Source organism: Streptomyces sp. NPDC046122 (assembly GCF_056429965.1).
Window position 1 is genome coordinate 225,530 of record NZ_JBWKLQ010000006.1, and the last position, 54,949, is coordinate 280,478.

Annotated in this window: 53 protein-coding genes and 4 pseudogenes (2 of these 57 cut by a window edge); 24 read left to right on the forward strand and 33 right to left on the reverse strand. The window is 72.1% G+C overall.

The window, feature by feature from the left end; translation table 11 throughout:
- Window positions 1-70, forward strand: the 3' end of a protein-coding gene (locus AC07FK_RS19070; protein WP_479106063.1) for a CBS domain-containing protein. 368 nt of this gene lie to the left of the window's left edge; only the last 70 of its 438 coding nucleotides appear in the window; the start codon falls outside the window, past its left edge; the stop codon is at window positions 68-70.
- Window positions 71-143: 73 nt separating this feature from the next.
- Entirely contained in the window at window positions 144-689 is a 546-nt protein-coding gene (locus AC07FK_RS19075) for a type 1 glutamine amidotransferase domain-containing protein (RefSeq protein WP_479106195.1), read from the forward strand.
- Window positions 690-764: 75 nt separating this feature from the next.
- Here AC07FK_RS19075 and AC07FK_RS19080 read toward each other — a convergent pair whose 3' ends face one another.
- On the reverse strand, window positions 765-1,370 hold the full coding sequence (locus AC07FK_RS19080; RefSeq protein ID WP_479106064.1) for a TIGR03086 family metal-binding protein: 606 nt from the start codon (window positions 1,368-1,370) through the stop codon (window positions 765-767).
- 177 nt (window positions 1,371-1,547) lie between these two features.
- Here AC07FK_RS19080 and AC07FK_RS19085 point away from each other — a divergent pair, with 177 nt between their 5' ends.
- Window positions 1,548-3,068, forward strand: coding sequence for a phosphatase PAP2 family protein (locus AC07FK_RS19085; protein ID WP_479106065.1), 1,521 nt, complete (start codon window positions 1,548-1,550; stop codon window positions 3,066-3,068).
- Here the strand turns inward: AC07FK_RS19085 and AC07FK_RS19090 are convergent.
- Window positions 3,040-4,041: a cation diffusion facilitator family transporter gene (locus AC07FK_RS19090; RefSeq protein ID WP_479106066.1), complete on the reverse strand. Its 1,002-nt coding sequence runs from the start codon at window positions 4,039-4,041 to the stop codon at window positions 3,040-3,042. The two genes, AC07FK_RS19085 and AC07FK_RS19090, sit on opposite strands and share 29 nt — an antisense overlap.
- A 68-nt stretch (window positions 4,042-4,109) precedes the next feature.
- On the opposite strand from AC07FK_RS19090, the gene AC07FK_RS19095 reads away from it, so the two are divergent.
- Window positions 4,110-4,280: a hydrophobic protein gene (locus AC07FK_RS19095; protein ID WP_453407041.1), complete on the forward strand. Its 171-nt coding sequence runs from the start codon at window positions 4,110-4,112 to the stop codon at window positions 4,278-4,280.
- Between the two features lie 61 nt (window positions 4,281-4,341).
- On the opposite strand, the gene AC07FK_RS19100 is transcribed toward AC07FK_RS19095, so the two are convergent.
- The 8 genes from AC07FK_RS19100 to AC07FK_RS19135 are packed head-to-tail and all read right to left on the reverse strand — an operon-like array spanning window position 4,342 to window position 7,864.
- Window positions 4,342-4,644, reverse strand: a complete 303-nt coding sequence (locus tag AC07FK_RS19100) for a gas vesicle protein K (protein WP_479106067.1) — start codon at window positions 4,642-4,644, stop codon at window positions 4,342-4,344.
- On the reverse strand, window positions 4,641-4,856 hold the full coding sequence (locus AC07FK_RS19105) for a gas vesicle protein (protein ID WP_479106068.1): 216 nt from the start codon (window positions 4,854-4,856) through the stop codon (window positions 4,641-4,643). The genes AC07FK_RS19100 and AC07FK_RS19105 overlap by 4 nt, the downstream gene beginning before the upstream one ends.
- On the reverse strand, window positions 4,853-5,668 hold the full coding sequence (locus tag AC07FK_RS19110) for a GvpL/GvpF family gas vesicle protein (protein WP_479106069.1): 816 nt from the start codon (window positions 5,666-5,668) through the stop codon (window positions 4,853-4,855). Before AC07FK_RS19110 ends, AC07FK_RS19105 begins: the two co-directional genes overlap by 4 nt.
- Window positions 5,665-6,036 carry a gas vesicle protein gene (locus tag AC07FK_RS19115; RefSeq protein ID WP_479106070.1) on the reverse strand — a complete coding sequence of 124 codons (372 nt, stop codon included), beginning with the start codon at window positions 6,034-6,036 and terminating at the stop codon, window positions 5,665-5,667. Before AC07FK_RS19115 ends, AC07FK_RS19110 begins: the two co-directional genes overlap by 4 nt.
- A gap of 40 nt (window positions 6,037-6,076) precedes the next feature.
- Window positions 6,077-6,313, reverse strand: a complete 237-nt coding sequence (locus AC07FK_RS19120; RefSeq protein ID WP_479106071.1) for a gas vesicle protein GvpG — start codon at window positions 6,311-6,313, stop codon at window positions 6,077-6,079.
- 6 nt (window positions 6,314-6,319) lie between these two features.
- Window positions 6,320-7,036 (reverse strand): GvpL/GvpF family gas vesicle protein, encoded by a 717-nt coding sequence (locus tag AC07FK_RS19125; protein WP_479106072.1) that lies wholly within the window; start codon window positions 7,034-7,036, stop codon window positions 6,320-6,322.
- Complete coding sequence (locus AC07FK_RS19130) at window positions 7,033-7,464, reverse strand: gas vesicle structural protein GvpA (RefSeq protein ID WP_479106073.1); 432 nt, start codon at window positions 7,462-7,464, stop codon at window positions 7,033-7,035. Before AC07FK_RS19130 ends, AC07FK_RS19125 begins: the two co-directional genes overlap by 4 nt.
- Before the next feature lie 28 nt (window positions 7,465-7,492).
- Entirely contained in the window at window positions 7,493-7,864 is a 372-nt protein-coding gene (locus AC07FK_RS19135) for a gas vesicle protein GvpO (protein WP_479106074.1), read from the reverse strand.
- Window positions 7,865-7,952: 88 nt separating this feature from the next.
- On the opposite strand from AC07FK_RS19135, the pseudogene AC07FK_RS19140 reads away from it, so the two are divergent.
- Window positions 7,953-9,428: pseudogene (locus AC07FK_RS19140) on the forward strand (MFS transporter).
- A gap of 13 nt (window positions 9,429-9,441) precedes the next feature.
- On the opposite strand, the gene ligD reads toward AC07FK_RS19140, so the two are convergent.
- From ligD to AC07FK_RS19155, 3 genes are all read right to left on the reverse strand, one after another.
- Window positions 9,442-10,356 carry a non-homologous end-joining DNA ligase gene (gene ligD, locus AC07FK_RS19145; RefSeq protein ID WP_479106075.1) on the reverse strand — a complete coding sequence of 305 codons (915 nt, stop codon included), beginning with the start codon at window positions 10,354-10,356 and terminating at the stop codon, window positions 9,442-9,444.
- A 129-nt stretch (window positions 10,357-10,485) separates the two neighbouring features.
- Window positions 10,486-12,348, reverse strand: a complete 1,863-nt coding sequence (locus AC07FK_RS19150; protein ID WP_479106076.1) for a transketolase — start codon at window positions 12,346-12,348, stop codon at window positions 10,486-10,488.
- 26 nt (window positions 12,349-12,374) lie between these two features.
- Window positions 12,375-13,727: an NAD(P)/FAD-dependent oxidoreductase gene (locus tag AC07FK_RS19155; RefSeq protein ID WP_479106077.1), complete on the reverse strand. Its 1,353-nt coding sequence runs from the start codon at window positions 13,725-13,727 to the stop codon at window positions 12,375-12,377.
- A gap of 145 nt (window positions 13,728-13,872) precedes the next feature.
- Here AC07FK_RS19155 and AC07FK_RS19160 point away from each other — a divergent pair, with 145 nt between their 5' ends.
- The 3 genes from AC07FK_RS19160 (at window position 13,873) to AC07FK_RS19170 (ending at window position 16,372) form a co-directional block, all read left to right on the forward strand.
- Window positions 13,873-14,835, forward strand: coding sequence for a TIGR03557 family F420-dependent LLM class oxidoreductase (locus tag AC07FK_RS19160; protein ID WP_479106078.1), 963 nt, complete (start codon window positions 13,873-13,875; stop codon window positions 14,833-14,835).
- A 203-nt stretch (window positions 14,836-15,038) separates the two neighbouring features.
- The gene (locus AC07FK_RS19165; RefSeq protein ID WP_479106079.1) at window positions 15,039-15,920 is read left to right on the forward strand and encodes a class I SAM-dependent methyltransferase; all 882 of its coding nucleotides are present in this window, start codon (window positions 15,039-15,041) and stop codon (window positions 15,918-15,920) included.
- Between the two features lie 98 nt (window positions 15,921-16,018).
- Entirely contained in the window at window positions 16,019-16,372 is a 354-nt protein-coding gene (locus tag AC07FK_RS19170; RefSeq protein WP_479106080.1) for a VOC family protein, read from the forward strand.
- Between the two features lie 6 nt (window positions 16,373-16,378).
- Here AC07FK_RS19170 and AC07FK_RS19175 read toward each other — a convergent pair whose 3' ends face one another.
- From AC07FK_RS19175 to AC07FK_RS19190, 4 genes and pseudogenes are all read right to left on the reverse strand, one after another.
- Window positions 16,379-18,352 carry a DUF5107 domain-containing protein gene (locus AC07FK_RS19175; RefSeq protein ID WP_479106081.1) on the reverse strand — a complete coding sequence of 658 codons (1,974 nt, stop codon included), beginning with the start codon at window positions 18,350-18,352 and terminating at the stop codon, window positions 16,379-16,381.
- Window positions 18,353-18,474: 122 nt separating this feature from the next.
- Window positions 18,475-19,017, reverse strand: a complete 543-nt coding sequence (locus AC07FK_RS19180; RefSeq protein WP_479106082.1) for a GNAT family N-acetyltransferase — start codon at window positions 19,015-19,017, stop codon at window positions 18,475-18,477.
- Between the two features lie 73 nt (window positions 19,018-19,090).
- Window positions 19,091-19,465: pseudogene (locus AC07FK_RS19185) on the reverse strand (CocE/NonD family hydrolase C-terminal non-catalytic domain-containing protein); the annotation flags it as partial.
- A gap of 3 nt (window positions 19,466-19,468) precedes the next feature.
- Window positions 19,469-19,885, reverse strand: a pseudogene (locus AC07FK_RS19190) (CocE/NonD family hydrolase); the annotation flags it as partial.
- A gap of 164 nt (window positions 19,886-20,049) precedes the next feature.
- On the opposite strand from AC07FK_RS19190, the gene AC07FK_RS19195 reads away from it, so the two are divergent.
- Window positions 20,050-20,550 carry a DinB family protein gene (locus AC07FK_RS19195; RefSeq protein ID WP_479106083.1) on the forward strand — a complete coding sequence of 167 codons (501 nt, stop codon included), beginning with the start codon at window positions 20,050-20,052 and terminating at the stop codon, window positions 20,548-20,550.
- Window positions 20,551-20,561: 11 nt separating this feature from the next.
- Here AC07FK_RS19195 and AC07FK_RS19200 read toward each other — a convergent pair whose 3' ends face one another.
- From AC07FK_RS19200 to AC07FK_RS19225, 6 genes are all read right to left on the reverse strand, one after another.
- The gene (locus AC07FK_RS19200) at window positions 20,562-21,497 is read right to left on the reverse strand and encodes a S66 peptidase family protein (RefSeq protein ID WP_479106084.1); all 936 of its coding nucleotides are present in this window, start codon (window positions 21,495-21,497) and stop codon (window positions 20,562-20,564) included.
- The gene (locus tag AC07FK_RS19205; RefSeq protein ID WP_479106085.1) at window positions 21,494-23,485 is read right to left on the reverse strand and encodes a S9 family peptidase; all 1,992 of its coding nucleotides are present in this window, start codon (window positions 23,483-23,485) and stop codon (window positions 21,494-21,496) included. The genes AC07FK_RS19200 and AC07FK_RS19205 overlap by 4 nt, the downstream gene beginning before the upstream one ends.
- Window positions 23,486-23,513: 28 nt before the next feature.
- On the reverse strand, window positions 23,514-24,878 hold the full coding sequence (locus AC07FK_RS19210; RefSeq protein WP_479106086.1) for a M20/M25/M40 family metallo-hydrolase: 1,365 nt from the start codon (window positions 24,876-24,878) through the stop codon (window positions 23,514-23,516).
- Window positions 24,871-25,704, reverse strand: a complete 834-nt coding sequence (locus AC07FK_RS19215; protein WP_479106087.1) for a M55 family metallopeptidase — start codon at window positions 25,702-25,704, stop codon at window positions 24,871-24,873. The genes AC07FK_RS19210 and AC07FK_RS19215 overlap by 8 nt, the downstream gene beginning before the upstream one ends.
- Before the next feature lie 6 nt (window positions 25,705-25,710).
- A complete protein-coding gene (locus AC07FK_RS19220; protein ID WP_479106088.1) occupies window positions 25,711-26,406 on the reverse strand; it encodes a class I SAM-dependent methyltransferase in 696 nt (231 codons plus the stop codon).
- Window positions 26,407-26,632: 226 nt separating this feature from the next.
- Window positions 26,633-27,076, reverse strand: coding sequence for an SRPBCC family protein (locus AC07FK_RS19225; protein WP_479106089.1), 444 nt, complete (start codon window positions 27,074-27,076; stop codon window positions 26,633-26,635).
- A gap of 137 nt (window positions 27,077-27,213) precedes the next feature.
- Here AC07FK_RS19225 and AC07FK_RS19230 point away from each other — a divergent pair, with 137 nt between their 5' ends.
- The 3 genes from AC07FK_RS19230 (at window position 27,214) to AC07FK_RS19240 (ending at window position 30,628) form a co-directional block, all read left to right on the forward strand.
- Window positions 27,214-28,242 carry an Rv2578c family radical SAM protein gene (locus AC07FK_RS19230; protein WP_479106090.1) on the forward strand — a complete coding sequence of 343 codons (1,029 nt, stop codon included), beginning with the start codon at window positions 27,214-27,216 and terminating at the stop codon, window positions 28,240-28,242.
- Window positions 28,243-28,406: 164 nt separating this feature from the next.
- Entirely contained in the window at window positions 28,407-29,999 is a 1,593-nt protein-coding gene (locus AC07FK_RS19235) for an alpha/beta hydrolase (RefSeq protein WP_479106091.1), read from the forward strand.
- A gap of 71 nt (window positions 30,000-30,070) precedes the next feature.
- Window positions 30,071-30,628 (forward strand): N-acetyltransferase family protein, encoded by a 558-nt coding sequence (locus tag AC07FK_RS19240; protein WP_479106092.1) that lies wholly within the window; start codon window positions 30,071-30,073, stop codon window positions 30,626-30,628.
- Here the strand turns inward: AC07FK_RS19240 and AC07FK_RS19245 are convergent.
- Window positions 30,577-31,155, reverse strand: a complete 579-nt coding sequence (locus tag AC07FK_RS19245; RefSeq protein ID WP_479106093.1) for an adenylosuccinate lyase — start codon at window positions 31,153-31,155, stop codon at window positions 30,577-30,579. The genes AC07FK_RS19240 and AC07FK_RS19245 overlap by 52 nt on opposite strands.
- A 350-nt stretch (window positions 31,156-31,505) precedes the next feature.
- Here AC07FK_RS19245 and AC07FK_RS19250 point away from each other — a divergent pair, with 350 nt between their 5' ends.
- The 9 genes from AC07FK_RS19250 (at window position 31,506) to pssA (ending at window position 42,333) form a co-directional block, all read left to right on the forward strand.
- Complete coding sequence (locus tag AC07FK_RS19250) at window positions 31,506-33,287, forward strand: 3-hydroxyacyl-CoA dehydrogenase family protein (protein ID WP_479106094.1); 1,782 nt, start codon at window positions 31,506-31,508, stop codon at window positions 33,285-33,287.
- A gap of 97 nt (window positions 33,288-33,384) precedes the next feature.
- Entirely contained in the window at window positions 33,385-34,221 is an 837-nt protein-coding gene (locus AC07FK_RS19255) for a TetR family transcriptional regulator (protein ID WP_479106095.1), read from the forward strand.
- A gap of 412 nt (window positions 34,222-34,633) precedes the next feature.
- Window positions 34,634-35,971: a crotonyl-CoA carboxylase/reductase gene (gene ccrA, locus AC07FK_RS19260; RefSeq protein WP_479106096.1), complete on the forward strand. Its 1,338-nt coding sequence runs from the start codon at window positions 34,634-34,636 to the stop codon at window positions 35,969-35,971.
- Window positions 35,971-37,983, forward strand: a complete 2,013-nt coding sequence (locus tag AC07FK_RS19265; protein WP_479106097.1) for a protein meaA — start codon at window positions 35,971-35,973, stop codon at window positions 37,981-37,983. Before ccrA ends, AC07FK_RS19265 begins: the two co-directional genes overlap by 1 nt.
- Window positions 37,980-38,939 carry an HpcH/HpaI aldolase/citrate lyase family protein gene (locus tag AC07FK_RS19270; protein ID WP_479106098.1) on the forward strand — a complete coding sequence of 320 codons (960 nt, stop codon included), beginning with the start codon at window positions 37,980-37,982 and terminating at the stop codon, window positions 38,937-38,939. Before AC07FK_RS19265 ends, AC07FK_RS19270 begins: the two co-directional genes overlap by 4 nt.
- A gap of 2 nt (window positions 38,940-38,941) precedes the next feature.
- Complete coding sequence (locus tag AC07FK_RS19275; protein ID WP_454373625.1) at window positions 38,942-39,454, forward strand: MaoC family dehydratase; 513 nt, start codon at window positions 38,942-38,944, stop codon at window positions 39,452-39,454.
- Between the two features lie 2 nt (window positions 39,455-39,456).
- Window positions 39,457-40,662, forward strand: a complete 1,206-nt coding sequence (locus AC07FK_RS19280) for an acyl-CoA dehydrogenase family protein (RefSeq protein WP_138895599.1) — start codon at window positions 39,457-39,459, stop codon at window positions 40,660-40,662.
- 170 nt (window positions 40,663-40,832) lie between these two features.
- Window positions 40,833-41,489: a phosphatidylserine decarboxylase gene (locus tag AC07FK_RS19285; RefSeq protein WP_138895600.1), complete on the forward strand. Its 657-nt coding sequence runs from the start codon at window positions 40,833-40,835 to the stop codon at window positions 41,487-41,489.
- Complete coding sequence (gene pssA / locus AC07FK_RS19290; protein WP_479106099.1) at window positions 41,476-42,333, forward strand: CDP-diacylglycerol--serine O-phosphatidyltransferase; 858 nt, start codon at window positions 41,476-41,478, stop codon at window positions 42,331-42,333. The genes AC07FK_RS19285 and pssA overlap by 14 nt, the downstream gene beginning before the upstream one ends.
- Window positions 42,334-42,410: 77 nt before the next feature.
- On the opposite strand, the gene AC07FK_RS19295 is transcribed toward pssA, so the two are convergent.
- The 5 genes from AC07FK_RS19295 to AC07FK_RS19315 are packed head-to-tail and all read right to left on the reverse strand — an operon-like array spanning window position 42,411 to window position 47,223.
- Window positions 42,411-43,688 carry an ABC transporter substrate-binding protein gene (locus AC07FK_RS19295; protein ID WP_479106100.1) on the reverse strand — a complete coding sequence of 426 codons (1,278 nt, stop codon included), beginning with the start codon at window positions 43,686-43,688 and terminating at the stop codon, window positions 42,411-42,413.
- A gap of 2 nt (window positions 43,689-43,690) precedes the next feature.
- Window positions 43,691-44,755 carry a branched-chain amino acid ABC transporter permease gene (locus tag AC07FK_RS19300; RefSeq protein WP_479106101.1) on the reverse strand — a complete coding sequence of 355 codons (1,065 nt, stop codon included), beginning with the start codon at window positions 44,753-44,755 and terminating at the stop codon, window positions 43,691-43,693.
- Window positions 44,748-45,638, reverse strand: coding sequence for a branched-chain amino acid ABC transporter permease (locus tag AC07FK_RS19305; protein WP_479106102.1), 891 nt, complete (start codon window positions 45,636-45,638; stop codon window positions 44,748-44,750). Before AC07FK_RS19305 ends, AC07FK_RS19300 begins: the two co-directional genes overlap by 8 nt.
- Complete coding sequence (locus AC07FK_RS19310; protein WP_479106103.1) at window positions 45,635-46,417, reverse strand: ABC transporter ATP-binding protein; 783 nt, start codon at window positions 46,415-46,417, stop codon at window positions 45,635-45,637. The genes AC07FK_RS19305 and AC07FK_RS19310 overlap by 4 nt, the downstream gene beginning before the upstream one ends.
- Complete coding sequence (locus AC07FK_RS19315; protein ID WP_479106104.1) at window positions 46,414-47,223, reverse strand: ABC transporter ATP-binding protein; 810 nt, start codon at window positions 47,221-47,223, stop codon at window positions 46,414-46,416. The genes AC07FK_RS19310 and AC07FK_RS19315 overlap by 4 nt, the downstream gene beginning before the upstream one ends.
- Window positions 47,224-47,405: 182 nt before the next feature.
- Here AC07FK_RS19315 and AC07FK_RS19320 point away from each other — a divergent pair, with 182 nt between their 5' ends.
- On the forward strand, window positions 47,406-48,686 hold the full coding sequence (locus tag AC07FK_RS19320; protein ID WP_479106105.1) for a PucR family transcriptional regulator: 1,281 nt from the start codon (window positions 47,406-47,408) through the stop codon (window positions 48,684-48,686).
- A gap of 166 nt (window positions 48,687-48,852) precedes the next feature.
- On the opposite strand, the gene AC07FK_RS19325 is transcribed toward AC07FK_RS19320, so the two are convergent.
- Entirely contained in the window at window positions 48,853-49,986 is a 1,134-nt protein-coding gene (locus AC07FK_RS19325; protein WP_479106106.1) for a glycerate kinase, read from the reverse strand.
- A 258-nt stretch (window positions 49,987-50,244) separates the two neighbouring features.
- Here AC07FK_RS19325 and AC07FK_RS19330 point away from each other — a divergent pair, with 258 nt between their 5' ends.
- Together AC07FK_RS19330 and AC07FK_RS19335 are read left to right on the forward strand one after the other, a co-directional pair.
- Complete coding sequence (locus AC07FK_RS19330; protein ID WP_479106107.1) at window positions 50,245-51,306, forward strand: ADP-ribosylglycohydrolase family protein; 1,062 nt, start codon at window positions 50,245-50,247, stop codon at window positions 51,304-51,306.
- Between the two features lie 231 nt (window positions 51,307-51,537).
- Window positions 51,538-52,698, forward strand: coding sequence for a hypothetical protein (locus tag AC07FK_RS19335; RefSeq protein ID WP_479106108.1), 1,161 nt, complete (start codon window positions 51,538-51,540; stop codon window positions 52,696-52,698).
- Window positions 52,699-52,749: 51 nt separating this feature from the next.
- Here the strand turns inward: AC07FK_RS19335 and AC07FK_RS19340 are convergent.
- From AC07FK_RS19340 to AC07FK_RS19350, 3 genes and pseudogenes are all read right to left on the reverse strand, one after another.
- Window positions 52,750-53,226: pseudogene (locus AC07FK_RS19340) on the reverse strand (serine hydrolase); the annotation flags it as partial.
- Between the two features lie 52 nt (window positions 53,227-53,278).
- Window positions 53,279-53,800, reverse strand: coding sequence for a methylated-DNA--[protein]-cysteine S-methyltransferase (locus AC07FK_RS19345; protein ID WP_479106109.1), 522 nt, complete (start codon window positions 53,798-53,800; stop codon window positions 53,279-53,281).
- A gap of 11 nt (window positions 53,801-53,811) precedes the next feature.
- Window positions 53,812-54,949, reverse strand: partial view of an AlkA N-terminal domain-containing protein gene (locus AC07FK_RS19350; RefSeq protein WP_479106110.1) — the 3' portion only. 326 nt of this gene lie beyond the right edge of the window; the window shows 1,138 of its 1,464 coding nt (coding positions 327-1,464); its start codon lies beyond the right edge, outside the window — the gene reads right to left on this strand; the stop codon is at window positions 53,812-53,814.

Here is a 54,949-nt window from a genome sequence, read left to right on the forward strand (position 1 = left end):
GGACCCCCGGTCGACGCTCGCGGACATCAGCAGGTCGGCGCCCAGCCCGGGCCCCGGGACCGGCTTCTGAGGCAGGGCGGACCGCGGGCGGCGGACGCAGCACCAGGACAGGACAGGACACGCAGTACCAGGAAAGGAGCATGATGCGGATCGCGTTTCTCGTGGCGCCGGAGGGCGTCGAACAGGTCGAACTCACCGAGCCCTGGCAGGCGGTGACCGACACGGGTGACACGCCCCGGCTGGTCTCCACGAAGCCCGGCAGCATCCAGGCCCTCAACCACCTCGACAGGGCGGACACCTTCCCCGTCGACCAGGTGGTCGGCGACGCGTCGGTGGAGGAGTACGGCGGCCTGGTGCTCCCGGGCGGCGTCGCGAACCCGGACTTCCTGCGCATGGACGGGAAGGCGGTGGAGTTCGTTCGCGCCTTCTTCGACGCGGGCAAGCCGGTCGCGTCCATCTGCCACGGGCCCTGGACGCTCGTCGAGGCGGACGTGGTGCGCGGCAGGACGCTGACCTCGTGGCCGAGTCTGCGTACGGACATCCGCAACGCGGGCGGCACCTGGGTCGACGAGCAGGTCAAGGTCTGCGAAGCGACGCCCGCCACGCTGATCACCAGCCGCAAGCCGGACGACCTGAAGGCGTTCTGCACCGCCTTCACCGAGGAGTTCGCCCGGGCCGCCAAGTCCTAGCCGCACCGTGTACGGCTCCCGGCCCGGCCCGTGGGGGGCCGGGCCGGCTCCGTCGCGTACCGGTCGTGGGGCGGGTCAGACGCGGCGGCCCAGCAGGGACAGCAGCTTGGTCTGCGCGTCGGCTCCGGGAGGCGGCTCCACCGGAGCGGCGAACAGGCCGCTCTTCTCCAGTTCGGCGGAGTACGGCCCCACTTCGCGCACCGCGAAGTCCACCAGCTCGTCGGGCAGCCGGTCGTCGGCGCCGATGCCCCGCGCCAGGTCCCACGCGTGCACCACCAGGTCGGCCACCATCTGCGAGCAGTACGCCGCGCACGGAGTCGGCCCGTACGACAGTTCCACGGTCCGCTCCAGCGCTCCCGGCGCCGCGAACGCCTCGCGCGCGGCGGCCGCCGCGCGGTCCCAGGCGGCCACCGGGTCGTCGCCCAGCGCGTCCCCGTCGGGATCGAAGCCGAAGGAGCCGTCGGCGCCCTCGCCGGTCGAGCGGCCCTCGGTCACCAGCGGGGGCACCCACAGCTGTTCGACCGTCAGATGGTTGACCAGATCGCGCACCGACCACGCGGTGCAGGGGGTCGCCGCCTGCCACTGGTCGTCGCGTACGGCGTGCACGTGCCGGCCGAAGAGGGCGAGCGCCTCGCCGTGGCGGGTGAGGAGCGGGTTCTGTTGCGAGTCGGTGGTGTTCATGGTTCACCTTCGGGTACGCGCCGTGCGCGTCCCGTCAGACATCCCGGGAAGGCGACCGGACCGCTCATTCCTCACCCCACTGTACGAACGTCCCGGGCCGCCGGGGACCTGAGGCCGCTCGAGTGTGCCGGGCGCCGCCGTTGATTCGGAACGGTTCGGGACGGGTACTCGCGTGCCATGTCTTCCGCGTTTTCAGGACCCGCGCACGTACCGCCCCGGCCGTCGGGGCGGATCGCCTCCTGGCTGAGCGCCCGCGACCGTTCGCTCTTCCACGGAGTGGCGACCCATCACTGGCCCGGCGCGGACCGCGTCCTGCCGCGCCTGAGTCACGGCGCCAACCACGGTGTGCTGTGGTTCGGCACGGCCGCCGCGATAGCCGCCGCAGGCGGCAGCACCCGCGCCCGCCGGGCCGCCGTGCGCGGCGTCGCCTCGCTCGCCCTGGCCTCCCTCACCGTCAACACCGTGGGCAAGCGTTCGGTACGGCGGGTGCGGCCCGTCCTGGACGCCGTGCCGCTGATCCGGCAGCTCAAGCGCCAGCCGATCACTACCTCCTTCCCCTCCGGGCACTCCGCCTCCGCCGCCGCCTTCGCGACGGGCGTGGCGCTGGAGTCCCGGGCCTGGGGCGCGGTCGTGGCCCCGATCGCCGCGTCGGTCGCCTTCTCCCGCATCTATACGGGCGCGCACTACCCCAGTGACGTGCTGGTCGGCGCGGCGCTGGGCGTCGGCGCGGCGTTCGCGGTGCGCGGGCTCGTACCGACGCGGGCGCAGATCCCGGCCCCGGGCAGGCCCTACACCGAAGCGCCCGCGCTGCCCGGCGGTCAGGGCCTGGTCGTCGTCGTGAACCGGCGCTCGGGTTCCGCCGCCGCCAAGGCCGCGCTCGTACGGGACGCGCTGCCGCACGCCGAGGTCGTCGAGTGCGAGCCTGACGCGGTGCCGGACGCGCTGGAGAAGGCCGCCCGGGAGGGCCGGGCGATCGGCGTCTGCGGCGGGGACGGCACGGTCAACCGGGCCGCGGTGGTCGCGGCCGACAGCGGGGTGCCGCTGGCGGTGTTCCCCGGCGGCACGCTGAACCACTTCGCCTACGACCTGGGCATCGAGGAGGTGCAGGACACCTGCCGGGCCCTGGCGGCCGGCGACGCGGTCAAGGTGGACCTGGGCCGGTTCACGCCGGGCCCCGGCCCGGACGGCGAGCCGGGGCACTTCCTCAACACCTTCAGCCTGGGCGTGTATCCGGAGCTGGTGCGGATCAGGGAGCACTGGGCCCCGCGCATCGGCGGCTGGCCCGCCGGAGTGCTGGCGGCGGCCAAGGTGCTGCGCGACGAGCGGCCGCTGGAGGCCGAGATCGGTGAGCACAAGGGGCGCCGGCGCGCCCTGTGGATGCTCTTCGCCGGCAACGGCATGTACCAGCGCTTCGGCCCGACCCCCGGCCGGCGTCACAACCTGGCCGACGGACTGCTCGACGTGCGCGTGGTGCACGGCGGGCGGCTGCCCGGCCTGCGGCTGCTGGCCGCCGCGCTGGCCGGGCCGCTGAGCCGCTCCCCCGTGCACGCGGCGCAGCGGCTGCGCAAGGTGTGGATCTCGGACCTCGCGCCGGGCACGCTGCTCGCGTACGACGGGGAAGTGGCTCAGGCGCCGCCGGAGTTCGTCATCGACAAGGCCGACGAAGCGCTCACCGTCTACCGTCCGCTTCCCTTGTAGCGACCCCGGCGGAGACCTCGGAGGGGCCCGGTGAAACGCCTTCCGGGAGGTCGCCCGGGGCGGCGTCGGAAGGGGCCTCCGTCACGTCGAGAAAGACCTGGTCGGCTCGCGGCCAGGTCTTTTTCACGGACTTCTTGATGCGCACGCAGACCAGCTCGACCTCCTCGCTGTCCAGACCGGGCATCAGGTCGACGCGGGCGGCCACCAGGAGCGAGTCGAGCCCCAGTTGCATGGTCAGCAGCTCGGCGACGTTGTCGATCTCGGGCTGGGCCTCGACGAGCCGCCGGATGTCCGCCCGCAGTTCGGGGTCCGCGGCCTCGCCGACGAGCTGGGCACGGGCGTCCCGGCCGAGCCGGTAGGCGACGTACCCGAGCAGCAGGCCGATGGAGAAGGACGCGACGGCCTCGTAGACCGGGTCCCCGGTCCCCATGTGGAGTCCCATGCCGGCGGCGGCGAGGAGCACGCCGACCACGGCCGTGCCGTCCTCGGCGACGACCGTGCGCAGGGCGGGGTCCTCGCCGATTCCGGCGCCCGGCTGACGGCGCGCCTGGTAGAGGGCGCGGGCCAGGGACGTGCCCTCGGCGAGCAGGGCGACGCCGAGGACGGCGAGCCCGGCGACGTAACCGGTGTGCGACGTCTCGCCGTCCGGTCCGCTCAGGGCCTCGAAGCCCTGGAAGACCGAGAAGCAGCCGCCCATGACGAAGATGCCGACGGCGGCGAGCAGGGACCAGAAGTAGCGCTCCTTGCCGTAGCCGAAGGGGTGTTTCCGGTCGGCCGGCCGCCGGCTGCGGTGCAGGGCGGCGAGCAGGAAGACCTCGTTGACGCTGTCCGCGACGGAGTGGGCCGCCTCGGAGAGGAGGGCGGGTGACCCCGACGCCAGTCCGCCGACCGTTTTCGCGGCGGCGATGACGAGATTCGCGGCGAGTGCCACCAAAACGGTGTTCCGGGTCTTGCGGTCGGATTTTCCGGTCACAGGGGCTCTCCGGGCGCGCGGTGTACGAGGAGATTTCGAGGGCACTCGGAGATCAGGAGGTACACACCATGGTTCCTATTCTTCTGGTTCTTCTTCTGGCACTGATTCTCTTCGGTGCCGGCTTCGCGATTAAGGTGCTCTGGTACATCGCGATCGCGGTATTGGTCATCTGGCTTCTCGGTTTCCTGCTGCGCAGCACGTCACCCTCTGGAGGCAGGTCGCGTTGGTACCGATGGTAGGTAAAACGAGATGAGCGGGGCGGCGGCCTTCGGGCCGCCGCCCCATTTCTCTTTCCTGCCTTTACCGTTCGCCCTTGGGCAGCAGCGGCCCCAGGGGCCCGAGGTCGATGTTGAGGTCCTCGGGTTCGAGCCCGAAGCGGGTGCGCAGGACGTCCATGCGGTCCTCCAGGAGCATCAGCGTCATGCCGATCCGCTCCTCCTGGTCCTCGGTCAGGTCGCCGGTCTCGACCCGCCGCAGCGCCTGACGCTCCATCAGCTGCCGGAGCAGCTCCACGACCGTCAGGACGAGTTTGACGAGGTCCCGTTCGACGGTGTCGGCGTCCAGCTCGACACGGCGGCGCCCTTCGGTGGTCTCGGCGGTCACAGGGACTCCTCCTCCTCGAACGGGGACGGCACGTTGACGTTGACGGAGCTGATGAGGGCGTTGAGGTCGACGCGTACGAGGTCGACGTCCGCGATGCGCAGGGTCAGGTCGCCCGTGATCACGACTCCGCCGGCCAGCAGCCGGTCCAGGAGGTCGACGAGGGCGAGCTGGCGCTGCGCGAGGGGGCCGGCGTCGGTGGGCTGCGCCGTCATCGGCCCGCCCCCGCCTCTTCCCGGCCGGTCTGCCCGGCCTGCCCGGCGAAGGAGTACGGGGCCCACGGACCGGTGAGTTCCACCCGTACGCCGCGCTCCTGGGGCGTCAGCCGGCCGACCTCCGCCACGAACTCCTCGCCGCGCTCGCGCGGCACCAGGTACGCCGCGTTGAGGACGTTCTGCCCGCGCGCCTCCGAGAGCCGGGAGTCCTGCGGGCGGTGCAGGACGGCGGCCTGCGCGCGCCCGGAGAGTTCCGCGTGCAGCGAGCGCGAGAGCGCTTCGGCGCGCTCCCACACCCCTTCGCGGGCCTGACGGCTGCTCAGACGCCGGCGCAGGTAGTCGCGGCCGGTCGCGGGCCGCTCCCCGGACGCGTCGGGACCCTCAACGGACCCGGTCCGGGGAGCCGGTTCCGGCTCGGGTTCGGCGTACACCTTGACGCCCCACTCGACCCGGCCGTCCAGCCGCTCCAGGGTCGTCACGAAGCGGTCGTGGCCCGCTTCGAGGAGCCTGCGCACGCCGCTGTCGTCCAGGCACACGGTGGCCAGGCGCAGCGGCACCGCGCAGGTCACGGCGGTCATGGCGCCGACGACCGCCTCATGGGCGCGGGCGGTGGCGGTGAGCCAGTCGAGGTCCTCCAGGCGCTTCTTGAGCGGCGCCTCCGCGAAGTCCTCGGCCGGCACCGGGCCGACCACGGCGACGAGGTCGCCGTGGTGCAGCAGCCGGGGCGGCTCACCGCCGACGCCGCGCACCCCCTCCGGGAGTACGCCGTCGAAGGGCCGGGTGACCGCGTACACGTAACGCAGTTCGTTCATGCCTCGTCGTCCTTGCGCTCTTCGCGTGCGGGCGCCGCCTCCAGGCGCTCCTCCCGGGCGGGCGCCGCCTCCAGGTCGGCGATGCGCCGCTGCAGTCGTTCGTTCTCCTCCGCGAGTTCACGGCGGCGGGCGCCGGAGGAGAGGGACGGGTCGTCCTCCCACCAGTCGATGCCCATTTCCTTCGCCTTGTCGACGGAGGCGACGATCAGACGCAGCTTGATGGTGAGGAGTTCGATGTCCAGGAGATTGATCTTGATGTCTCCCGCGATGACGACCCCTTTGTCCAGTACGCGCTCCAGGATGTCGGCGAGATTCGCGCCGCCGCCGTCGGAGCCGTACGGGTCGGGAAGTCTGTTGGGGGTCGTCATCGGCGGCCCCGGCTTCCGCAGTCCGCGCTTTCACGGTATTTCATGGTGCCGGGTTCCTCTGCTCCAGCCGGTCGAGGAGTTCGTCCTCGCGGCGGTCGAATTCGGCCTCGTCTATCTCTCCGGCCTCGAGCCGGCGCTCCAGGGCCGAGAGTTCACGCTGGATGGCCGACGGATCGTAGTACTGCCGCTCCGCCTCCGTGACCACCTGCCGCAGCACCCAGGAGGTGCCGCGGACAGGGGCCAGGGGCAGGAGGAGCAGCTCTCCCAGGAGGCCCATCGGCCGTCACTCCACGAAGCTGTAGGGGGGCAGCGGGCCGTTCACCTGGAGGACGAGGTGGGGGTGCTCCTTGCGCAGGGCGTCCACCGCCTCCACGAAGTCCGCCGTGCGGTCGCGGTCGACGAGGAACGAGACGTTCGCCAGCCAGCCGCTGCTGTCCGGGCCGGGGCTGACGTCTCCCGCCGCCCCTTCCAGGGCTTGCCGTACCAGCTCGCCGTCGCGCTTCTCGCGCTGCTGCACCGCCGCCACGACGCGCTCGCCGAGCCGCAGCTTCTGCTCGTACGAGCCGCCGCCCGCCGCCCGGTTGGCCTCGTTGAGGGCGCGCAGTTCGGCATCGTCGGCCAGCACCTGGTGCAGGACGGCCTCCTCGTCGTGCGATGCCTTGACGTTGTACTCGACCTTGTTGTCGAGCGCGTCGAGCCGCTCCAGGTAGTGCTTCTCCCGCTCGGCGAGCACGCTGCGCACCGACTCGTCGTCGGTCGACAGGCTGCCGAAGCGCATCGGAAGCACCGATCCCACGGCGCCCGCCTCGGCCAGCACCGTCTGGTGCGCGAGCAGGTCGCGGCGCTTGGGCCTGAGGTCCTCGGGCGCGTCGCTGACCAGGGCGGTCAGCTCACCTGTCCGCAGGGCCCGTACGGGCATCGGCGGGTCGCCGACCCCGTTCGTCGGCTCGGGCAGTTCGGGGTGGTCACCGCGTGCGATGCCGTAGACGTACGTACTCACTCCTGCTCCTCCTTCCGGCGGGACGTGCTGCTGCGGCGGCTGCTCGACCGCGACTCGGCCTTCTCCTCGTCACCGCCGCGGGCCTGCTGGAACGCGCCCGAGATGGTTTCGGCGGCGCCGGACAGCGCGCCCTTGGACTTGCCCCTGGCGCCGGACTCGGTGACCTCGCCGACGATCTCGGGGAGGCCGGGGCTCTTGTTGGCGCCGGTTTCGAGGTCGAGGCGGTTACAGGCTTCGGCGAAGCGCAGGTACGTGTCGACGCTCGCCACGACGACACGGATGTCGATCTTGAGGATTTCGATGCCGACCAGGGAGACGCGTACGAACGCGTCGATCACGAGCCCCCGGTCGAGGACGAGCTCCAGGACGTCGTAGAGGCCGCTGGTACCGCCGCCGCCTCCGCCTTGCTGTGCCGGGACTACTGTCATGCTGACCGGCCCTCCTTAGTGTGGGTGTCTATGAACGGTCCGCCCTGCCGCGCTCGTAGCGGCGGACGCGCCGGTAGCCGGTGAGCGCTCCATGGGCGTCGAGCGTGACTTCGTACGACGCCAGGAGGCTCATGGTGTCGGGGACGCGGGCCAGTTCGAGAACCTCGACGCACAACACCCAGCCGTCGTCCTCCGTACGTTCGAAGGAAGAGACCGACTCCGCCTCCATGCCGATGAGTTCCGCCAGTTGTGCCCGCGCTTCGCGCAGCACCTCCATCGGGCCCGGCAGGGCTTCCGTCTTCTTCTGTGTCCTGCTCTGCGAACTCTCGTCGTTCTTCGGTTCATTGTCGGATGCATCGGACGTATCAGACTTTCCGGCTGTACCGGATGTATTTGCCATTGCAGCCTCCGTCTTCGGGTTTCCCGTGGCGCCGGGTCCAAACTCCCCGGCGCCTGAGCGTTGTTCGATTCTGTCCGGGTACCCGCGTGTGGTGACATCAACGGACACCGGGGTGATTCGCACCCGCATTCCGGCGAGCCTCGACCGCCTCCCGTGGTCACCGTGGCACTGGCGCATCGTCATCGGCCTCGGCACGGTATGGGTCCTCGACGGTCTCGAAGTGACCATCGTCGGCAACATCGTGGGCCGCCTCGCCGAGGAAGGCAGCGGCATCGACATCACCACCGTTCAGGTGACCACTTGGGCAGCTGCCCTCTATGTCGCCGGGGCATGCGTGGGCGCGCTCTTCTTCGGCCGGCTCACCGACATCTACGGCCGCAGGAAACTGTTCGTGATCACGCTGGCCGTGTACCTCGCCGCGACGGCCGCGACGGCGTTCTCCGAGACCGCGTGGTACTTCTTCGTCTGCCGCTTCTTCACCGGTTTCGGCATCGGCGGTGAGTACGCGGCGATCAACTCGGCCATCGACGAGCTGATCCCGGGCCGACTGCGCGGCCGCATCGACCTCATCATCAACGGCACGTTCTGGGCCGGCGCGGCGCTCGGCGCGCTCGCCTCCGTCGCCCTGCTCGACACGGACCTGTTCGCCAAGGACCTCGGCTGGCGGCTGGCGTTCGCGACGGGTGTGGTGCTGGGGCTCGGCATCCTGCTCGTCCGCCGCCACGTGCCGGAGAGCCCGCGCTGGCTGTTCATCCGCGGCCGGGTGGAAGAGGCGGACCGGATCGTCGACGATGTGGAGCGGCGAATGGCCGAGGAGACCGGCAAGCGGCTCGCCGTGCCGGACGAGGAGATCGCCATCCGGCAGCGGGCGTCCATCGGCTTCGGCACCATCGTGCGCACGGTCTTCGCCCAGTACCGGGGGCGCACCGCGCTCGGCCTGTCGCTCTTCATCGGGCAGGCGTTCCTCTACAACTCGGTCACCTTCGGCTACGCCGTCATCCTGACCGAGTTCTTCGACGTGCCGGTCGGCTCGACGGCGTACTACTTCGCGGTGATAGCCGTCGGCAATCTGCTCGGCCCGCTGGTCCTCGGCCACTTCTTCGACAGCGTCGGGCGCGTGCCCATGATCGCCGGAACGTACATCGTGTCGGGGCTGCTGCTGTTCGGCACGGCGTACCTCTTCCAGCAGGGCGCGCTGTCGGCCGTGACGCTCACCGCCTGCTGGTGCGCGGTGCTGTTCTTCGCCTCGGCGGGCGCGAGTTCGGCCTAGCTGACGGTCAGTGAGGTCTTTCCGCTGGAGACGCGCGCGATGTGCATCTCGTTCTTCTACGCCGTCGGCACCGCCCTCGGCGGCATCACCGGGCCCCTGCTCTTCAACGGCCTGGTGAGCAGCGGGGAGCGCGCCGACACGACGCTGGCGTTCTGCGTCGGCGCGGCGCTGATGGTCGCCGCCGGGCTGGTCGAGTCGGTGCTGGGCGTGCGCAGCGAGCGCAGGAGCCTGGAGTCGATCGCCGCGCCGCTCAGCGCGGTGACGGAACCCGGTCCGGCCGGCCGGACCGCCTGAACGCCGGGCCCGGTCAGCGCAGGGCGCGCAGACGCCCGCGCGCCGGGCCCAGCGCGCGGCCCCTGGCCGTGACGCCCGACCAGGGGTTCGAGCGGGCCTGCTCCAGTACGCCGTCGACGTCGGTCAACGACCAGCTGCGGGCGGTGAGTTCCTTGTCGTCGAGCTGCTCCCAGGACACCGGCGCGGCGACCGGCGCGCCTTCGGCGGCGCGGACCGACCAGGGCGCGACGGCCGTCTGGGCGTACGCGTTGCGCCCGACGTCCAGGAAGAGCCGGCCGCCGCGGGCCGCCTTGCGCACGGCCGTCGTCAGCTCGTCGGGACGCCGCTCGGCCAGCGTCTCGGCGACGTCCCGGGCGAAAGCGCGGGAGTCGTCGAACGGGGTGTTCCCGTCGAGGGGCACGATCACGTGCAGGCCCTTGGAGCCGGTGGTCATGAGCGTGGACGGCAGCCGCAGCTGGTCGAGGAGCTCACCGAGCCGGTACGCCGCCTCCCGCACGGCGGGGAAGTCGTCCCCCGGCGGGTCCAGGTCGAAGACCAGCCGGTCGGGCCGGTCCACGCGGTCCGACCGGGAGAGCCAGCGGTGGAAGGCCAGGCACGCCTGGTCCGCCAGGAAGACGAGGGTGGCGCTGTTGTCGCACACGGTGTGCGTGACGGTGCCGCCCTCCTTGGCGACGCGGACCCGGCGCACCCAGTCGGGGTAGTGCCCGGGCGTGTCCTTCTGCATGAAGCGCGGGCCGTCCGTGCCGTCGGGCCGGCGGTCCAGCATCAGGGGCCGGTCGCGGAGCTGGGGCACCATGAACGCCGCCACCCGCCGGTAGTAGTCGGCGAGGTCGCCCTTGGTGAGACCGCTGTCGGGGAAGAGCACCTTCCCGGGGCGGTGGACGGTCACCGTGCGGTGCCCGGCCCTGACGGTCGTGGTGTCGCTCATCGTCCCTCTCCTGGGCTCGTTCCGGCCTGCTGCGGGGCGCGGCGGCGCCCGTACGGAAGCGGGCCCGCACGGCGCGGGGAGGGTGGCGGGATGTTCAGGGCATCCCGCCACCCACCCCCCGCCGCGCTCTCACCGTACGACCACCTTCTCCGCAAGGAGCTTCACGGCGGCCGCGATCGAGTCGGCGTCGATTCCGGCGGCGCTCAGCTGCTCCTGTTCGGTGGCCGAACCGGGCATGTTCCCCACCGCCAGGCGGACCAGCCGCGGCGCCGGGCGGCCGTCGGAGAACACCTCGGCGACCGCGTCGCCCAGGCCGCCCTCGGGGTGGTGGTCCTCGACCGTCACCAGGCAACCGGTGCGCTCCGCCGCCTCCTGCACGGCCGCCTCGTCGACAGGCTTGACCGAGTACAGGTCGACGACCCGGACCGGCAGCCCGTCCGCCGCGAGCAGGTCCGCGGCGCGCAGGGCCTCGTGGACCGTCACCCCGGCCGCGATCAGCGTCAGTTTGTCGTCGTCGCCGGAGCGCAGCAGCTTGCTGCCGCCGACGGGGAACTCCTCGTCAGGCCCGTAGATGACGGGCATCGCGCCCCGGCTGGTGCGCAGGTAGCGCACGCCGCGGCTGTGCGCGTCGCCCTCCGCCATCGCGGCGACGAGCCGGGCGGTCTGGTTGGCGTCGCACGGGTACAGGACGGTGCTGCCGTGGACGGCGCGGAAGAGCGCGAGGTCTTCGAGCCCCATCTGCGAGGGTCCGTCCTCGCCGATGGCGACCCCGGCGTGCGAACCGACGAGGTTGATGCCTGCCCTGCTGACCGCCGCCATGCGGACGAAGTCGTGCGCGCGGCTCAGGAACGCCGCGAAGGACGAGGCGTACGGGACGTAACCCCGTGTCTGCATCCCGACGGCGGCCGCGACCAGTTGCTGCTCCGCGATGTAGCACTCGAAGAACCGGTCGGGATGCTCCTTGGCGAAGAACTGCGACCGGGTGGAGTCGCTCACCTCGCCGTCGAGGGCCACGACGTCGCCGCGTGCGGTTCCGAGCGCGGCGAGCGCCTCGCCGTAGGCATTGCGCGTGGCGACCTCGTCGCCCTTCTCGTAGCGCGGGAGCTCCGGTTCGCCCTTGCGCGCGCCGAGCAGCGCGGAGACCGACGCGGCGGCCGGCTTGCGTACCTCCACCTGGACGAAGTGGGGCCCGCCGAGCTCCTCGATCGCGTTCCCGGCGTCCTTCAGGGGCTTGCCGTGCATGCCTTCCTTGTCCTCCACGGCTGCGACGCCGCGCCCCTTGCGGGTACGGGCGATCACGGCGGTGGGCCGGCCCGTGGTCGAGCGCGCCTCGTCGAAGGCGGCGTCGACCGCCTCGACGTCGTGGCCGTCCACCTCGACGGTGTGCCAGCCGAACGCGTGCAGCCGGCGGCTGTAGGCCCCCAGGTCCCACTCGTGGCGGGTGGGTCCGCGCTGGCCGAGCCGGTTGACGTCGATGACCAGGGTGAGGTTGTCGAGGTGCTCGTGGGCCGCGTGCTCGACGGCCTCCCACACCGACCCCTCCGCCATCTCGCTGTCGCCGCTGAGCACCCACACGCGGTACGGAGCACGGTCCAGCCGCTTGCCCGCCAGCGCCACTCCGACGCCGACCGGCAACCCCTGCCCGAGCGAGCCGGTCGCCACGTCCACCCACGGGAGCCTGGGCGTGGGGTGCCCTTCGAGGCGGCTGCCGCGCCGCCGGTAGGTCAGCAACTCCTCGTCGTCGACGACACCGACCGCCCGGTACATCGCGTACAGCAGCGGCGAGGCGTGGCCCTTGGAGAGGATCAGCCGGTCGTTGCCCGGATGGTCGGGCCGGTCGAAGTCGTAGCGCAGATGGCCGCCGAGGAGTACGGCCGCGAGGTCCGCCGCCGACATCGACGACGTCGGATGGCCCGACTGCGCGGCGTCGGCGGCCCGTACCGCGTCCACCCTGAGCTGCTGTCCGAGCCGGCTGAACTGTTCGCTGTCCATGTCACTCCCTGTGGTCGCTCCCGTGGTCACCCGTCGGGTTCACTCTGCTCCGGACGGCCCGGCCCGGCGGGGACCCTGGCCAGTTCCGGTGACGCCGTGTCGAGCGGCACCGACCAGGACCGGACGAGCCCCAGCTGCACGGCCTGGCGCGGCAGTACGGCGTCGAGCATCCAGTCGGCGGCGACCCGCACCCGGTTCCCCGGCATGGCGGCGAGGTGGTAGCCGCGCGTGACGGCGCCCGCGACCGGGCCGGACAGGGGCACGCCGAGCGGGTTGGCGGCGGCCTTGACGCCGCCGAGGTCGACGGCGAATCCGAGGTCGTTGTGCTTGTAGGGCCGCGCCTCCCCGTACCCGAGGGAGGCGGCGACGTTGCGGCCGGCCGTCTTCCCCTGCCGGGCCGCGTGCTGCGCGGTCATCGGGGTGAACTCCCCCGGCCGGGTCAGATCGGGCACGGCCGCGGCGTCGCCGCAGGCGAAGACCTCCGGGTGGCCCGGCACGTTGAGGGTCGGCTCGACGAGCAGGCGTCCGCGTTCGACGGGCAGGCCCACCTCGGAGACCAGGGGGTCGGGGCGTACGCCGACGCACCAGACCAGCGTCCTCGTGTGGACGAACTCCCCGTCGTCCAGCAGGACTCCGTCACGGGTGGCCTCCTTCACGGAGGTCCCCGTCCGTACGTCGACCCCGCGTCCGCGCAGCACCTTGTCGGCCGTGTCCGACAGGCGGCGGTCGAGTTCGGGCAGGACGCGCGGCGCGATGTCCAGGAGCAGCCAGCGCGGTTTGTGCGCGGCGTGCCGCCAGGGGCGCTGCTTGCGGACGAGGGCGTCGGTGAACATCTGACCCTGGGCGGCGACCTCGGTGCCGGTGTAGCCGGCGCCGACGACGACGAAGGTGCAGCGCGCGGCGCACTCGTCCGGGTCGCCGGCGGCAGCGGCCAGTTCGATCTGGCGGGTCACGTGGTCGCGCAGGTAGAGCGCCTCCGGCAGGCCGCGGAAGCCGTGGGCGTGTTCGGCGACGCCGGGGACCGGCAGGAGCTTGTTGACACTGCCGACGGCCAGCACGAGCCGGTCGTACTCCAGCTCGCCCTTGTCGTCCTCGGGGCCGGTGTAGTGCACGCGCCGGGCCGCGAGGTCGACGTGGTCCGCCTCACCGAGCACCAGCCGCACGCGGGGCAGCGTCCCGGGCAGCGAGACCGTCACCCGGCGCGGTTCGAGGATGCCGGCGGCGACCTGCGGCAGCAGGGGGAGATAGAGGAAGTAGTCGGTGGGGTTGAGCAGCACGATCTCGGCGTTGTCCCTGAGCTGCCGGGAAAGGGACTTCGCGGCCTGGTGGCCGGCGAAGCCCGCTCCGACGATGACGACGCGGGGACGGTTTCGGGTCACTGCGTTCACCTCGTGGACGGGGCGGGTGCGGTGGACCTTCCCGGTGCCCCCGTCCCCCGGGGCCAAACACCGGGCGGTGCGGGTTTCCCGGCCTACGCGGTGGTTACCCGCCGTTCAGGAATCGCTCGCCCGGGAGGCACCCCCCATGACCGAGTACGGATACTTCCTGTCGACCGAGGAGTTCCGGCCCGCCGAACTCGTGGAGCAGGCGCGGATGGCCGAGCAGGCCGGCTTCCAGGCGTTGTGGATCTCCGACCACTACCACCCGTGGAACGAGGCGCAGGGTCAGAGCCCCTTCGTCTGGTCGGTGATCGGCGCGCTGTCCGAGGCGGTCTCGCTGCCCGTGCAGACGGCGGTCACCTGTCCGACCGTACGGATGCACCCGGCCGTGGTGGCGCAGGCGGCGGCCACGGCGGCCGTACAGCTCGGCGAGGGCCGGTTCCGGCTCGGCGTCGGCAGCGGCGAGGCGCTCAACGAGCACATCCTGGGCGGCGCGTGGCCCAGCGCGCGGGTGCGGCTGGAGATGCTGGAAGAGGCCGTGCTGCTGATCCGCAACCTCTTCGACGGCAACGAGGTCAGCCACGAGGGCAAGCACTACACGGTGGAGAACGCCCGGCTCTACACCGTGCCGGAGGAGCCCGTGCCCATCGACGTCTCGGCGTTCGGCCCCAAGGCCATGTCCCTCGCGTCTCGCGTCGGCGACGGCCTGATCACCATGGCGCCCGACGAGCAGGCGGTGAAGCGCTTCCGGGACGGCGGCGGGGGCGGCAAGCCGGTGAGCGGCGGGACGAAGGTCTGTTACGGCCCGGACCGCGACGAGGCCGTCCGGACGGCGCACCGGCTGTGGCCCAGCGATCAACTCCCGGGCGAGCTGGGCCAGGTGCTGCCTTCGCCGCGCCACTTCGAACAGGCGTCGTCCCTGGTCACCGAGGACATGGTCGCCGCGAACGTGGTCTGCGGCGACGACGTCGACGCGCACGTGCGCGGGCTGCTGGCCTACGCCGACGCGGGTTTCGACCGGGCGTACGTGAACCAGATCGGTCCCGACCAGCGCGGGTTCTTCGACTTCTACCGCACGAAGGTGCTGCCGCAGGTCCTGGGGACATGACGCGCCCCGGCCCGCCCCCCCACCCCCCCACCCGTGCACGTCTGAGCCTGCACGGTTGTGACCGGCGCCCCCGAGGCCGGTCCGCCCGGCGCCCGGTACGCGCGTCTCGCATCTCAAGATCTACGTCTCACATTCCGGCATGGCGGCGTACCGTACGGCGTACCGCATCCGCACCGGACGCCGCACGGAGAAGGGGTACGCCCATGTCCGAGACGCCCACGCCCGAGACGCCCACCGATCCCCTGACGCCCGAGACCCACACGGCCGGAACGCACACGCCCGGGGAGACCGCCGTCTACACCCACGGCCACCACGAGTCGGTGCTGCGCTCGCACCGCTGGCGCACGGCCGCCAACTCGGCGGCGTACCTCCTGGCCGAACTGCGGCCGGGGCTGGACGTCCTGGACGTGGGCTGCGGCCCCGGAACCATCACGGCGGACCTGGCGGCACTGGTCGCACCGGGCCGGGTGACGGCGGTCGACGCATCGCCGGACGTACTGGAGCAGGCGCGCGAGGCGGTGGCGGAACGCGGCCTGGACACCGTGCGGTTCGCGGTGGCGGACGTCCACGCGCTGGACTTCCCCGACGACTCCTTCGACGTCGTCCACGCCCACCAGGTGCTCCAGCACGTCGGCGACCCGGTGCGGGCACTGCGCGAGATGCGCCGCGTGTGCCGCCCCGGCGGCGTCGTCGCCGCGCGCGACAGCGACTACGCCGCAATGACGTGGTACCCCGCGGCGGCGCCGATGGACGACTGGCAGCGGCTGTACGGCCGGGTCGCCCGCGCGAACGGCGGCGAACCGGACGCGGGCCGCAGGCTCCTGTCCTGGGCGCGCCGGGCCGGCTTCACCGACGTACGGCCTTCGGCGGCCGCGTGGTGTTTCGCGACGCCCGGGGAGCGCGCGTGGTGGAGCGGCCTGTGGGCGGACCGCACGACGGGCTCCGGGTACGCCGAACTGGCGGTGGGCGGCGGCCACGCGACGCGGGAGGACCTGACGGCGATCGCGGAGGCGTGGCGGGAGTGGGGCGCCCAGGAGGACGCGTGGTTCATGGTGCCGCACGGGGAGATCCTGTGCCGGGCGTGATCCCGCCGCACCACCCTCTCCCCCGGCCGCGCCGGACCCGCGCGGGGCCCCGGGCATACCCCCGCCCTGCAGGCACGGGAGCAACTACGCTGGCCCCCATGGAGATCCTCGGAACCACGCTGCGCATCTGCGTCGACGACCTGGAGGCCACGGTGGCCTTCTACGAACGCCTCACCGGAAGCCGCGCGCTGCGCTTCGAGCGCGGCGGGGTCTCCGTCGCGGCGATCGGCTGCTTCCTGCTGATGAGCGGCCCCGAGTCCGAACTCGAAGTCCTGCGCAAGGTGTCGGCGACCATCGCCGTCAACGACGTGGAGGAGGCGGGCGCCGCCCTGGCCGGGGCCGGCGCCCGCATCATCGCGGGCCCGGTCCCCACCCCCGTCGGCCGCAACCTGATCGCCGCGCACCCGGACGGCTCGGTCTTCGAGTACGTCGACCGGCGCGCGATCGCCTAGCCCGCCCTACCGCGCCGGCGGGCGCATCCGGTACTCGTACGCGTCGGGCAGCGGCTCGTCGCCGGTCTGCGCCCACACTTCGCCCAGCACCTCGTCGCCCTCGCGCAGGTCCGGCACCTCGAACCCGGCGTCGAAGAGGGCGCGGGCGCCCGCCCTGTCGCCCTCGGCGACGAGGAGCTGCGCCTCGACGAGCCGGAAGCGGCCCCCGGCGCGCAGGGCGGCGGGCAGTTCGTCCCAGACCGCGCGGGCCGCGTCCGTACGCCCTGCCGCGAGCAGGGCGGCGATGGCCTCGCGCCCCAGCGCGACGGTCGCCGCCGTCCACGCCTCGCCGTCGCCCCGCTCCCGGCACAGGTCCCCGAACGCCTCGGCGTAGTGGTCGGCCGCCCGCCCCGGGTTGCCCGCGTCCAGGTCCGCGACCGCGAGGCAGCGCAGCAACGGCCAGCGTGAGCCGGCCACTTGGAGGCCGCGCTCCCAGCTGCGCACTGCCTGCGCCACATCGCCCGCGTGCCACTGGGCGACGCCCAGGTGGTACTCGGTCAGCGGGTCGGCCGGCGCCGTCTCCAGCATGTCCCGCCAGTGCTGCGCGACCAGGGAGGGACCGGGCGTCGCCGCCGCCCCGTCCGGCGCCGGGAACGTGCCGCTGCGCAGCAACTCCCGCCAGGGCTCCTGCTGCTGCCCGAGCGTCGCCTCACCGAAGGGCGTGCCCGGGAGCTTGAACCCGGCGCGCAGCACCTCCAGCGCGCCCCAGCCGGAGCCGGTGGCGAGCGAGCGGCCCGGCTCGTGATCGGCGTACGGCAACCACGCCTCGTACGCCGCGTCCACCCGCGCCCGGGGCAGCGCGTCCTCCAGCCGGGCGCCGGCCTCCGCGCGCGCCGCCGCCCAGTCCTGGCCGTGCACGGCTCCCGGGTCGGCGGCCAGCGGGCCGTACGCCTCCAGCCAGCTGAACTCGGCACCCGCCTCCAGCGGCACGTGCTCCAGCTGCGTACGGGCGAGACCGGCCTGGATCTCGGCGTAGCCGGGGGTGCCGGGCTCGGTCAGCCACTGCTGCCAGCGCCGTCCGCCCCGCCCCGCGCCCCACAGGAACAGCTTGCGCCCGCGCAGTCCGTCGGTGGAGGTCTGCACGAGGCCCCGCCCGCCGGCGTCGAGCGAGGCGATCCACTTGCGGGCCTCTTCGGGCACCTCGTAGAAGTAGTCGGCGGGGTACTCGCCGCGCAGCGGGTACGTGCGGTCGACGCCGTCGTACTGCGGTACGGGCACCCGCCGCAGACGGCGCTCGTACCCGAAGTGCCACGCCTCCTCCGCCGGGGCGAGCACCCGGGTCCCCTCGTCCTCCGGGACCGCGATGTTCGACCACCAGTACGTGGGGACGGTCCGCTCGTGCGGGTTGCGTATCCGTACGCCGACGTACAGGAAGTCGGAGTCGGCCGGCAGCCACAGGTCCACCTGGAACGGCAGGTCGCGCAGCCGCTCCCACTCCCAGAGCCGGACCATCTCGCCGCCGTCGGGGGCGGGGACGACCGCGGCGTGCAGCGGGGCGCAGGACAGCGTCGTGTGCCCGGTGGAGCCGATGTTCCATTCCAGTCCGCCGGAGAACCAGGCGCCGTTGAGGGCGAAGTCGGCGGGCTGGAACACCGGGTTGCGGTAGAGCAGTTCGCGACCGGTCGGCTTGTGGAACAGGGAGTGCACCCGGCCGCCGAGCCCCGGCAGCACGGTCGCCCGCAGCCGGTCGTTCTCGATGACGATCGTGTCGAAATCCGTCGGGGTACGTTCGCGTCCGTACCCGTCCCGTACGCGCACCGGCAGCAGGGTGCGCAGCGGCTCGTGTCCCACCTGGCGGGCCATGTCGCGCGGGAGCGCCGCGCGCGAGCGCTCGTCGACGACGTGCTGCTCGTCGAGCGGGCGGAGTCCGGGCAGCGGGTTCTCCGGCCCCAAGGGGGCGGCGGGCAGGGTCAGTACGGCACGTCGCACGGTCGTGGCCAAGGCAGCCTCACTCCCTCACACGGGCCGCCGTCCACCGGCGCCCCGGCCACCATCCGAACACGTCGGGTGCCTCCCTGACCAGGGGGTCCCGGGTCAGGGCGAGGGCCGCCGCACGGCCGTTGTCAGCCGCGCATCTCCGCGGTGACCGCCCACCGCTCGTGGTCGCGCCAGGCGCCGTCGACGTATATGAAATCGGGCGAGAAACCCTCCAGGCGGAATCCGGCCCTGCGGACGAGCGCGAGGGACGCCGCGTTGCCGGGCTGGATGTTGGCCTCCAGCCGGTGCAGGCCCAGCGGGCCGAAGGCCCGGTCGACGACCAGGCCGAGGCCCTCGCTCATCAGTCCCCGGCCCGCCGCGTGGGCGAACGCGCCGTAACCCAGCGCGCCGCACAGGAAGCCGCCGCCGACGATGTTGTTGATGTTGATGAAACCCGCGATGGCGCCGTGGGGGCGCTCGCACACCAGGTAGCCCACCCGGTGCGGGTTGTCGACGAGCGGCCCCGCGTAGGCGGCGTACGCGGCGGGCTGGTCCGGCGGGAAGAGCCACGGGTGATGCAGGCTCTTGCTCTCGCGCGCCCGCGCGGTGAACTCCTCGGCGTCGGCCGGGCTGAAATGGCGCAGGGCCACCCTCGGCCCCTCGGCGAGGTGGACGGCTCTCTGGGACATGCGGCCAGGCTACGTCCGCCCGCTCCCGCGGCGCCGGAGGAAGCGGCGCGCCGCCCGGCGCGCCCGTGCGGGCTCAGCCGAGCGCCCCCCTGACCACGGGCAGCTCCAGGACGCCGGTGTCCTCGGGGGCACTGGTGACGGCCACCGGCTTGACGCCGCGGTTGCCGTAGTACGCGTCGTCGCTCGCCGCGACGACGAACTCCAGCCGGTGCCCCTTCTCGTACCGGTGCACGATGCCGGGCAGCGAGAGGGTGAAGGGGCGGCGCACGTCGGGCACCCGGACCGGCGCGACCAGCCGCCGCACCAGCGTCTTCCCGCCGTCGGGAGCCACGTCGTACAGCTTGGCGAAGAGCACCAGCTTGTCGGCGGCGTCGCCGGAGTCCTGTACGCGCTCGGTCCGCGGGGAGACGACCCTGAGCGTCGCCCTGGGCTCGCCGACCACCTCGGCACGGCCGTCGATCTCCGGGTCGTTGAGGGAGATGGGGCAGCCGGACCTTCCGAAGCCGAGGCCGGAGTAGGCGAGGGCGACGTAGCCACGGGCGGCGAACGCTTCGGCCACGGCATCGGTGGAGCCGTCGGCCTTGCTGCCGCCGAAGCCGTTGGTGGTGAGCACGGCGGGTGCCGGACGGTCCTGACCGACGCCGGCGGGGCGGTAGAGGTCCGCGTCGACGGCACACGTCCGGCCGCCCGCCCGCACCGTGAACGTCAGCGGGGTGACCGAGTACCCGCCCGCCGCGCCGGCCGGCGCCGGGACGGCGAGGGCGAGCGGTGCAGCGAGCGCGGCGCCGAGCGCGAGGGCGAGCGGTCTGCGCGCTGCGAAGACGGGGCGACGGCGACGGCGACGGCGACGGCGACGGCGACGGGACATGCGACCAGTAAGTACCGGCGGCGATCACGGCTGTGACACGTGTCATACCACTGTCCTCGCCCGCCTGAACCGTGTGTGACGCCGCGTCAACTGAAAGAGTCACGGCCGGGCCGGCGAGTCCGGCCGCAAGAGCGTTGTCAGAGGCCGCTGTTACGTTCGGGAGCATGACGATCAGAAGCGTGCCGTTCACCGGCGGCGAGAAGCAGAGCCTGCGGGCGGCCCTTGACCGGCACCGCGACGCGGTGCTGTGGAAGCTCGACGGTCTCGACGAGGAGCAGGCGCGCCGCCCCATGACCCCGTCGGGGACCAGCCTGCTCGGTCTGGTGAAGCACCTGGCGAGCGTCGAGTACGGATGGTTCTGCACCACGTTCGGGCGCGAGAGCGAGCCGCTGTGGTTCGACCCGTTCAAGGGCGAGGACATGGTGGTGGCCGACGGCGAGTCCACCGCGGACATCGTGGCGTTCTACGGCCGGGCGCGCGCCGCCGCCGACCGGGCCGTCGACGCACTGGACCTCGACACGGTGGGCACCTCGTGGTCGGGGAACAGGGTGTCGATGCGCTGGGTGCTCATCCACATGCTGGAGGACACCGTGCGCCACGCGGGCCACATGGACATCCTGCGCGAGCTGATCGACGGAGCGACGGGCGACCACCCGCCGGACTGACCGGCCGTCACTCAGCGCAGCGCCGGCACGTCCAGGACGAGCGAGCGGGCGTCCGTGTCCAGTACGGCGGGCACGCCCAGGGGAACGGTGAGGGCGTTCGCGCAGTGCCCGAAGCCCAGCTCCTCGACGACCGGCACGCCCAGCGGGCCCAGCCGGTCGTACAGCACCGTGCGCACCTCCGTCGCGTACGGTCCGCAGTCCTCCCACGAGCCGAGGGCGATCCCCGCCACGCCCTCCAGCCAGCGGGAACGCAGCAACTGCGTGAGAATCCGGTCCAGGCGGTACGCCTCCTCGCCGACGTCCTCGAGGAGCAGCAGACCGCCGCGCGCGCCGGCGCGGGCGTCCGGGGTGCCGAGGCCGGCCGCGAGCAGGCTGACGCAGCCGCCGAGGGTGACGCCGCGCGCCCGTCCCGGGACCAGGACGCCCGCCGTCTCCAGTCCCAGCGTCATGACGGACTCGGGGGCGAAGAGCGTGGCCCGCAGCGACTCCTGGGTGCGGGCGTCCTTGACGAAGGACAGGGCGGCGAGCATCGGACCGTGCAGGGTGGCCAGGCCCAGCCGTACGGCGAACGCCTCGTGCAGCGCGGTGATGTCGCTGTACCCGACGAACACCTTGGGCCCGGCGGCCCGCATCGCCTGCCAGTCGAGCAGGTCGACCATGCGCTGGGCGCCGTACCCGCCGCGCGCGCAGATCACCGCCTGCACGGCCGGGTCGCACCAGGCTTCCTCCAGGTCCCGGGCGCGCGCCCGGTCCGTACCGGCGAGGTAGTCGAACTCCGGCGCGGTGTCCAGCACATGGCGGCCGGCGACCGGGTCGAGGTCCCAGCCGCGCAGGATGTCGAGCCCCGCCTGCAGCCGCTCCTCGGGGACGGGTCCGCTGGGAGCGACGACCACGATCCGCGAGCCCGGCCGCAGCCGGGCGGGCCGGGTCAGGGGCGCGAGGGTCATGTGGTGAACCCCATAGGCGTGAGGTCGTCGCGCTCGATGCCGAAAGCGTAGGCGTACAGGGCGAGTTCCGCCTCCATGGCCCGGGTCAGCGTCTCCGCGCGGCGGAAGCCGTGCCCCTCCCCCTCGAAGGCGAGGTACGCGTGCGGGATGCCGCGTCCCGCCATGCGCTCCACGAACCGCTCGCACTGCGCGGGCGGGCAGATCACGTCGTCGAGCCCCTGGAGCAGCAGGAACGGCGCGGTGATCCGGTCGGCCTGCTGGGCGGGCGAACGTTCGCGGTAGCGGTCGGGGCAGGCGGCGAGCGGCCCGACGAGGCTCTCCAGGTAGTGCGACTCGAAGTCGTGCGTCTCCCCCGTCGCCCAGGCCGTGAGGTCGAGGATCGGGTACATGACGGTGCCGCAGGCGTACACGTCGTTGGCGGCCAGCGAGGCGGCGGCGGTCCAGCCGCCCGCGCTGCCGCCGCGGATCGCGAGCCGCCGCGGGTCGGCGGTGCCCTCCCCGGCCAGCGCGACGGCGACCGCGGCGCAGTCCTCGACGTCCACGACGCCCCACTGCTCGCGCAGCCGGTTGCGGTACTCGCGCCCGTACCCCGCCGAGCCGCCGTAGTTGACCTCGGCCACGCCGATGCCGCGCGAGGTGAAGTAGGCGATCTCCAGGTCGAGTACGAGCGGGGCGCGCCCGGTGGGCCCCCCGTGCACCCACACGACGTACGGCGGCAGTTCGTCGGCGGGGGCGATCCGGCCGGGGTTGTGCGGCGGGTAGATGTGGGCGTGCGTCTCCCGCCCGTCGGAACCGGTGAAGACGCGGATCTGCGGCTCGGGGTAGAACGACGGGTCGACCGGGTCGTCGTGCGCGGACCCGATGACCCGGGTGTGCCCGGTGCGGGTGTCCAGTTCCATGACCTCGTACGCGCTGCGCGGACTGGCGGCGACGCCGACGACCCGGCTGCCGTGCACGGCGAGCGTGGGCGCCCATTCTGTCCAGGGGCCGGCGGAGTCGACGACCTCGCAGCTGTCGGGGTCGAGTATCCCCAGCGAGGTGGCTCCGCCGCCGTGGATGACGGCGACCAGTCCGTTGTCCAGCGGATGGAACCAGCGCAGGCCGATCTTCCAGAGCGGGCCGCCGAACTCCTCGTCGCGGGAGCACAGCGCCACGGTCCTCCCGTGCGGGTCCGCGCGGTACAGGTTCCACCATCCGCTGCGGTCGCTGGAGAAGAGCAGACGCCCGTCGGCGGTCCAGTCGACCTGGGCGATGGACTCGTCCGGCCCGCCGACCAGCGGTCGCGGCGCGCGGAACGTGCCGTCGGCCTCGATGTCCGCGAGGATCACCTCGGTGCCGTCCCAGGGCATGCGGGGGTGGTCCCAGGCGATCCAGGCGGCACGGCGCCCGTCCGGGGAGACGCGGGGCCCGGTGACGAAGCGGTGCGCCCCGTCGGACAGCTCCCGTACGGCGGCCCGGTCGTCGGCGGCCGACCCGTCCAGCGGCACGGCGACGACGACGCGGCGCACGTCGGTGGACCGCTCCCCGGTGAACTCCTCCAGTACGCACCACACCTCGCCCGCGGCGCCCCGGTCCATGCGCAGGTGCGGGTCGACCCAGCGCAGGCCGCCGCCGACCGCCGACACGGGCGTGAGGGGCCGGGGTTCGGCGCCGGGCACGTCGGGTTCGTACGCGTAGAGCCGCTGGTCGGGGAAGTGGACGAAGACGACGAGCGGTCCGCCCGCCGCGCGCTGCGCACCGGCCCAGGGCTGTCCGCCGTACTCGACGACCCTGCTGCGCACGTTCCAGGGAGCGGGCAGAACCGATTCCTCGTCGCCGTCCGCCCGTCGGCGCACCAGCGCGCGCCGGCCGCCCTCGGCCGGGCGCGGCGCCGTCCACCACACCTCGTCGCCGACCACGCCGACGTACTCGGGGTGCCCGTCGTGCGAGGCGGCGAGGCCGGCGCCGATCGGCGACGGCCAGCTTCCGTACGTCCCAGTCGGCACCATGCCGCCCCACTCCCCCTGCTCGTCGCTGCTACGCGGTCTTCAGGTAATGATCGAGCACACGCACGCCGAAGTGGAGGGCCTCGACAGGAACACGTTCGTCCACGCCGTGGAAGAGCGCCTGGTAGTCGAAGTCGGCGGGCAGTTCGAGCGGCGAGAAGCCGTAGCCCGTGATGCCGAGCCGCGAGAACTGCTTGGCGTCCGTCCCGCCCGACATGCAGTACGGCACGACGTGCGCGCCGGGTGCGAAGCGCTCCACCGCCGCGCGCAGCTTGGCGTACGTCGGGGAGTCGACCGGCGCCTGGAGCGCGGTCTCCCTGTGGTGGAACTCCCAGTCCACGCCCTCCCCGGTGAGCCGGTCCAGGGTTCGGCAGAACTCCTCCTCGCCACCGGGCAGGAACCGCCCGTCGACGTAGGCGGTCGCCCGCCCCGGGATGACGTTGACCTTGTACCCGGCGTCCAGCATCGTCGGATTGGCGCTCGCCCGCACCGTCGCCTCGACCAGCGCGGCGGCGGGTCCCAGCTTGTTGAGGAGCACGTCCACGTCGAAGTCGGGCGCGTCGAAGTCCGGTGCGTCGAGCCGTTGCAGGGCGGCCAGTTCGGTCAGGCCGGCCCGTACGGTCGCAGTGAGCCGCACCGGCCATTCGTGCGCGCCGATCCGGGCGACGGCGGCGGCCAGCCTGCTCACGGCGTTGTCCCGGTTGACCTTGGAGCCGTGGCCGGCCGTGCCGACGCCGGTGAGTCTGAGCCAGCCGGTGCCGCGCTCCCCCGCCGCGATCGGGTAGATCTCCATGCCGGGGCCCGCGTGGAAGGTGTAGGCGCCGGATTCGCTGATGCCCTCCGTACAGCCTTCGAACAGGTCCGGGTGGTCCGCCGCGAGGAACCCCGAGCCGTCGGCGGCGCTGGCCTCCTCGTCGGCGGTGAAGGCGAGCACGATGTCGCGGCGCGGCCGGGTGCCGGTGCGCGCCCAGGCCCGTACGACCGCCAGGACCATCGCGTCCATGTTCTTCATGTCGATCGCGCCGCGACCCCAGATCACTCCGTCGCGGACCTCCCCGGAGAAGGGGTGCACGCTCCAGTCGGCCGGCTCGGCGGGTACGACGTCGAGGTGGCCGTGGACCAGCAGCGCGTCGGCCGACGGGTCGGTGCCGGCGATCCTGGCCACGACGTTGGTCCGCCCGGGGGTGCGTTCGAGGAGGAGGGGTTCGAGGCCGGCCCCGGCGAGCCGCTCGGCGACGTACTCGGCGGCGGGGCGCTCGCGGCAGTCCCCGCCGCCCCGGTTGGTGGTGTCGATGCGGATGAGACCGGACGTGAAGGCCACCACTTCGTCGAGCGCGAGCGCGTCGGTCGTGGCGCCGTCGGCCGCTGCCCCGTCGGCCGGCTCCTGGTCAGCCATACTGCTCCTCCACCGCGGCCGAGACGATCGTCGTGACCGCCTTGAACGTACGAATGCCCTCATACATCGTCGCGCTGGTGTACGCGACACGCCGTTCGCCGGTCGTCTCCACCCCGGGCACCACGGTGGCGACGCCCGAAAGGTGCTCCGCGTCGAATTCCAGCTCCACGGTGAACGGACCGCCGCGCACCGGCTCGTGACGCACCGCCAGAGCCGTCGCCTCCTTGGCGGCGGCCCTGATGTCGGCGGCGGTGCGGGCGGGGGTGCGGCACACCGCGGCGTAGCGCGAGACGTAGTCCTTCACGGCGACCTTGCGGGCGGCGGGGGCGTACCCCTCGGCATCCTCGCAGGTGAGGTCGTCGCCGGTGACGAGCACCACGGGTACGCCGAACTCGGCGACCACGTGCGAGTTGAGCAGGCCCTCGCTGGCCCGTACGCCGTCGACCCACACCCCGGTGACGGAGTTGGCGAGGTAGGTGTGCGCGAGGACGCCCTCGGCGCCCGCGCCCGTGTGGTAGCCGACGAACGCGATGCCGTCGACGTCCCCGTGCTGCACGCCTTCGACCATGCTCAGGGCCTTGTGCCGGCCCGTGAGCATCTCGGCGCGCTCGTCGAGCCGCTCGAGGAACAGGTTGCGCATGGTCCAGTGCGCCTCGTTGATGAGCACCTCGTCGGCGCCCCCGTCGAAGAAGCCGAGGACGGCGGCGTTCACGTCCGAGGTGAACATCGAGCGGCAGCGCTCCCACTGCGCGGTCCCCGGCAGCACATCGGCCGGCCAGGTGACACCGGTGGCGCCCTCCATGTCGGCACTGATGAGGATCTTCATGCGCCATCACGTTACGCGCCGGGGGCGGGCCCCGGCCAGGTCCGCGGGGAGCGTCTGGGTGATCCGCCACAGGCGGCGCGGCAGGTCGCCCTCCTCGAAGGCGTGGACCTCCCGCAGATCCCAGCCCTCGGCCAGCGCGTCGACCAGGGCCCGGTCGAAGAAGTGGACCGCGAACCCGCCGTGCTCGAAGATGTCGTCGCCGTGGGCGGTGCCCGCCCCGTAGTGGGCGTCGCCGGTGTGCCGGACCGTGTAGACGAAGGCGCCGCCGGGCCGCAGCACCCGCCGCACCTCGCCGGTCAGGCGGTGGATCTCGGGCGTCGACAGCGCCATGCACATCAGCATGTGGGCGAACACCGCGTCCACGGACCGGTCCGGGAGGGGCAGCGGCCGCCGTACGTCGTGGACCGCGCCGGACACGGCGGAACCGAGACCCGACTCGTCGGCGCGGCGGACCAGTCGTGCGATCCCCTCGGGGCTGTAGTCCGTGGCGCGGACGGTGAAGCCGCAGCCGGCGAAGTGCAGGGCGTCCCGCCCGTGACCCGCCCCCAGCTCCAGTACGTCCTCGGCGCCCGCCACGCGGAACACGGCGGCGGCGTGGACGGCCGCGGCCGAGGGAGCCTCGCCGTACATCCCCGGGTGCTGGGCGTACGTCCGCTGCCAGTGCTCGCGCGCGTCGGCGGCCTGCGGGCCCTGCTCCGGCATCGTTGCTCCCTGGGGTCCACCGGCGCCCCGCACCGGGGCCGGGCCCAGCGTAGGACCCGGCACCGGCCGTCACCCCGCTCAGCGCGCCCGGACCGGCGCCACACCGCGCGGCGGCACTCCGAACGGCCCAGACGGCCGGGTCCGGCGATCCCTCAAGGGCCAGTCCGTGTGGCCCGGTTGGCGACGCGTCCGGCGCACCGGGAAGACCACTCGAACCGGTGACGGGCTACTTCTCCACGTGCGCGGCGAGGTTGGCGAGCAGGGCGTCGTAGATCCGGCCGAGACCCTTGGGGGCGAACGTCTTCTCGAAGAAGCCGCCGATGCCGCCCGCACCGTTCCACACCGTGCTGACGACGGCCTTCGACCGGCCCTCGCCGGCCGGGGTGACGGTCCAGGTGGTGACCATCGACGAGTTGCGATCCTTCTCGACGAGCTGCCCGTCGGTCGGCTCGGTCACCTCGAGCAGGCAGTCGCGGACGCGCTTGCTGGTGGCCTGGAGCTTCCAGTGGACGAGGGTGCCCTCGCCGTCGCCGCCCTCGCGCACCTCGTACTCGGAGAAGTGCTCGGGCAGGAGCTTCTCGCGCGCGCCGCTGTAGTCGGCCAGCGTGTCGAACACCGTCTCCGCATCCGCCGCGATGATCCGCTCCGTGGTGGCCTCGACCTGCGCCATGCCTGTTCCTCCAGCACTCGGGTTTTCAAGGGTGCGGCTTACCCAACCACCTCCGGCACGGCCGCCCAAAATCGGGGTTGCACCGAAGAAGGGAACATGTGTTCTATTCTGTGCTCAGTGCTAGCGAGGAGGCGCACATGCGCTGGAACAATCTGGCCGAAAACCCCGCCCTGACCGGGGAGGCCGCGCTCTTCGGAACGGACGCGGTGACCACCCGCACCTTCGACACCCCCGAGTTCCGGGGGATCACCTTCCACGAGGTGCACGCCCGCTCGATCCTGAACCGGGTGCCGGGCGCCTCCCGCATGCCGTTCGAGTGGACGGTCAATCCCTACCGTGGCTGCTCGCACGCGTGCGTCTACTGCTTCGCCCGCAGGACCCACACGTATCTGGACCTCGACAGCGGCCTGGACTTCGACTCCCAGATCGTCGTCAAGATCAACGCACCCGAGCTGCTGCGCGGCCAGCTCGCCTCCCGGCGCTGGCAGGGCGCGCACATAGCCATGGGCACGAACGTCGACTGCTACCAGCGGGCCGAGGGCCGCTACCGCCTCATGCCCGGCATCATCGCCGCGCTGCGCGACCGCGCGAACCCCTTCTCGATCCTGACCAAGGGCACGTTGATCCTCCGCGACCTCGACCTGCTCGTGCAGGCCGCCGAGGTCACCGACGTCGGCATCTCCGTCTCCGTCGGCTTCACCGACCAGGAGCTGTGGCGCACGGTGGAGCCCGGCACACCGTCCCCCGAGCGCCGCCTCGACGTCGTCCGCACGCTCACGGACCACGGCATCGGCTGCGGCGTCCTGATGGCCCCGGTCATCCCCTTCCTCGGGGACTCGCCCGACCAGTTGCGCGCCACCGTCCGGGCGATCGCCGTCTCGGGCGCGACCTCGGTCACGCCGCTCGTCCTGCATCTGCGGCCGGGCGCGCGGGAGTGGTTCATGGCGTGGCTCGGGCGGCACCACCCGCACCTGGTGCGGCGGTACGAGCGGCTGTACGCCGAAGGGGCGTACGCGCCCAAGTGGTACCAGCGGCGCATCACCCGCCAGGTGCACGAGCTCGCCACGGAGTTCGGGATAGGCCCGTCGGGGCCGGGCGCGCGCCGGCGCGTTCCGCCGCCCACGGAACCGGAGCCTCCCGGCCCCACGCAGCTGACCCTGCTCTGACGGCTCTGGCGGCTCTGGCGGCTCTGACGCGGCGCCAGGCGGCTGAGCAGCACGCCACGGCAGGAACAAAACGATAATAAGCACACATTGCTGACACCTTTCCGGCACGATGCGGCGGGGGCTGTGTCCCTCACAGCCACGTTCCCCGCAGCTCGGGAGGCTCAGTGAAGAAACGCGCAGGAGTTCTGTTCGCCGTCGGGACGACGGTGGCCGGACTGGTCACGGCCGTACCGCCGGCCGTCTCGGCGGACTCGGGGTCCGCCGCCGGTTCGGCCGCGCGCACCGCGCTCACCTGGACCGGATGCGGCACCAAGAGCTATCCCAAGCTCGAGTGCGCGTCGGTCGAGGTCCCCTTGAACCACGCAGATCCGCACGGCAGGAAGATCAGCCTCGCCCTGTCGCGCGTGCGGCACACCGCCGAGCACTTCCAGGGGCCCCTGCTCGTGAACCCGGGCGGCCCCGGCGGCAGCGGACTGTCACTCGCCGGATTCGTCGCGGGCGCGCTGCCGAAGAAGGTGGCGTCGCAGTACGACGTCATCGGCTTCGACCCGCGCGGCGTGGGCGCGAGCGAACCGGCCCTCGACTGCCGGCCGGGGCACTTCTCCGGCGTACGGCCGGACTCGGTGCCGCGCAGCGCGCGCGAGGAACGCGAGGGCGTCCGGCGGGCGCAGTCGTTCGCCCGGGCGTGCGGCGAGAAGTACGCCGACGTACTGCCGTACATCGACACCGTCAGCGCCGCCAAGGACCTCGACGTCGTCCGCCGGGCGCTCGGCGCGCGGCAGATCAACTACTTCGGCTACTCGTACGGGACCTACCTCGGCGCCGTGTACGCGAAGCTCCACCCCCGGCGGGTGCGGCGGCTCGCGCTCGACAGCGTCGTCGATCCGGCCGGCGTCTGGTACGACAACAACATCGCGCAGGACCACGCGTTCGACGCCCGGCACAAGGCCTTCGCCGCGTGGGTGGCCCGCCACGACGCGACGTACCGGCTCGGCGGCGACCCGGCGGAGGTCGAGGCCGCGTGGTACCGGATGCGCGAGGAGCTGCGCGACAGTCCGGCGGGCGGGAAGGTGGGCCCGTCCGAGCTGGAGGACACGTACCTGCCCGGGGGGTACTTCAACGGCTACTGGCCGCACCTGGCCGAGGCGTTCGCGTCGTACGTGAAGGAGAAGGACGCGGCCCCGCTGGTGGCGGCGTACCGGAGTTTCGGCGCGAGCGACGCCTCCGACGACAACGGCTACAGCATCTACACGTCGGTGCAGTGCCGGGACGCGTCGTGGCCGCGGGACTGGGGCACGTGGCACGAGGACAACTGGGACGTGCACGAGAAGGCTCCCTTCTCGACCTGGAACAACGCCTGGTACAACGCCCCCTGCGCCTTCTGGCCGACCGGGCGGCTGGACCCGCCGGACGTCGCGAACGGCGAACTGCCGCCGGCGCTGCTGCTCCAGGCGACCGAGGACGCCGCCACGCCGTACGGCGGCGGGGTCGCCCTGCACCGGAAGCTGGCCGGCTCCGCGCTCGTGGTGGAGAACGGCGGCGGCAACCACGGCATCGCGCTCAGCGGAAACGCCTGCCTGGACCGGCACTTGGCGGACTACCTCGCGACGGGCGCGGTGCCGCGCGGCTCCGGCGGCGGCGACGCGGACGCGGTCTGCGACGCGCTGCCCGACCCGAAGCCGCTGCCGCCCGAGAGGGCGGCGGCGGCCCCGACCAGGGGAAGCACCCTGCACGGGCTGCTGGGCACCAGGAGTTGAACCTTTCCCCGCCCCGCCCGGGACCGGGCTTCGGCTCCCGCGCAGGGGCGGGGGAACTACAGTGCGCAGGCATGAGCGGCGGCGTGCGGATACGGGACATGGCCCTCGACGACTGCGAGGCCGTCGCCCGCGTGCGGGTGCGCGGCTGGCAGACGGCGTACGCCGGGATGATGCCCCGGGCGTACCTCGACGCGATGAGCGTCCCGCAGGACGCCGTCCGGCGCCGCGCGCACCTGCGGGCGCACGGCGGCGCGTCGCGCGATCTGGTCGCCGAGCGCGACGGCGAGGTCGTCGGCTGGGGCTGCTACGGCCCGTACCGCGACGAGCAGGGCGGACCGGCCGGCGACGCCGAGCTGTACGCCCTGTACGTGCTGCCCGAGCACCAGGGCGCCGGGGCCGGCCGCGCCCTGACCGCGGAGCTGCTCGCCCGCGCCGCCGCCGAAGGCCACCGGCGCATGCTCCTGTGGGTCCTCACCGCCAACGCCCGCGCCCGCCGCTTCTACGAGAGGGCCGGCTTCGCCCCGGACGGCGCCGAGGCGCCGTTCGACGTGCTCGGCACCGCCGTCCCCGAGACGCGCTACGCCAGGCGGCTGAGCGCGGCGGACGCGGCGGCGCCCAGCCTCGGGTGACCGAGCGCCGCCTCCAGCACCGGCCGCGCCCGGGCGTCCCGCAGCTGCCCCAGGCCCTCGACGCAGGCGAGCGCCACCCGCCAGTGGGGGTTCGCCGGGGCGAGCAGTCCCCGCAGCGTGGTGATCAGCGCCGGTACGGTCTCCGGCGCCCGGAGCTCGGTGAGCAGCCGCACGGGGGTCAGCGCGTACGCGGTGCGCAGCGCGTTGGTGGCGAGTGCCGCCGCCGCGCGCGCGGTACGCGGGTCGCCGAGGCGCGCCAGCGCGTACGCGGCGGTGACGCACCGGTCGGGATCGCGGTGGTTGAGCAGCAGCACCAGCGTCTCGAAGGCCCGCCGGTCACCCGCGCAGCCGAGCCGGAAGGCGGCTATCTCGCGGGCCCACAGGGGGCGCTGCGTCTCGGTCAGGACCCCCGCCAGTTCGTCCGGGTCCTGGGTGACGAGCAGCCGCTCGTACGCCGCGGAACCACCCGGTCCGGACCGCGCCTCACCCCGTACCCGGTCGGCGAGCGACCGCAGCTCCTCGTCCATGGCGCAAGCGTATGCAGTGCACAGGCGTCCCAGATCACATCCCGCCAGGTCTGGCGCGCTCGTTACTCGCCGGTTACTCTCAAGTGAGCGGGCCACCCCCCGCTGATTGATCACCTCATGGCGGCCTGGTGACGCAGCCGCCGGAGTGTCTTGTCGGTTCGGTGTTCTTTCGCGACGTGACTTCGGGACAGAGTCCGTCGGCCCCGCAGCTCGACCCGCCCTGCGCATCGCGCAGTCTCCACAGAGCAGCCCCTTCCCGCACGCAACCTCCCTTCGCCGTGCGCCCCTTGGCGTACCCGCGGCGCGGTGCGTGTGCCCCTCAGTCGTCACTCATTCTCTGGAGTCCCGTGATGGACACCCCTCTCAGTACCGTCGCCGTGGTCGGACTCGGCACCATGGGCACCGGCATCGCCGAGATCCTGGCCCGCGCCGGCCGTGAAGTCATCGGCATCGACATCAGCGAGGAGGCCGCCCGGCTGGCCGTCTCGTCGCTCGAGGCCTCCACCGCCCGCGCGGTGGAGCGCGGGCGGATCACCGACGAGGAGCGCCGTGACGCCCTCGCCCGGTTCCGTACCTTCTCCGACCTCCAGGCGGCCTCGGACGCCGATCTCGTGATCGAGGTCGTGCACGAGTCGTACGAGGCCAAGCAGCAGGTCTTCCGCGCCCTGGACGCGATCGTGCGCCCCACCACGGTCCTTGCGACCGGCACGAACGCGCTGTCCGTGACCCGGCTCGCCGCCGACTCCGCGCACCCCGAGCGGGTCCTGGGGATGCACTTCTTCAACCCGGCGCCCGCGATGAAGCTGGTCGAGATCGTCTCCTCGGTGCTCACCGCGCCGCAGGCCGTCGAGGCCGTGACCGCGCTCGCCCGCGACCTGGGCAAGGAACCGGTCGCGGTCGGCGACCGGCCCGGTTTCGTCGCGGACGGCCTGCTCTTCGGCTACCTCAACCAGGCCGCCGCGATGTACGAGGCGAAGTACGCCTCCCGCGAGGACATCGACGCCGCGATGCGGCTGGGCTGCGGCCTGCCCATGGGCCCGCTGGCCCTGCTCGACCTGATCGGCGTCGACACGGCCCGTACCGTCCTGGACGCGATGTACGCCGAGTCACACGACCGGCTGCACGCCCCCGCCCCCATCCTCAAGCAGCTCAGCGAGGCGGGTCTCAGCGGCCGCAAGTCGGGCCGGGGCTTCTACACGTACGAGGCGCCCGGCAGCCAGACCGTGGTGCGCGACGCCCTCACCCCGCTGGAGTCGGCGACGGACACCCCGGGCCGGCCGGTGCGGTCCGTCGGCGTCGCCGGGTCCGGGACCATGGCGTCCGGCATCGCAGAGGTCTTCGCGAAGGCCGGCTACGACGTGGTGCTGGCCGCCCGGAGCCAGGAGAAGGCGGACAAGGCGAAGGCCCGGATCGCCAAGTCCCTCGCCCGTTCCGTCGACAAGGGACGGATGACGGCCGAGGCGCGCGACGAGACGCTGGGCAGGGTCACTCCGGCGGCCTCACTCGACGCGTTCTCCGACGTCGACCTGGCGGTGGAGGCGGTCGCGGAGGACCTGGCGGTCAAGCAGGAGCTCTTCGCGACGCTCGACAAGGTCTGCAAGGCGGGCGCGGTGCTCGCCACGACCACGTCCTCGCTCCCGGTCGTCGCCTGCGCCCGCGCCACCTCGCGCCCGCAGGACGTCATCGGCATGCACTTCTTCAACCCGGCGCCCGCGATGAAGCTGGTCGAGGTCGTCCGTACCGTCCTCACCTCGGACGCGGTGCACGCCACCGTCCGCGAGGTCTGCGCGAAGATCCGCAAGCACCCGGTGGACTGCGGCGACCGCGCCGGTTTCATCGTGAACGCGCTGCTCTTCCCGTACCTGAACAACGCGGTCAAGATGGTCGAGCAGCACTACGCGACGCTGAACGACATCGACGCCGCGATGAAGCTGGGCGGCGGCTACCCGATGGGCCCCTTCGAGCTCCTCGACGTGGTCGGCCTGGACGTCTCCCTCGCCATCCAGAAAGTCCTGCACGGCGAGTTCCGCGACCCGGGCCTGGCGCCGGCGCCGCTGCTCGAACACCTGGTGGCCGCGGGGTGCCTCGGCCGCAAGACGGGACGCGGCTTCCGGGAGTATGCCGGGCGCTGAGCAGGAGGGTGTGACCGGATGGGGCGGGCTGCTGGAGCCTGACGGCAGCCCGCACCCACAGGCGCGCTCTCCTGCGCAGATGCAGTACGTTCGGGGCATGTCCCAGCCCGCTGACTCCCCCCGACGACCGTCCCGTACGAGCTCCGCCTCCGAAGCCCCCGAAAGCGCCGCCGGCAGCCGGGCGGCCGCCCAGCGGCTCAAGATGCGCCGCGAACTGTCGGCCGCGGCGATGGAGCTGTTCGCGACGAAGGGGTACGAGGCGACGACCGTCGACGAGATCGCCGCCGCCGGCGGCGTCGCGCGCCGGACCTTCTTCCGGCACTTCCGCTCCAAGGAAGAGGCGATCTTCCCGGACCACGACGACACCCTCGTGCGCGCGGAGGCGGTGCTCAACGCGGCCTCCCCGCACGAGCACCCGCTGGACACGGTGTGCCGGGGCATCAAGGAAGTCATGCGGATGTACGCGGCGTCCCCCGCGGTCTCGGTCGCCCGCTACAAGCTCACCCGCGAGGTCCCGACGCTGCGGGAGGCGGAGATCGCGTCGGTGGCCCGGTACGAGCGGCTGTTCACCCGCTACCTGCTGGGCCACTTCGACGAGCGCGACCACCACGACGGCAACGACGACCCGCTGCTGGCCGAGGTGGCCGCCTCCGCCGTCGTGACGGCCCACAACCACGTCCTGCGGCGCTGGCTGCGGGCGGGCGGCCAGGGCGACGTCGAGGCGCAGCTGGACCACGCGTTCTCGATCGTCCGCGACACCTTCGGCACGGGCATCGGCGCGGGCCGCTCCACCTCCCGCGAGCGCTCGAAGCCGGAGCAGTCACCCTCGGCGTCGGCGTCGGTGACCGGCGACGTGCTGGTGACCGTCGCCCGCACCGACGCGCCTCTGGACGAGGTCATGCGCACCATCGAACGGGCGCTCAAGCAGGTCTGACCCGGCCTCGCTCCCCCTGCCCACGGACGCCGTCCGCCCCCTGTTTCCCGGGAGGCGGGCGGCGTCTTCGCGTGCTCTGATGAAGCCAATCGATCGATCATCGCTCATGTGTGACGGCGAGGTGACAAGTGAGAGAAATTGTTGGCACTCAGTGTCTTGTCACGTGGCACGGGGTGTCATACCTTGATGTCGTCCGGGCGGCCGGCGTGCAGTGATCTTTCGTACGCCGGCTGTCCCCGCAAACCACGTGTTTGCGCGCCCGGGCGCCTGCGTCACAGGCAACCTCCCGCGCTACCCGCGCTGCCGAACAACCGCACCACCGCCGAACCGACGGCACACCTCCACAGCAACACCCCGACGTTTCCCCTCAAAAGCGTTGCTGTCAGACAACGCGCTTCGCCGGAGGCCCCCCGTGAAGGAAATCCTGGACGCGATCCAGTCGCAGGACAGCACGGCGGCAGACATCGCCGCCCTGTCCATCCCCGAGTCGTACCGCGCGGTGACCGTGCACAAGGACGAGGCCGAGATGTTCGCCGGCGTCGCCAGCCGCGACAAGGACCCGCGCAAGTCCCTCCACGTGGAGGACGTGCCGGTGCCCGAGCTCGGGCCCGGCGAGGCCCTGGTGGCGGTCATGGCCAGCTCGGTCAACTACAACTCCGTCTGGACGTCGATCTTCGAGCCGGTCTCGACGTTCGGCTTCCTGGAGCGGTACGGCCGCCTCAGCGACCTCAGCAAGCGCCACGACCTCCCGTACCACGTCATCGGTTCCGACCTCGCGGGCGTCGTCCTGCGCACCGGCCCCGGCGTGAACGCCTGGAAGCCGGGCGACGAGGTCGTCGCGCACTGCCTCTCCGTCGAGCTGGAGTCCTCGGACGGCCACAACGACACGATGCTCGACCCCGAGCAGCGCATCTGGGGCTTCGAGACGAACTTCGGCGGCCTGGCCGAGATCGCACTGGTGAAGTCCAACCAGCTGATGCCCAAGCCCGACCACCTCAGCTGGGAGGAGGCGGCCTCGCCCGGTCTGGTCAACTCGACCGCGTACCGCCAGCTTGTCTCCCGCAACGGCGCCGGCATGAAGCAGGGCGACAACGTCCTGATCTGGGGCGCGAGCGGCGGACTCGGTTCGTACGCCACCCAGTTCGCCCTGGCCGGCGGCGCCAACCCGATCTGTGTCGTCTCCTCCCCCGAGAAGGCCGACATCTGCCGGTCGATGGGCGCGGAGGCGGTCATCGACCGCAACGCCGAAGGCTACAAGTTCTGGAAGGACGAGCACACCCAGGACCCCAAGGAGTGGAAGCGCTTCGGCAAGCGCATCCGCGAGCTCACCGGCGGCGAGGACATCGACATCGTCTTCGAGCACCCGGGCCGTGAGACCTTCGGCGCGAGCGTCTACGTCACCCGCAAGGGCGGCACCATCACCACCTGCGCCTCGACCTCGGGCTACATGCACGAATACGACAACCGCTACCTGTGGATGTCGCTGAAGCGGATCATCGGCTCGCACTTCGCCAACTACCGCGAGGCGTGGGAGGCCAACCGCCTGATCGCCAAGGGCAAGATCCACCCCACGCTCTCGAAGGTGTACTCGCTGGAGGACACCGGGCAGGCCGCGTACGACGTGCACCGCAACCTCCACCAGGGCAAGGTCGGCGTGCTGGCGCTGGCGCCCCGCGAGGGTCTCGGCGTCCGCGACCACGAGAAGCGCGAGCAGCACATCGACGCCATCAACCGCTTCCGGAACATCTGATGAGCGAGCGTCGGAAGGATCGGCCCTGGCTCATGCGGACGTACGCCGGTCACTCGACCGCCGAGGCGTCCAACGAGCTGTACCGCAACAACCTCGCCAAGGGCCAGACCGGCCTGTCGGTCGCGTTCGACCTTCCGACGCAGACCGGCTACGACCCCGACCACATCCTCGCCCGCGGCGAGGTGGGCCGGGTCGGGGTCCCCGTCTCCCACCTCGGTGACATGCGGCGGCTGTTCCAGGACATCCCGCTGGAGCAGATGAACACCTCCATGACCATCAACGCCACGGCCATGTGGCTGCTGGCGCTGTACCAGGTGGTCGCGGAGGAGCAGGGCGCCGACATCACCAAGCTCCAGGGGACGACGCAGAACGACATCGTCAAGGAGTACCTGTCGCGCGGGACGCACGTCTTCCCGCCGGTGCCGAGCCTGCGCCTGACGACGGACATGATCACCTACACGGTGAACAACATTCCCAAGTGGAACCCGATCAACATCTGCAGCTACCACCTCCAGGAAGCCGGCGCCACGCCGGTCCAGGAGATCGCGTACGCCATGAGCACGGCGATCGCCGTCCTCGACGCCGTACGGGACAGCGGTCAGGTGCCGGCGGAGAAGTTCGGGGACGTCGTCGCCCGCATCTCCTTCTTCGTCAACGCGGGCGTCCGCTTCGTCGAGGAGATGTGCAAGATGCGCGCCTTCGGCCGCATCTGGGACAAGGTCACGCGCGAGCGGTACGGCATCGAGAACGACAAGCAGCGCCGCTTCCGCTACGGCGTGCAGGTCAACTCGCTGGGCCTGACCGAGGCGCAGCCGGAGAACAACGTCCAGCGCATCGTCCTGGAGATGCTGGCCGTCACCCTCTCCAAGGACGCCCGCGCCCGCGCCGTGCAGCTGCCGGCCTGGAACGAGGCGCTGGGGCTCCCCCGGCCCTGGGACCAGCAGTGGTCGCTGCGCATCCAGCAGGTCCTCGCCCTGGAGAGCGACCTGTTGGAGTACGAGGACATCTTCGCGGGATCGCACGTCGTCGAGGCCAAGGTGGAGGCGCTGGTTGCCGACTCCTTCGCGGAGATGGACCGCATCGAGGAGATGGGCGGCGCGATGGCCGCCGTCGAGTCCGGCTACCTCAAGTCGCAGCTGGTCTCCTCGCACGCCGAGCGCCGCGCGCGCATCGAGTCGGGCGACGAGAAGATCGTCGGCGTCAACTGCTACGAGGCCACCGAGCCGAGCCCGCTCACCTCGGACCTCGACGGGGCGATCATGACGGTCGACCCGGCCAACGAGGCGCGCGTCGTCGCCAAGCTGCACGAGTGGCGAGACAACCGCGACGACACCCGCGCCTCCGAGTCCCTGGCGGCCCTCAAGAAGGCCGCGGCGGGCACCGAGAACCTGATGGCCGCGACGGTCGAGTGCGCCCGCGCGGGCGTCACCACCGGCGAGTGGGCCTGGGCGCTGCGGGACGTCTTCGGCGAGTTCCGGGCGCCGACGGGTGTGAGCAGCGCACCGGTCGCGGTCACCGCCGAGGCCGGCACCCCGCTCGCCGCCGTACGGGAGAAGGTGGCCCGCACGGCGGACGACCTCGGCTCCGGGCGACTGCGTCTGCTGGTCGGCAAGCCCGGTCTCGACGGGCACTCCAACGGTGCCGAGCAGATCGCCGTCCGGGCCCGCGACGCGGGCTTCGAGGTGGTCTACCAGGGCATCAGGCTGACGCCCGAGCAGATCGTGAGCGCCGCCCTCGCGGAGGACGTGCACTGCGTCGGTCTGTCGATCCTGTCCGGCTCGCACGCCGAACTCGTACCGGACGTGCTGGTGCGGCTCAGGGAGGCAGGGGCCGCCGACATTCCGGTGATCGCGGGCGGAATCATCCCGCCGGCGGACGCCGCGGAGCTGCGGGCAGCCGGAGTGGCCGCAGTCTTCACCCCGAAGGACTTCGGCATCACGGAGATCATCGGCCGTATCGTCGACGAGATCCGGAAAGCGAACAAGCTCGACCCTCTGGAGGTCCCCGCATGACCGTCAACCGCCTGCGCCCGCGCCGCTCCTGCCTGGCCGTCCCCGGCTCGAACCCGCGCTTCCTGGAGAAGGCCCAGGGCCTCCCCGCGGACCAGGTCTTCCTGGACCTCGAGGACGCCTGCGCGCCGCTCGCCAAGCCGGAGGCCCGGCACACCATCGTGAAGTTCCTCAACGAGGGCGACTGGACGGGCAAGACCAGGGTCGTGCGCGTCAACGACTGGACCACCGAGTGGACGTACCGCGACGTCGTCACGGTGGTGGAGGGCGCGGGTCAGAACCTCGACTGCATCATGCTGCCGAAGGTCCAGGACGCGCAGCAGGTCGTGGCGCTCGACCTCCTGCTGACGCAGATCGAGAAGACGATGGGCTTCGAGGTCGGCAAGATCGGCATCGAGGCGCAGATCGAGAACGCGCAGGGCCTCAACAACGTCAACGCGATCGCGCAGGCCTCCCCGCGCGTGGAGACGATCATCTTCGGCCCGGCCGACTTCATGGCCTCCATCAACATGAAGTCCCTGGTCGTCGGTGAGCAGCCGCCCGGCTACCCCGCCGACGCCTACCACTTCATCCTGATGAAGATCCTGATGGCCGCCCGCGCCAACAACCTCCAGGCGATCGACGGCCCCTACCTCCAGATCCGCAACCAGGAGGGCTACCGCGCGGTCGCGCAGCGCGCCGCCGCCCTGGGCTTCGACGGCAAGTGGGTGCTGCACCCGGACCAGGTCGCCGCCGCGAACGAGATCTTCTCCCCGTCGCAGGAGGACTTCGACCACGCGGAGCTGATCCTGGACGCGTACGAGTACTACACCTCCGAGGCCGGCGGGAAGAAGGGCTCCGCGATGCTCGGCGACGAGATGATCGACGAGGCGAGCCGCAAGATGGCGCTGGTCATCTCCGGCAAGGGACGCGCCGCCGGTATGCAGCGCACCTCCTCTTTCGAAGCCCCGGAGGCCTGATCATGCAGTTCGGACGCACTTACGAGGAGTTCGAGGTCGGCGCGGTCTACAAGCACTGGCCCGGAAAGACCGTCACCGAGTACGACGACCACCTCTTCTGCCTGCTGACCATGAACCACCACCCGCTGCACATGGACAGCAATTACGCCGAGAAGACCACCGATTTCGGCAAGAACGTGGTGGTCGGCAACTACATCTACTCGCTGCTGCTCGGCATGTCGGTGCCGGACGTCTCCGGGAAGGCCATCGCCAACCTGGAGGTCGAGTCGCTCAAGCACATCGCGCCGACCTTCCACGGCGACACGATCTACGGCGAGACGACCGTCCTGGACAAGACGCCGTCGAAGTCCAAGAGCGACCGCGGCATCGTCTACGTCGAGACGAAGGGCTACAAGCAGGACGGCACCGTCGTCTGCGTCTTCCGGCGCAAGGTGATGGTCCCGACCGAGACGTACATCAAGGAGCGCGGCGGCGAGCAGCCCGGCCGCCCGGAGCCGAAGACGCAGGGGAAGTAATCATGGCCCGTCTCGCCCAGACCGCCGGTCTGACCGACATCCAGCAGGAGATCCTGGCCACGGTCAGGAATTTCGTCGACAAGGAGATCATCCCTGTCGCGACCGAGCTGGAGCACCGCGACGAGTACCCGACGGAGATCGTCGAGGGCCTCAAGGAGCTCGGACTCTTCGGGCTGATGATCCCCGAGGAGTACGGCGGCCTGGGTGAGTCGCTTCTCACATACGCCCTGTGCGTCGAGGAGATAGCTCGTGGCTGGATGAGCGTCTCCGGGATCATCAACACCCACTTCATCGTGGCGTACATGCTCAAGCAGCACGGCACGCAGGAGCAGAAGGACACGTTCCTGCCGCGCATGGCGCTGGGCGAGGTGCGGGGCGCGTTCTCGATGTCGGAGCCGGCGCTCGGCTCCGACGTGTCGGCCATCACGTCCAAGGGCGTGAAGGACGGCGACGAGTACGTGCTCAACGGCCAGAAGATGTGGCTGACGAACGGCGGCTCGTCCACGCTCGTCGCCGTGCTGTGCCGCAGTGACGAGGGTCTCCCCGAGGGAACGGCCCCGCACAAGCAGATGACGACCTTCCTGGTGGAGAAGGAGGCGGGCTTCGGCGAGGTGCGGCCCGGCCTGACCATCCCCGGGAAGATCGACAAGATGGGCTACAAGGGTGTCGACACCACCGAGCTCATCATGGACGGACTGCGCATTCCGGCCAATCGTGTACTCGGCGGGACGACCGGCCGAGGGTTTTACCAAATGATGGACGGTGTCGAGGTCGGCCGCGTCAATGTGGCGGCGCGTGGCTGCGGCGTCGCGCAGCGTGCGTTCGAGCTGGGTGTCTCGTACGCCCAGCAGCGTCACACTTTCGGGAAGCCGATCGCCCAGCACCAGGCCATTCAGTTCAAGCTGGCCGAGATGGCTACCAAGGTCGAGGCCGCCCATGCGATGATGGTGAACGCAGCGCGCAAAAAGGACTCCGGGGAACGAAACGACCTAGAGGCAGGGATGGCGAAGTACCTCGCCTCCGAATACTGCAAGGAAGTCGTAGAGGACGCCTTCCGTATCCATGGCGGTTACGGGTTCTCGAAGGAGTACGAGATCGAGCGTCTCTACCGCGAGGCGCCGATGCTGCTCATCGGTGAAGGTACCGCCGAGATCCAGAAAATGATCATTGGTCGGCGACTCCTCGAAGAGTACCGGTTCCAGGGCTGATTGCCCCTTTCGTGGGGAAATGACCGCGAAAAAGATCACACCCTGTCATCGTCTTCAGGACTCCGACTCGGCTTCTGGCTTGCCCAGTTGCGCCTCGCAACCGCTACCATCGCCGGTAAGCCGCCGTCCCCCTGTTGCCAGCGCGGCATCATCCGCTACGAAGGTCATTCATGCCCCACAGCCAAACCTCTGCACCACGCGACGGCCTCCTCAACGGACGCCTTGCTCGCGGAGCATCGCCGTGGCTTCTGCCGACCGTCGCCACCGCGGCGCTCAGCCTGGCCCGGGCCCGCAAGTCCGGCCGCTGGGCCGCTGTCGCCGTGCCCACCACCGCGCTCGCGGCGGGCATGCTGTGGTTCTTCCGCGACCCCGAGCGCGAGATCACTCAGGGCCGGGTCATCTCCCCGGCCGACGGAGTGGTGCAGAGCATCATGCCGTGGAAGGACGGGCGCACCCGCGTCGCGATCTTCATGAGCCCGCTGAACGTCCACGTCAACCGTGCCCCGCTCGCGGGCACGGTGACGTCGGTCGAGCACATCCCCGGCGGGTTCGTTCCGGCGTTCAACAAGGAGAGCGAGAACAACGAGCGCGTTGTCTGGCACTTCGACACCGAGCTCGGTGACATCGAGATGGTGCAGATCGCCGGCGCCGTCGCGCGCCGCATCGTGCCGTACGTGCCGCAGGGCACGAAGGTCGAGCAGGGCGAGCGCATCGGCCTGATCCGCTTCGGTTCGCGCGTCGACATCTACCTCCCGGAGGGTGTCGAGGTCGACGTCGAGGTCGGGCAGGCGACCACCGCGGGGGTGACCCGAATTGACCGTGACTGATCCCGAGACACGGGCCGGCTGGGTGCCGGAGGTCGAGGACGAGGCCGCCGACGCCGAGGACATGCCTCTCTCTCTGAGGCTGTCGATAGCGGACACCCTCACTCTCGGTAACGCGACCTGCGGATTCATGGCGGTGTACTTCACCACCACCGGAATCCTCATCCCGCACCTCCAGGGCAGCCAGGAGACCGGCATGGCGCGGCACAGCGCCGCGACCGCCGTGATCCTGATGCTCCTCGCGGCGATCTTCGACCTCTGCGACGGGCTCGTGGCGCGCAAGCTCCGCAGCTCGCCGATGGGCGCCGAGCTGGACAACCTGTCCGACCTGATCAGCTTCGGGCTCGCCCCGGCCTACTTCGTGCTCGTGTACGGGATGGTCGCGGACGACGCCCACCAGCGGGTCTCGGCGCTGGCGGCGATCGTGGTGCTGCTGGCGGTGGTCCTGCGACTCGCCAGATTCTCCTGCGTGACGATGAAGGACGGCATGTTCCAGGGCATGCCGAGCCCCTTCGGCGCGCTGACGGTGGTCTCCATCGTGCTGCTGGAGCTCCCCTTCATCCCCACGCTGCTCGCCATCATCGGCGTCGCGTGGCTGATGGTGAGCCGGGTCGAGTACCCCAAGCCGCGGGGTGTCCTCGCGGTCGCGATGCTCGGCTGGATCGTCGGCGCGATGGGTCTGCTGGCGGCCTGGGCGTTCGACGCCCCGGGCGGCCAGGTCCTGCTGGCGACCGGCTGCGCGCTCCAGGTGGTACTGGGCGCGGTCATCCCGCTCTTCGCCACGGCGCGGCGGGTGAACACCTTCCGCGACAACCGGCGGGTGGCGCGCGCGGCGCAGCTGCCGTAGGCGTCCGGCGTACGTACGGCCGAGGGCCCCGGGGATTCGTCCCCGGGGCCCTCGGCCGTTTCGTCGTGGGCTGGCCGTCAGCCGCCGACGGTGTAGCTCTTGGCGGCGTCCGACATCTCGGCCTCGCGGACCACCTTCATGCCTCCCGTGACGTTCTTGTCGGGCTGGAGGACGACCGTCTCGCGCGAGGAGGGCGCCTTCGGGTCGGTGAAGTCGTGGGTGGTGCCGAAGCCCGAGTCGTACGCGTCGATCTTCAGCAGGGCCTTGCCGACGCCCTCGCGGGTCAGGTCCTTCGCCGAGCACGCCTTCTTCAGCGCCTCACCGAAGACCGAGGCGGCCGTCCAGCCGGCCACCACGCCGTTGTCGAGCGCGTCCGAGGGGTACGCCTTCTTGTAGTCGGCGACGAGCTTCTTGGCGGCCGCCGAGTCGGTGCCGATGGGCTGGGTGGGTGAAGCGACGTAATAGTTCTTCATCAGCGCGGGGCCCGCCTGGGTGGCGAGGAGCTGCGGCGAGAACGCCGAGTTGTTGCCGATGATCGGGACCTGGAGCTTCACGGCCGCCGCGACTCCGACGAACGAGGCCGCCTGGCGCGGTCCGGCGCTGATGACGACTCCCTTGACGCCGGCCTTCTTGAGCGCGGCGACCTGGGCCGTCATGTCGTTGTCGGTCGGCTTGATCTTCTGCTCCACGACGGTGAGCCCGGCCTCCTCGGCCGCGTACTCGGCCCCAGCCAGGGCGTTCTCGCCGTAGTCCCCCTCGAAGTACACGTGGCCGATCTTGTCGCCCTTCTTGAGGCCCTTGTCCTTCAGCAGGAAGTCGACGGCGTTGATCGTCTCGACGTCGTACGTGTTGCCTATGACCCGGATGTACGGGCTGCCCAGCAGCGAGGCGGACCACGCCTGCGGGATGACGAGGCCCTTGTCCTGGCCGTCGACGCGCTGCTTCACGGCGGCGACGAAGGGCGAGCCGATGAACTGGGCGAAGCCGAGGACCTGCGGCGACAGCTCGGTGTAGCCGGAGACGGCCTTCTGCGGGTCGTAGCCGTGGTCGCGGACGACCAGTTCGACGTCGCGGCCGCAGATGCCGCCGTCGGCGTTGGCCTGCTTCGCCCACAGCTGCTGGGCCTGGGTGACGCTCTTGCCGAGCGAGGCGTAGACGCCGGTCATGTCGGTCAGTACACCGAGCTTGATCGTCTTGTCCGAGACGCCCTGCCCGGTCTTGACCCCGCCGGCGTCCGGCTTGTCACCGCCGCCCCCGCCGTCCTTCGCCTTCGAACTGCATCCGGCCGCCGTCAGCGCGAGCAGGGCCGCGAGAGCGGCGGCGGTCGTTCTGGTGACCTGGGTACGCGTGGTCATCGTTACTCCCCTGAGGTTGTCGACTTGCGCCGGAGGGATGGCCGCACCAGGCCGCCCGGCAGGAAGAGCACCACCGCGACAACGGCGGCGCCGTAGAGGTACCGCGACGCCTCGCCCGGTGCGACCCCGCCCGTACCGGGGGCGGAGACCAGGGGCAGGGCGTCGCTGTACCGGGTGAGGAGCTGGGGCAGCAGGGAGACGAACACGGCTCCCACCACCGCTCCCGCGACCGAGCCGAGACCGCCGATGACGATCATGGCGAGGTATTCGAGGGACAGGATCATGCCGAAGTACTCCGGCACGGTCCGCTGGAAGACCAGCGCGAGCAGGACGCCCGCCAGGCCCGCGTACATGGAGGAGAGCACGAACACCCCGGCGCGGTAGCGGGCCACCGGCACTCCCATGACCCCCGCGGCGATGCGGTGGTCGCGGATGGCGTTCATGGCCCGTCCGGGCCGCCCGCGCAGCACGCCGCGGGCGAAGAGGGCGCAGCCGGCCAGCGCGAGCAGGGCGACGTACCAGAGCTTCTCGGCGGAGCCGAAGGGCACGGCGGCCACCAGCAGCTCCGACTCGTCGAAGGTGACGCCGAACAGGCTCAGCGGCGGGACGTCACGTCCGTTGAAGCCGCCGGTCAGGCCGTGGGCGTTGAACAGCACGTGCTGGCCGATGAAGATCAGCGCGAGGGTGGCGATGCCGAGGTACGCGCCCTGGAGCCGTCCGGCGATGGGGCTGAACAGGCCGCCGGCGACGCCCGCGAGCGCCACGGCGAGCACGGCCGCGAGCCAGCTGGGGAGGTTCAGGCCGGCGAGCGTGCCGGTGGAGTCCCCGGCGAAGACGCAGTAGCCGTACGCGCCGACGGCGAGGAAGAAGGCGTGGCCCATGGAGAGCTGGCCGGTCGAGCCGGTCAGCAGGTTGAGGCCGATGGCGCCGATGGCGGCGGCCATCGCGAAGAGGCCGGCCTGGAGCCAGAACCGTTCCAGGTAGAAGGGCAGCGCGAGCAGTACGGCCGCCCCCACGGCCCACAGCAGGGCCCTGCGCGGAAGTCGCTTCGTGACCGGGTCAGACACGGGCCAGCTCCTTCGTGCCGAAGAGGCCGGCCGGGCGGACCAGCAGCACGGCGATCATCACGAGGTACGGAGCCAGATCGCCGATGCCGCGGCCCAGGAAGGTCAGGTCGCTCTGGTAGCCGGTGGCGAGCGACTCCGTGATGCCGACGAGGAAGCCGCCGACGAGCGCTCCGGTGGTGGAGTCGAGGCCGCCCAGGATCGCGGCGGGGAACGCCTTCATCGCGGCCAGCGAGGTGGAGCGTTCCAGTCCCGGTGTCGGGAAGACCGTCAGGAACAGCGCGGCCACGGCGGCCAGTCCGCCTGCCACCGCCCACGCGCCGAGCGAGACCCTGCCCAGGCGTACGCCCATCAGTGCGGCGGTCTCGGAGTTCTCGGCGGCGGCGCGCATCGCCACCCCCCAGGAGGTGAAGCGGAAGGCGAGCAGGAAGACGGTGATGAGCAGGCCCGCCGCGACGAAGGCGGCGATCCGGGTGTGCGCGACGCTCACGCCGCCGACGGTGAGGACCGCGTCGCCCCAGGGATCGCCCAGGGCTAGGACGTCGGTGCCCATGCGGCGGGTCAGCTCGGTCGTGAGCAGGATGTCGACGCCGATGGTCACGATGGCCAGCACACTGTGGTTCGAGCCCCGGTAGCGGCGCATCACCAGGAACTCGACGCCCGCGCCGACGACGGCGGCGCCGCCGACGCCGGCGAGCAGGGCGAGCCAGAAGCCGATGTCGTCGTGGAGCACGGCGGTGACGTAGCCGCCGGCGAGCAGCAGCGAGGCGTGGGCGAAGTTGACGACCTCGGTGGCGCGGAAGATCACCACGAAGCCGAGGGCGATCAGGGCGTAGACGGAACCGATCGAGATCCCGTTGAGGAGCAGTTCGGCGAAGGTGGTCATGAGGTGGCCTCCTCTCCCAGGTAGGCGCGGACGACGGCGGGGTCGGACTGGACGGACGCGGGCGTTCCGTCGGCGATCAGCCGGCCGAAGTCGAGGACGGTCACGGAGTCGGCGAGCCGCATCACGACCCCCATGTCGTGCTCGACCAGCACGATGGAGATGCCGAGGCTGTCCCGTACGCCCGCGACGACGGCGGCGGTGGCGCGGCGCTCGCCGGCGGTCATGCCGGCGACCGGCTCGTCGAGGAGCAGCAGCTTGGGTTCCATGCACAGGGCGCGGGCCAGCTCGGCGAGCTTCTGCTGCCCGTACGGGAGGGTGCCCGCCGGGCGGGCGAGCTGGTCCTCCAGACCCACGAACGCGGCGATCTCCCGGACGCGCTCGCGGTGCCGGGCCTCCTCGCGCACCGCGGACGGCAGCCGCAGGCCCGCCGCGACGAAGCCGGTGCGGGTGAGCCGGTGGCGGCCGAGCATCAGGCTGTCCTCGACGGTGGCTCCCGGCGGCAGGGCGAGGTTCTGGAACGTCCTGGCGATCCCGAGGTCCGCGATGCGGTGGGGTGGCAGGCCGGTCAGTTCCCGGTCGCCGAAGCGGACGCTGCCGGAGGTGGCCCGGTACACGCCGGAAAGGACGTTGAAGGTGGTGGACTTGCCGGCGCCGTTCGGTCCGATGACCGCGTGCACGGTGCCGGGCCGTACGGTGAAGCCGATCGCGTCCAGTGCGGTGAGCCCGGCGAAGCGCACGGTCAGGTCCCGCACTTCCAGCGCCGGGGCCCCGGTGCTCATCGTTCCTCCCAGACGCCGAGGGCGCGGTGGGCCGCCACGGCCTCGGACGCGTCGGCCGCGGCGTCCTCGTCGACGACGCCCAGGTAGCGGCGGCGTACCTCGTCGGAGGCCGCCAGCTCGTCGGCGGGCCCCGACAGGACGACCTCGCCGACGTCGAGGACGTACGCGTGCGAGGCGAGGCGCAGGGCGATGGCGGCGTTCTGTTCGACGAGCAGTACGGCCGTGCCCTGGGCGTTGATCTCGGTGATCGTCTCCGCGATCCGCTGGGCCATCAGCGGGGCGAGCCCGAGCGACGGCTCGTCCAGGAGCAGCAGTTTCGGGCCGGCCATCAGGGCCCTGGCCACCGCGAGCATCTGCTGCTCGCCCCCGGAGAGCAGCCCGGCGCGCTGTCCGGCACGGTCGGCGAGGACCGGGAACAGCTCGTGGACGCGGCGCAGGGCCGCGGCCTGGGCGGCGCGGTCGCCGGTGGAGCCGAGGGCCCCGGCGCGGAGGTTGTCGGCCACCGTCATCCGGGCGAACACCTGGCGCCCTTCCGGGACTTGGCACAGTCCGGCCGCCACCACCCGGTCGGGCGTCAGGCCCGTGAGCGGTCGGCCGCCGAAGGCGACGGTGCCTCCGGTGACCGCTCCACCGTGGAACGACAACGTGCGGGAGATGGCGCGCAGGAGCGTGGACTTGCCCGCTCCGTTGCTGCCCAGTACGGCGACGACGGATCCTTCGGGCAGCGTCAGCGACACGTGCCGCAGCGCCCTCACGGGTCCGTACCCCGCCGAAAGATCCCGTATTTCCAATGCGGCGCCCGCCATGGCACCCCTTCCTCGGGCCGTTCGGTGGCGCTCACCTCAGCACCGGCGCACGGGCGGCGTCCACGGTTGGCGGCAGAACCGCTGCCGGTGACCAGCCGCAGCCGGGGCCGGTTGTGCACGCGCACAACACCGCGTGTCAGGGGGCTGTCGGGACGGCCCGGCGCGTGGCACGCTCTCGGCCCATGGGAGGCCGCAGAGCAAGGACGGGGCACGACTGGGCAGTGCTGACCGAGGCGTGCACGGCGCTGCTCGACCGGCTGCCGGACCTGGTGGACCGGCACGTGCGGGAGCTGAACGCGCACTCGCCGCTGTACACACGGGTGCTGTCGCACGACCAGCACTGGCAGGAGGTCGAGCGGGCGATGCGGATCGGCATCGAGGCGATCTCCGCGCCGAGGTCGCAGCCGCGCCGCGATCTGGAATACGCCGAGTGGACGGGGCGGCGGCGGGCCCAGCAGGGCTTTCCGCTGGAGCTGCTCGTGCACTCGTACCGCCAGGCGGGCTATCTGGTCTGGGACGCGCTGCTGGAGGGGGTGGAGGGGTCGGACGGTGCTGCGGGATCGAAGGGAGCGGAGGAGGGAGCGGAGGGGGCTGAGAGTTCGGCAGGGTCCGCCGGGGCTCCGGGCGGCGATCCGGAAAAGCTCGCGGTGCTGATGCGGGCCGCCACGACGGTGTTCACCGCTGTGGACGCGGAGACGGCGATCGCCTCGGAGGCGTACCGGGCGACCGAGGCGGAGCTGCGCCAGCGTACGGACGAACGGCTCCAGGCTCTGCTCGACGCCCTGCTGGAGGGCGAGGCCTCACCGGCTCTCGCGGCCCGCGCGGCGGCGGGCCTCGACCTGCCGGAGCAGGGGCGGTACGCGGTGGTGGTGCTGCGGCTGGAGCGGCGGGACGGGCGCGAGCCGTTCCACCGGCGCATCCAGGGTGCCGGGATGCGGTTCATCTGGCGGATGCGCACGGACTGCGAGGTGGGCGTCGTCGCGCTGGGCGAACAGACGCTGGACGCGCTGTCGGAGCTGCTCGCCGGGCGCTGCCCGGGGCCCGGCGGGATCAGCCCGGTGGCGGACGGTCTGGCCGGACTTGGCAGGGCGCGGCGGCTCGCGGACCTCGCGCTGCGGACGTGCGCGCCGGACGCGACCGGGATCGTACGGCTCGACGAGCGGATGCCGACGGCGCTGGTGGTCAGTCAGCCGGAGCTGGCCCGGCGGCTGGTGGCGGACGTGTTCGGCGACCTCATGGGTCTGGACCCGGCGGACCGGGCGGTGCTGCTGGAGACGCTGGACACGTGGCTGGAGTGCGAGGGGTCGGCGGGGCGGACCGCCGGGCGGCTGTACTGCCACCGCAACACGGTGTTCAACCGGCTGCGGCGGCTGGAGCAGCTGACGTCCCGCTCCCTGTCGCGACCGCGCGACCTGATCGAGATGACCCTGGCCCTGGACGCGTTCCGGCTCTCCGGCCAGTGACGGCCGGGGACCGCCGGGGACGGCCGGAGACCGCCGCGGCTCCGCCCCGGGCCCCGGGCCCCGGTGCCCGGGCGCGGGAGCCCGGGCGGGCCGGGAGCGGAGTGGGGCCGGGGTTCGGGAAGGGGCGGGCGACGCCCCTCGGGGGAGCGCCCGCCCCCGGGGTGGGTCAGGTCAGGAAGTCCTGGGCGATCTTCTCCGCCACGCGTTCCAGCAGCGGTCCCGCCTCCGCCATCGAACGGGCCGGGTCCGGCTCCAGGTCCGCCAAGGCGTACGCCCGGCGGATGCCGGCCCCGCCGAGAACCTCCGGGGGCAGAGCCAGGCGGCCGCAGACCGCGATGACCTCCTTGTTCTTGGCGCGCGCCGCCGCCGCCACACCCGCCGGCGCCTTCCCGTGCAGGGTCTGCGCGTCGAGGGAGCCCTCGCCGGTGATGACCAGGGTGGCGCGGGACAGCGCCTCGGCGAAGCCGAGCACGTCCAGCATGACCTCGATGCCGGGCCGGAAGCTCGCCCCGAGCGCGATCAGCGCTCCGTAGCCGATGCCGCCCGCGGCGCCCGCGCCGGGCGAGTCCGCGGGCTCCGGGCCGAGTACGGACGCGTAGTGCGCCAGCGCCGCGTCGAGCGTGGCCACGTCCTCCTCGGTCGCGCCCTTCTGCGGGCCGTACACCGCCGCCGCGCCCTTCGGCCCGGTCAGCGGGTTGTCGACGTCGCTGGCCAGGATCAGGTCCACGTCGGCCAGCCGCGGGTCCAGGCCCGACAGGTCGGCCGTGGCCAGGTCGCCGAGCGCCCCGCCGCCGGGCCCGACCGGCTCGCCGGCCGCGTCGAGGAACCGCGCCCCGAGCGCGGCCAGCATGCCCGCGCCGCCGTCGGTGGTGGCGCTGCCGCCGACGCCGAAGACGATCGTGCGGGCGCCCGCGTCGAGGGCGGCCCGCAGCAGTTCGCCGGAGCCGTACGTCGTCGCGGTGAGCGGCGCGAAGACGCCGTCGGGAAGGTGCTGGAGGCCCGACGCCTCCGCCATTTCGACCACGGCGGTGCCGTCGCGCAGCGCGAACGCCGCCGTGAGCTGCTCGCCGAGCGGTCCGGTGACCCGTACCTCCCGGCGCTCGAACCCGGCCGCCACCGCCGCGGCCACCGTGCCGTCGCCGCCGTCGGCGACAGGCAGTGCCTCGACGACTGCGTCGGGGACGACCCGCCGCAGCCCGGCCGTCACCCGCTCCGCGACCTGCACGGCCGTGAGCGAGCCCTTGAACTTGTCCGCCGCGACGAGCACGCGGGCGGTCTCAGTTACTGCTCCGTCCGTCACCTTGCTATCCCTTGCTTTCGAACAGGCAGTCGCGCCGCCCCGACCATATCCGCAGGAAGGGCCCCCTGCCCATGGGCGTCCGGCGTGGCACGGCGCCCCGAACGGCGCGCCAAGCCTATTTGTCATCTTTTTAATGCCCATAGTGGGTCGTCAGGCGCATCGGCGGGATCGAACGCTTCCACGCCCCCTGTCTCGCATATCAGTGAAAACCGTCTAAACCTCCCATAGTCGACCAGGGGAAGCGGGTAGACCCGACGCATGACGCCACACACCACGCACACGGCCGACCGGATCCTCGGCGGCTGGCTGGGCCGAATCGCCGGCAACATGCTCGGCAAGCCCGTGGAGCGCGGCGACTACTGGACGCGGGCCCGCATCGACCGTTACCTGCGGCTGACCGGCGCGCTCCCTCTCACCGACTACCTGCCCGAGCCCCCGCCGGGGACGGGCGGCTTCGAACTGCGTCCCGAATGGCGGCACTGCGTGCGCGGCCGGATCAGCGGCAGCTGCCGGGACGACGACGTCGACTACGCGATCCTCGGTCTGCACCTGCTGGAGACCCACGGTTTCGCCTTCACCACCGAGGAGGTCGGCGAACTGTGGCTGCTGCGCCTGCCGTACCTGCAGACCTTCACCGCCGAGCGGGCGACGTACCGCAATCTGACCAACGGCCTCCGGCCGCCGCTGACCGCCACGTTCGAGAACCCGTACCAGGAGTGGATCGGCGCCCTCATCCGCGCCGACATCTTCGGCTGGACCAACCCGGGCGACCCGCAGCGGGCGGCCGCGCTGGCCCGTCGCGACGCCGCGCTGTCGCACACCGGCAACGGCGTCTACGGCGCGATGTGGGCGGCGGCCCTGGTCGCCGCCGCGTTCACGGCGTCCGGGCCGCGCGCCGCGCTGGAGGCGGCGCTGGAGCGCGTACCGGCGAGCAGCCGCCTCGCCCGTACGGTCCGCCACACGCTCGCCCTGCACGCGGCCGGCGCCGCGTGGGAGGACACGCTCACCGCGATGGACGAGGAGACGGGCCGGCTCGGCTGGATCCACGTCGTCCCGAACGCCGCCGTCATCACGGCCGGACTGCTGTACGGCGAGGGCGACTTCACCCGGACGCTCGCCCTGACCGTGCGCGGCGGCCTGGACACCGACTCCAACGGCGCGACGGCGGGCTCGGTGGCCGGCGTGCTGTGCGGGGCGGCCGGCATCGGGCGCCAGTGGACCGAGCCGCTGGAGGACACGGTGCGCAGCGCGGTGTTCGGGTTCGACGGGGTACGGATCACCGAACTGGCCCACCGTACGGCGCGGCTGGTGCTCGGCTGATTCGCGCCTGTCCGACGGACCGCGCGGCCCCTACGGTCTGTTGACCCGGCGCCTTCACCCGGCGTTGCGCCGGAGTGCACCGGGCGGACCACGGCACGGCCCAGCATGTCAGGCGTCGCCGCCGGTTCGGCTCCCCGCCCGCCCCTCGGCCCATCTCCACAGCCCCACTCTTCGTCCCGCTCCCGTCCCGCTTCCGTCCCGCTCCGTTCCTCGACGAGACCTGGAGAGCCCATGCGTACATTCGCCCGTGGAGTCCTGACTGTCCTGGCCGCCGGTGCCCTGGTGGCCCAGAGCGCCGGCGCGGCGGTAGCGGAGGGACCGGGGGCCGGACGCCTGCCCACCGAGATAAGAGGTGGGGCGTGGAAGGCCGGGCACGTGCAGGGCGTCGCGGTGGACCGTCACAAGGGGTTCATGTACTTCTCGTTCACCAACCTCCTCGTCAAGACCGATTTGCGCGGGAATGCAGTGGGGTCCGTATCCGGATTCACCGGACATCTCGGCGACCTGGACTACAACGTCAAGGACGGGAGGGTCTACGGCTCGCTGGAGTACAAGGCGGCGAAGGCGTTCTACATCGCGATCCTCGACGTGGACCGGATCGACCGCATGGGCATGGACGCGCGGACCAGCGACGTCGTGTCGACGGTGCACCTCCAGGAGGTCGTGGACGACTACACGGCCGACATGAACGGCGACGGGAAGTTCGACGGCGACACCGCGAACACGCCCGACCACCGGTACGGCTGCAGCGGCATCGACGGGGTCGCCTTCGGTCCCGAGTTCGACCGCGGCAGCCGCACCAAACGCGGCAAGCAGGTCCTGACGGTCGCCTACGGCGTCTACTCGAACGTCAAGCGGCAGGACAACGACCATCAGGTCCTGCTCCAGTACGACGTGCGGAAATGGCGCAGGTTCGAGCGCCCGCTGCCGGAGAGCGCGCCGCACACCAGCGGCCCCTCGGAGGTCGACGGCAAGTTCTTCGTACGGACGGGCAACACCCGGTACGGCGTGCAGAACCTCGAGTACGACGAGCACTCGGGCAACTGGCTGATGGCCGTCTACAAGGGCGCGAAGCCGCAGTTCCCGAACTACTCGCTCTTCGTCGCCGACGGTTCCAAGCGCCCGGTCACCGGTCCGGTCACGGGGCAGCCCGTGCCGGAGCGGGGCGAACTCCTGCCGCTGCTGCGCAAGGGACTGCACCACGAGGCGTCCGGCACGTACGGGTGGGAGTCCGGCGGGCAGTACGGGCTGATCTCGCTCGGCGACGGGCGGTACTACCTCGTCGAGGCCGGGACGGTGGTGGAGGACGGGGTGACCAAGCAGACGGCGCGGGCGGTCCTGCACCGCTGGACGGGCGGAACTCCGGACCCGTTCACCCCGGTCACCGAGTAGCCGCTCGCCCTCCGACGGCGGCCGGGCGGCCGCCGTCGGAGGTTCCGCGGCTCAGCGGCGGAGCAGTTCGCAGACGAAGTCCTCCCGGACCTCGCGCATCCGGGCCACGAGTTCCGGTGTGTTGCCCTCGCCGAGCTGGGTGTTGAGGGAGAACGTCATGGACCGCCTGCCGTCGGGCGTGGCGGCGAACTGGGTGTAGCCGAGGATCGTGCCGGTGTGGCCGTACACCACGCCGCAGCGGATCTCGTACCGGAACAGGGCCAGACCGGCCTTGTTGCGGCCGGGGCCGGGGTTCACGGAAGAGCCCGCGACCCACTTCGTCTGCTGCTTGCGGGTCTTGTCCGGGAAGAGCGCGCCGCCCGCGTACGCGCGCATGAAGGCGTTAAGGGCCTCCGCCATCAGGGCCACCGCGATGTTGTCGGAGGTGGAGTACCGGTAGCGCGAGCCCGGCGTGAAGCGCAGGGGTTCGCCGGCGACGAAGTCCAGCAGCCGGCGGGATCCGATCTCGCGGCGCGGGTGGGACGTCAGGTTCCACCTCCGCCACTCCGGCCCGGTAGACCTTCACCTCCTTGGCCGGCGGCTAGAAGAGCCGGCCCGCCGCCCCCGTCCCGCCCGCCTCGAACGCCAGCAGCCTCCGCTTGCGCTCCAGGCCGCCGCCGTAGCCCGTGAGGCTTCCGGCCGCGCCGACGACCCGGTGGCACGGCACGATGATGCCGACCGGGTTCCTGCCGTTGGCGAGGCCGACGGCCCGGGACGCCGCCGGGTTGCCGAGGCGCTCGGCCAGCTCGCCGTACGTCCAGGTCTCGCCGTACGGGATCAGCCGGAGCTGCGCCCACACGCTGCGCTGGAACGGTGTGCCGTCCAGGGTCAGTTCCAGGTCGAACTCCTGCAACTCCCCGGCGAAGTACGCGTCGAGCTGCCGGACGGTCTCCTGCAGGATCCCGGGCGTGCGGTCCCCGAAGGACTCCTCCGGCGGCCGGTGGCGTTGCTCGGTCATGTACAGGCCGGACAGCCTGCCGTCGGTCGCGACCAGCGTCAGCGGCCCGTACGGGCTGTCGACGACACAGTGCTGCCGCGTCCTCTTGCCTGTCTTCGTGTGCATGTACGCGCTCCTCATACCGGCAGGTTGTTGATCGGGTGGGCGTCGGTCGCCCACAGGTACTGGACGGCGTAGGCCCGCCACGGCCGCCAGGCCGCCGCCCGCGCCGTGAGCGCCGCCGGGGTCGACGGCAGCCCCAGGTCCCGCGCGGCCCGCCGGACGCCGAGGTCGGTCGGCAGGAACGCGTCCGGGTCGCCGAGCGCCCGCATCGCGATCACCTCGACCGTCCAGGGGCCGAAGCCGGGCAGCGCCATGAGCTCGGCGCGGGCGCCCTCCCAGTCGCTGTCGAAGCCGAGTGCGAGCTCTCCGCCGGCGAGCGCGGCGACCAGGCTGGTCAGGGTGGTGCGGCGGCTGCGCGGCAGGGCGAGCGCCCCGGGGTCGAGGGCCGCCAGCCGGGCGGGTCCCGGGAAGAGGTGGGTGAGTCCGCCGGCCGGATCGTCGACCGGCGTGCCGTGGGCGGTGACCAGGCGGGCCGCGTGGGTACGGGCCGCCGCCGTCGAGACCTGCTGGCCGAGGACCGCGCGTACCGCGAACTCCGCCGCGTCGGTCGTGCGCGGCACCCGGCGCCCGGGGGCCTTGTCGACGAGCGGGGCGAGCAGCGGGTCGGTGCGCAGCTGGTCGTCGACGGCGACCGGGTCGGCGTCGAGGTCGAGCAGCCGGCGGCAGCGGCTGATGGCGATGGTCAGGTCGCGCAGGTCGGTGAGGGACAGCAGGCAGCCGATGTGGTCGGGGTGCGGGGTGAGGGTGGCGATCCCGTGGCCGTACGGCAGGGCGAGCGTGCGCCGGTACGCCCCGTCGCGCCACTCCTCGACGCCCGGGACGGCGGTCGCGGCGAGGTGGCCGAAGAGGTTGGAGGGGTTGAGCGGGGCCCGGAACGGCAGACGCAGGGAGATCGCGCCCGGGGTCTGCCGCTGCTTCCCGCCGCGGCTGCGCAGCTCGCTGGGCGAGAGGGCGAAGACCTCGCGCACGGTGTCGTTGAAGGTGCGCACCGACGAGAAGCCGGCGGCGAACGCCACGTCCGCCATGGCCAGCGGCGTCGTCTCGATCAGCAGGCGCGCGGTCTGGGCGCGCTGGGCCCGGGCGAGGGCGAGCGGGCCCGCGCCCAGCTCGGCCAGGAGCTGGCGTTCGATCTGCCGGGTGCTGTAGCCGAGG

Excerpts from the sequence above, each read along its gene's own strand:
- AC07FK_RS19075 (WP_479106195.1), top strand. The coding sequence starts at position 144 with ATGCGGATCGCGTTTCTCGTGGCGCCGGAGGGCGTCGAACAGGTCGAA.
- AC07FK_RS19080 (WP_479106064.1), bottom strand. The coding sequence starts at position 1,370 with ATGAACACCACCGACTCGCAACAGAACCCGCTCCTCACCCGCCACGGC.
- AC07FK_RS19085 (WP_479106065.1), top strand. The coding sequence starts at position 1,548 with ATGTCTTCCGCGTTTTCAGGACCCGCGCACGTACCGCCCCGGCCGTCG.
- AC07FK_RS19095 (WP_453407041.1), top strand. The coding sequence starts at position 4,110 with ATGGTTCCTATTCTTCTGGTTCTTCTTCTGGCACTGATTCTCTTCGGT.
- AC07FK_RS19105 (WP_479106068.1), bottom strand. The coding sequence starts at position 4,856 with ATGACGGCGCAGCCCACCGACGCCGGCCCCCTCGCGCAGCGCCAGCTC.
- AC07FK_RS19110 (WP_479106069.1), bottom strand. The coding sequence starts at position 5,668 with ATGAACGAACTGCGTTACGTGTACGCGGTCACCCGGCCCTTCGACGGC.
- AC07FK_RS19115 (WP_479106070.1), bottom strand. The coding sequence starts at position 6,036 with ATGACGACCCCCAACAGACTTCCCGACCCGTACGGCTCCGACGGCGGC.
- AC07FK_RS19120 (WP_479106071.1), bottom strand. The coding sequence starts at position 6,313 with ATGGGCCTCCTGGGAGAGCTGCTCCTCCTGCCCCTGGCCCCTGTCCGC.
- AC07FK_RS19130 (WP_479106073.1), bottom strand. The coding sequence starts at position 7,464 with ATGACAGTAGTCCCGGCACAGCAAGGCGGAGGCGGCGGCGGTACCAGC.
- AC07FK_RS19135 (WP_479106074.1), bottom strand. The coding sequence starts at position 7,864 with ATGGCAAATACATCCGGTACAGCCGGAAAGTCTGATACGTCCGATGCA.
- ligD (WP_479106075.1), bottom strand. The coding sequence starts at position 10,356 with ATGAGCGACACCACGACCGTCAGGGCCGGGCACCGCACGGTGACCGTC.
- AC07FK_RS19150 (WP_479106076.1), bottom strand. The coding sequence starts at position 12,348 with ATGGACAGCGAACAGTTCAGCCGGCTCGGACAGCAGCTCAGGGTGGAC.
- AC07FK_RS19160 (WP_479106078.1), top strand. The coding sequence starts at position 13,873 with ATGACCGAGTACGGATACTTCCTGTCGACCGAGGAGTTCCGGCCCGCC.
- AC07FK_RS19165 (WP_479106079.1), top strand. The coding sequence starts at position 15,039 with ATGTCCGAGACGCCCACGCCCGAGACGCCCACCGATCCCCTGACGCCC.
- AC07FK_RS19170 (WP_479106080.1), top strand. The coding sequence starts at position 16,019 with ATGGAGATCCTCGGAACCACGCTGCGCATCTGCGTCGACGACCTGGAG.
- AC07FK_RS19180 (WP_479106082.1), bottom strand. The coding sequence starts at position 19,017 with ATGTCCCAGAGAGCCGTCCACCTCGCCGAGGGGCCGAGGGTGGCCCTG.
- AC07FK_RS19195 (WP_479106083.1), top strand. The coding sequence starts at position 20,050 with ATGACGATCAGAAGCGTGCCGTTCACCGGCGGCGAGAAGCAGAGCCTG.
- AC07FK_RS19200 (WP_479106084.1), bottom strand. The coding sequence starts at position 21,497 with ATGACCCTCGCGCCCCTGACCCGGCCCGCCCGGCTGCGGCCGGGCTCG.
- AC07FK_RS19205 (WP_479106085.1), bottom strand. The coding sequence starts at position 23,485 with ATGGTGCCGACTGGGACGTACGGAAGCTGGCCGTCGCCGATCGGCGCC.
- AC07FK_RS19210 (WP_479106086.1), bottom strand. The coding sequence starts at position 24,878 with ATGGCTGACCAGGAGCCGGCCGACGGGGCAGCGGCCGACGGCGCCACG.
- AC07FK_RS19215 (WP_479106087.1), bottom strand. The coding sequence starts at position 25,704 with ATGAAGATCCTCATCAGTGCCGACATGGAGGGCGCCACCGGTGTCACC.
- AC07FK_RS19220 (WP_479106088.1), bottom strand. The coding sequence starts at position 26,406 with ATGCCGGAGCAGGGCCCGCAGGCCGCCGACGCGCGCGAGCACTGGCAG.
- AC07FK_RS19225 (WP_479106089.1), bottom strand. The coding sequence starts at position 27,076 with ATGGCGCAGGTCGAGGCCACCACGGAGCGGATCATCGCGGCGGATGCG.
- AC07FK_RS19230 (WP_479106090.1), top strand. The coding sequence starts at position 27,214 with ATGCGCTGGAACAATCTGGCCGAAAACCCCGCCCTGACCGGGGAGGCC.
- AC07FK_RS19240 (WP_479106092.1), top strand. The coding sequence starts at position 30,071 with ATGAGCGGCGGCGTGCGGATACGGGACATGGCCCTCGACGACTGCGAG.
- AC07FK_RS19245 (WP_479106093.1), bottom strand. The coding sequence starts at position 31,155 with ATGGACGAGGAGCTGCGGTCGCTCGCCGACCGGGTACGGGGTGAGGCG.
- AC07FK_RS19250 (WP_479106094.1), top strand. The coding sequence starts at position 31,506 with ATGGACACCCCTCTCAGTACCGTCGCCGTGGTCGGACTCGGCACCATG.
- AC07FK_RS19255 (WP_479106095.1), top strand. The coding sequence starts at position 33,385 with ATGTCCCAGCCCGCTGACTCCCCCCGACGACCGTCCCGTACGAGCTCC.
- AC07FK_RS19265 (WP_479106097.1), top strand. The coding sequence starts at position 35,971 with ATGAGCGAGCGTCGGAAGGATCGGCCCTGGCTCATGCGGACGTACGCC.
- AC07FK_RS19270 (WP_479106098.1), top strand. The coding sequence starts at position 37,980 with ATGACCGTCAACCGCCTGCGCCCGCGCCGCTCCTGCCTGGCCGTCCCC.
- AC07FK_RS19275 (WP_454373625.1), top strand. The coding sequence starts at position 38,942 with ATGCAGTTCGGACGCACTTACGAGGAGTTCGAGGTCGGCGCGGTCTAC.
- AC07FK_RS19280 (WP_138895599.1), top strand. The coding sequence starts at position 39,457 with ATGGCCCGTCTCGCCCAGACCGCCGGTCTGACCGACATCCAGCAGGAG.
- AC07FK_RS19285 (WP_138895600.1), top strand. The coding sequence starts at position 40,833 with ATGCCCCACAGCCAAACCTCTGCACCACGCGACGGCCTCCTCAACGGA.
- AC07FK_RS19295 (WP_479106100.1), bottom strand. The coding sequence starts at position 43,688 with ATGACCACGCGTACCCAGGTCACCAGAACGACCGCCGCCGCTCTCGCG.
- AC07FK_RS19305 (WP_479106102.1), bottom strand. The coding sequence starts at position 45,638 with ATGACCACCTTCGCCGAACTGCTCCTCAACGGGATCTCGATCGGTTCC.
- AC07FK_RS19310 (WP_479106103.1), bottom strand. The coding sequence starts at position 46,417 with ATGAGCACCGGGGCCCCGGCGCTGGAAGTGCGGGACCTGACCGTGCGC.
- AC07FK_RS19315 (WP_479106104.1), bottom strand. The coding sequence starts at position 47,223 with ATGGCGGGCGCCGCATTGGAAATACGGGATCTTTCGGCGGGGTACGGA.
- AC07FK_RS19320 (WP_479106105.1), top strand. The coding sequence starts at position 47,406 with ATGGGAGGCCGCAGAGCAAGGACGGGGCACGACTGGGCAGTGCTGACC.
- AC07FK_RS19330 (WP_479106107.1), top strand. The coding sequence starts at position 50,245 with ATGACGCCACACACCACGCACACGGCCGACCGGATCCTCGGCGGCTGG.
- AC07FK_RS19335 (WP_479106108.1), top strand. The coding sequence starts at position 51,538 with ATGCGTACATTCGCCCGTGGAGTCCTGACTGTCCTGGCCGCCGGTGCC.
- AC07FK_RS19345 (WP_479106109.1), bottom strand. The coding sequence starts at position 53,800 with ATGCACACGAAGACAGGCAAGAGGACGCGGCAGCACTGTGTCGTCGAC.